Consider the following 57,671-nt stretch of genomic DNA (forward strand, 5'->3'; position numbering starts at 1 on the left):
TTTCGGGGGTATTGAACCCCACTCAATCAGCCCTCCTATCCCCCTCACCGCCAAGCTTCGCTGTGGCGGGAGTACCCCGGAGGCTTAGATGGATATTTATAAATTTGCAATTAGTCCGCTTTTGTTCAATGTGGTAAAAACAGACCCGGAGTGGTTACATCAGCAGACGATTCGCAGTTTTAATTGGCTATCGCAAACCCCTTCTAGTTGGGTGAACCAACGCTTAAACCAGTCTTTATGTCTATACGATTCACGGCTAGAACAAAATTTGTTTGGGCTAAAGTTCCCAAATCCCATAGGGTTAGCGGCTGGCTTCGATAAGGATGGAGTTGCTGCCGGTATTTGGCCTAGCCTGGGTTTTGGCTTTGCAGAATTAGGAACTGTAACTTTTCACGCACAGCCAGGAAATCCCCGTCCTCGTTTGTTTCGCTTGCCGTTGGATAAAGCTGCTCTCAATCGGATGGGCTTTAATAATAGTGGTGCAGTAGTAATGGCGGCACGATTAGCACAGGAAAAAGAGGAGTCAACTCACTTAATACCCATAGGGATAAATTTGGGTAAATCTAAGGTAACTCCTCTAGAAGCAGCCGCACAAGATTATCTCGATAGTTTTCGCTTACTCAAGGATTTGGCAGACTATTTTGTTGTTAATGTCTCTTCTCCCAATACGCCGGGGTTGCGATCGCTCCAAGATGCTTCGATGCTCGGTGCTATCTTGAATTTATTACAGCAAGAAAATACTGCACAGAAACCAATTTTTGTCAAGATCGCACCAGATTTATCATGGTCAGCGATCGCTGATATTATAACCCTTGCTAAAACCTACCAACTGGCGGGAATTATCGCCACTAACACCACCATCAGCCGTGATGGGCTGAAAACCCAGGTAATTGACCAAACTGGCAAATCACCCCAGGATGAAGCAGGCGGAATTAGTGGTGAACCATTGCGCGATCGCTCCACTGAGGTAATTCGTTTTATTTGGCAGCAAACTCAAGGACAAATCCCAATTATTGGCGTTGGTGGCATCTTTTCTGCTGAAGATGCTTGGGAAAAAATTACTGCTGGTGCTAGCTTGATCCAGGTTTATACAGGCTGGATTTATGAAGGACCACTGATGGTACGCAAAATTCTAGCAGGTTTACTTTCCCAGCTAGAACAAAGCGGATTAAATTCCATCAACGAAGCTGTAGGTTTGGAATTCAAAAATCAAAAGTAATTAAAGAAGAATTCAGAATCTAACCTTCTTCTTCCACTGGGAAAAACTCTTTAGTTCTTTCCGAGTATGACCAGGCAATGCCATCAGGGTCTTTGCTGCGACTCCACTCAGGAAACTCTGGATCATTTCGCCGTTTATAAACGGTACTGGAATAGACACTTAGCCGTTTGGCAAGTTCAGATTGAATGAGAGAGCCAAAAATTAACTGTTTTTCCAGCGATCGTTTAGCTTCTTCATGTGTCTGCTGTGGGAGTGATTCGGTTTCTGGTTGTTCCTCCGGTATAGTTAGTGGTGGTGCTAGGAGCGATCGCGCAGTTTTAGTAACTGGTTGAGTATTAAGCTCTTTAACAGGCTCACTACTATCAAGAATATTCCCCAGAATGCTGGCAGTTATAAAGTAATAAGACTGCCCAGCCTCTTCGGAGTTAACTATACTGGCACCAAATTCTGAGGCTTTGCCATCCAAGTAGCGTTTTGCCGTTGTTCCGGGAAAATTGCCCTTGATTGCCAAGTCCATTGGCGTCAGTCTGCCTTGATTTTCTCGAACCAACTGATGAAAAATTGGGTTAACTCGCACAGTCCACTGTTGCCATTGATATTCCTGCCAAACCTTGAAGCCAATTACCAGGACAATTAGTGCCAGTAAAATTCTCCAAGTGGCAACTAGGAAAATAATCAAAAACGAGATGGGCAAAAGTAGAACGAGAAAAGCCTTGCCGTCACCTTCTATGGGTTTCTCACTCATGCCGATTTTTGCCAAGTGAATTTTAATAAATAATATTATCTATCTTGGCAAAAATTGGGACACTTTTTTGTATATTTTGGCAAACTTCTGGCAAATTTGCCGGCAAAACCTTTCTTTAGTAGGTGTTATCGGCTGATCATCGTTCTACTGATCTCAGGTTGGTCTGCGATGCCTAGGTTGGTAAACTACGCGCAAAAGTTTTTCCTAGAGAAAATAAGAGGTTTTTGATAACCCGTAACTTGAGTTACCTAATTAATTTAAAGACGCGAAGTGCGGCTTCACGTCTCTAAAATCCCAAATATTCACAGCCTGACTTGGTTCAAATGACTGCGGGGATTATAAGTACGTATAGCGCGGATTTTTTCATAATATTCCCGCTCTTGTTGGCTGAGGTCTTTTGGTGGGACGATCGCCACCTTCACCAACTGATCGCCGCGTCCACCCTTGGCGAGGGGCCAACCTTTCCCACGTAAACGTAGAGATTGACCAGAACGCACTCCTGCTGGTAGCTTGACGTTAACTGAACCATCGGGTGTGGGTACATCAATAGATGCTCCCAAGGCAGCTTCATCTGGTGTGATTGGCACTTCGCAAACCAGATTATCGCCTTCCATTTGGAAGAACGAGTGGGGTTGGAGTTCGACTTTTAAGTATAAATCGCCACGTTGTTGAGTCATGGGGTTGATTTGACCTTTGCCCCGCACGCGTAGTCGAGTACCAGTTTTAGCCCCAGATGGGATGATCACATCTATTGTTTCGTTACCTAAACTGAAGCGCTTTTTCACACCATTAAATGCTTCAGCAAAACTGAGAGCGATCGCAGCTTCACTATCCTGGTTAGTACCCGTACTTGCATCTTGAAACCCAAAATCGTTAAAGCCGCTAAAACCACTTGCCGAACTTGCAGGAGTGCGGTAAGAGTAACTTTGTGAGTAACTTTGTCGCCCCCCACCACGAGGGGTAGCACCACCAAAGCGTCCTAGCAACTCATTAATGAACTCATCAAAATTGCCATATTGACTGAAGTCAAAGTTACCCGTATCCACACCAACACCGCCGGATGGGAAACCTTCACCAGCTTGTTTCCAATATTGACCGAATTGGTCGTACTTTTTGCGTTTATCTGGATCTGACACAACTTCGTAGGCTTCACTAACTTCTTTGAAGCGTGCTTCTGCCTGTTTGTTGTTTGGATTGACATCAGGGTGATATTTGCGGGCTAGTTTCCGAAAAGCTTGTTTAATTTCCTCTGGAGTGGCAGTCTTACTGACTCCCAAAATAGCGTAATAGTCTTTGAAGTCGGTTGCAGCCATATAACAGCCTCCTATAGAAATTCCCGTTATGTTTTTTTTTAAGATGAGAGATGTTTAATTTGCCTGGTATAGTGCCAAACAAAAAGAATCTGATTTTAAATTAACAAAAAATATAGAAAATCAAGTGTGGTTCTCGCTCAACGAGCAATCGCAATTTCCGTACTCCGATTTTTCTGATAAGCGGATCAGGCTGTCTAGTCCCTCTTCCAGGCTTGGGGGGGCATCCCGGAGTTGACGGTGCATCCGCAAAATAATTTCTTCTGGAACCTGGCGCGATCGCCTTTTATTCCGTGCCAAACACAGCCAAACTGGTGTATCTACCCAAATTCCCCTAATGTGGGTAAAGTCCAAATCACGAGCTAAGGCAATAACCTCACGACGATTACGGCGCTGGGCATTAGTGGCGTCGAAAATAGCTATATTTTCGGTGGAAATAGCTTGCTGAAATTGCCGCTCAATTTCTTGCCAAATCACCAGCCACGACCCCTGAACCGATTGGGAACCGAACAAATGCCCCCGAATAGCATCTGTAGAAATCAGCTGCATTTGGGGGCATTCTGCCAGTAATTGTTTTGCCAAAGTTGACTTACCGCTACCTGGAAGACCAATCAGTAAGAAAAGTGAGGAGTGAGAAGTGAGGAGTGAGGAGTTATCAGAATTTTTAGTCATTAACTCATAACTCATAACTCATAACTCATAACTCATAACTATTAAATGATGGTTCCATCGGGAATTTCAGCATTTTTCAAGACGACAACGATGCCACTGCGGATGTAGAAACCTTGACCTTCGCGGTCAGCTTCTTGCACATTATCTTTATTAATAATTTTGACATCATGACCGATGCGGGCATTTTTATCAATGATGGCACCGCGAATGATCGTGTCAGTACCAATGCCTACGGGAATGTCACCTTTTACTAAGCTACATTGGCGTTCCACAGAAGCTTGGTAAAAATCTGCACCCATGAGCAAAGATTCTTCGATGATGCAGCCAGATTCAATCCGCGATCGCACTCCTAATACTGAATGTTGAATGCGGCAATTTTTCAGAATACAACCCTCGCCGATAATTGATTCTGTGATGTGGCAATCTAAAAGTTTAGTCGGAGGTAAGTAGCGAGGACGGGTATAAATTGGCGCTTCTTCATCGTAGAAGCTAAAGGGTGGCTGGGGTTGCTGAGTGAGTGCTAAGTTTGCTTGATAAAATGCTTCAATTGTTCCAATATCTTCCCAGTAGTCATCAAATAGATAAGCTTGGACGTTGTAATCCTTAGAAGCGTCAGGAATAATTTCTTTACCAAAATCCGTCCGTTCTAAAGATTCCCTCAACAACTTGAACAATACCTCTTTTTTAAAGACATAAATCCCCATTGAGGCAATGTAAGGCTGTAATTTAGCTTGTTCTTTTGTTAATCCCAGTACGCTTGTATCAACTTGCATTTTGATTAACGCTTCGCCTTTGGGTTTTTCGCTAAAGTCAATTACCCTACCGGAATTGTCAATTTTCATTAAACCAAAATCTGAGGCGCGGCGCTCATCAATGGGAATGACTGAGAGAGTAATATCAGCATTGGTTTCTCTATGGCGCTGGATAAACAGGCGGTAATCCATGCGGTAGAGGTGATCTCCTGAGAGGATCAGATATTCATCTGCATCCCATTCTTCCAACAGCCACAGATATTGACGCACAGCATCGGCTGTACCTTGGAACCAGTTAGGGTTTTCTGGCGTTTGCTGTGCGGCTAAAACTTCCACAAAGCCTTCGCTGAAGCCACTAAAGTTGTAGGTACGGGCGATGTGACGATTTAGAGAAGCTGAGTTAAATTGTGTCAGGACGTAGATTTTGAATATTTCGGAATTGATGCAGTTACTGACAGGGATATCGATTAACCGATACTTACCCGCCACTGGTACTGCTGGTTTAGCGCGGAGTTTGGTTAGTGGGTAAAGTCGAGTACCCGCGCCACCACCAAGAATGATTGATAAAACTTTTTTCACAAAATTTCTCCCGACTGCCTTTCAACTCTCATCTTCAGTTTAGGACTGTCTGCCACCAGAGGTAAGGGGGATCATCTGATTCTTTAGGATGAATTTTACAGAATGCTGGTATTATATAGATATGCGGCTGATAAGTAGAAAGATAGAAGATTTTTATAAATCATCTCAAACACTGAACCCACCTAAATTTTTACTCTGATTTACCAAACGCAATTGCTGCGATCGCTTCAAAGATTTCACCCAAGGCTGGTCTGACAATTGGGAAATGGCATTTGGTGAAAGTGTTGCCGTAAATATATCTTTGCCACTGGTAACATCAGTGACGCCCAAACTTTCTAAAATAGCAATTGCAGCAGGGCTTAAGAATGGTTCGGTATGGACAAAAACCGTCAAACTAGCTTCCTCTAAGCTTTGAAGAGCATTTATTGCTGTAGCAAGGGCAGCATCTAGCTTTTGATAATTCATCAGTAATCTCTTGGTAAAAAGGCTAGGCAATTTTTAGTCTATCCTACAACCAATGTCGAAAATTTCTCCATTTATGCATCCTAAGTAATATCATGTCCGTATAAATAGTTATGATTCCCACAGTCATTGCACCCCACCCCCAACCACTCCCCGCAAGCAGGGAGGGGAGACAAAGCCTAGCTTTGGCTCTTTGGGGTTCTTCGGGTTTAATAAGTAATCAAGCGGACATGATACAAGTGGGCGAGAATAAATCAAAGTAGATTAAGTAATGTAAAAAATCTGGAGATGAGTTCGTAGTGTTCGCAAACCTTGAATTATTCACGCCGATCCACTTACTTTGATCATTTCATTTTTTGAAACCTTTCAGAGCAGTCTTTTAACTCAGTCCTCTTCATGGGATTGGCGATCGCACCATATTCAACCTCTTCTAAGTTGATGAGGAAGAAGCTGCAAGAGCGATCGCTAGTGGTAAAATCCGATGTTCTTGAATTTGAATCCTGGCGTGGAGTGTTTCTGCGGTATCATCTGGTAGTACTGGTACTGCGGCTTGCATCAAGATTGGGCCACTGTCCATTTCTAAACAAGCTATATGCGCTGTACAACCAGTGATTTTTACCCCAGATGCTAAAGCTTGTTCTACAGCATGGATTCCTTTGAAACTAGGTAACAAACTAGGATGGATATTAATAATCCTCTCAGGAAAGGCATCTATGAAAACTGATGTCAACAATCGCATCCAACCTGCCAAAATTACCCATTCCACATCGTAGTGCTGCAATGTCTGCACAATTTTCTGATCAAACTCTTCTCGGCTTTGATAGTTGCGGTGATTTAATAAGACAGCTTCTACACCTCTATTAGCTGCTCTTACGGCTGCTTTCGCCAAGGGGTTATTGTAAATTAAAACTTGAATTTGGGCATTTAGCTGCCCATCTTGGATAGCTTGGGCAACTACATCAAAATTGCTGCCATTCCCAGAAGCCATAATTCCCAGTTTTAAAGGGGCGACTTGTTGGCAAACATCGCTAATGCTGGGAGAAACCAAGCTCAGGTTAGAATCAGGGCGGAGGGTCATAAACAGCTAAAAGGGTTAATTATAGATAGATGCCAAGAATATATACTAAGTCGTGGTTGGATAATGATACAGCAGCAGCCGGGATTTTTATCACATAAATAGGTAAAATCTCATCCTTTGATTTAGCAATGTCTCCTTCCATGTTGCGATGTCTACGATGGTCACTGAGCTTGCCGAAGTGCGCGCTACGCCTACGCCTGATTAAGTTCTGCTGTAAATATTTAAACAAAACTCATCCAATGGATATAGGTGATATTCTAAAACTTGGTATGAAGGAAACAACACAGAGATTAAAGCCGCACAGGATTTAATTGCAGCATAGGTAAGTTAAATGGCAAAGGTAGCGTTGCTGGTTGGAATCAGTGAGTATGAGCCAGGGCTGAACCCTTTGCCCAGTGCAGTTAGAGATGTGGAAGCAGTGTGTGAGGTGCTGCTGCATCCAGAGATGGGCGGATTTGCTGCGTCAGATATTATACTGCTAAAAAATCCTGAGCGACAAGCTGTAGAAATGGCGATCGAAACGCTGTTCTCCGGTCGGCACAAAGATGATTTGCTCCTACTGTACTTTTCAGGACACGGTATGAAAGACGATCGCGGTAGGCTATATTTGGCAACTCGCAACACCAGTAAGACACCGCAGGGCGAATTGATTCGCTCAACGTCGGTGTCCGCCAATTTTATTCACGATCGCATGAGCGGAAGCAGTTGCAGCAAACGTGGCAGACGTTGGGGTTGAGTGAAGGGGATGTGGGAGCGATCGAGAGGCGGATTAATGCGGAGATTGAAACGTATCAAGCAAATTTGCGGCAATATGAGCAAGAGTTTACAGAAGGTGTTCAGCAAGAATATCCGCTCAGTGCTTTCAAACGCTCTCAACTAACGCAACGTCATCAAGGGTTGAATCTGACTGCTGAGGATGTGGCTGCAATTGAAAATCCAATTATTGCTGCGATCGAGGAACATCGGCAAAAGCTGCAACAGTATGAACAGGTGTTTAAAGAGTCAATTCAGTTTGAATATCCTCCTAGTGATCTCACTCGTGAAGAACTACAGCGATTTCAACGAATTTTAGAACTAAATGATGCGGATATTTCTGCACTGGAAGCAATTATTATTCAATCATCTTCAGAAGCAGAATACCGGAAACAGCAAGAGAGAATCAGACAGCAACAAGAGGCAGAAAAACAACAGCAGCTAGAGGAAGTAGAATATCGCCAAAAATTACAGCAGTATGAGCAGGAATTAATTAAAACAATTAAAGCAGGAAATTCCCTTGATAGTGATGATGTTCGGCAGAGGTTAAGGCAATTTCAACGGACTCTAGGACTTAAACAAACGGACATCACTGCAATTGAAACCACAGTTTTAGCAAGCCAAGTATTGATTAAACCTCCGATTCAGCAGCCAAGACCTGCTCAACCCACTCAATCGGCTCCAGAGCGAATTACCCGACAAAAGTTTTTGAAGTGGGCTGGCTTTGGAAGTGTAGGTTTAGTGATAACAGTAGTAGGTAGTGAAATTTTTAAGGGTCAATCACCGACACCTGAATCTACTGATCAACCTGCTAACAAATCGATAACTATTTCTGTAGCGGAACCTAAATATATTCCCCCTACTGAAGGAGCGTCTAAAGCATTTGGATTACCGTTGTGGACGATTGAGTTTGAAACGGTAACGGTAGATGAAAAGGGACAGGTAATTAAACGAGATTCTAACAAGCAAGCTAAGTTCTTCAAGGAGAACTTAGGCAATGGCATAACTCTGGAGATGGTTGAGATTCTTGCTGGTTCATTTAAGATGGGTTCACCATCAGGGGAAGAGGCAAGAGAAAAAAATGAAGAACCACAGCACACTGTGAATGTGCCTGCTTTTTTTATAGGCAAGTTTGAAGTGACTCAGGAACAGTACCAGCAAATAATGGGTAGCAATCCGTCCAACTTCAAGGGAGCAAAACGTCCTGTAGAGAAAGTGTCCTGGAATGATGCAGTAGAATTTTGCAAAAAGCTGAGTCAAAAGACTGGGCGCAAATATCGCCTACCTAGTGAAGCAGAGTGGGAATATGCCTGTCGTGCAGGAACAACGACACCATTTCACTTCGGCGAGACTATTACAACTGAGTTAGCCAACTACAATGGGAATTACACCTACGCTTCTGCACCAAAGAGCAAATCTCGTCAAGAAACAACAGAAGTTGGAAGTTTTCCACCCAACGCCTTTGGATTATACGATATGCATGGGAATATCTGGGAGTGGTGTCAAGATACTTGGCATGACAGCTATAAAGGAGCGCCTAGTGATGGAAGTGCATGGATAGGTAATAATCTAGAGCAAATTCTGCGGGGCGGTTCCTGGTTCGACGATCCTCGTAACTGCCGTTCCGCGTATCGCTACAACCTCACGCGCGACGACCTCTACTACGACACTTTTGGTTTTCGTATTGTGTGCGCTGCCGGGAGGATTCTTCAGTAGCCCTTTACACTTTAGCTCTTTTGCCCTCTACCCTTCTTTCCTTTACCCTTTTTGAGTGTAGCGAAGCGGAACGATCTAATTTTTTTAAAAAACGTGTAAATTGCCCTGTATGTATCTCCTTCAAAATCATCTACAATTTCTAAAACCCCAGTGCCTGTAAATCCATGCAAAGGTTTTGCGTCAGGATGCTTTTCACCATGTTGTGCTAAATCCAGAGCATAACCCATTACATCTTGCACATCTTCAGGGAAATCTTTTAAATCATCAAGAGCGCTTGCAATCCATTTGAGGGGTTTTTCTTGTTTTTCACTCATGTAATGCTAATAATAGCATATTAAAGTATAAGCGATGCCTACGGTGGTCACTAGCTACATTGAGAGTATTACTAGATGAAAACATTAGAGTGAGAGCAAAACAACTAGTGGTCTGTCAGAACCAAATTTGTGCATGAACACCGTGTTTCGACTTCGCTCAACACTCGTTCATCTGTGGGTTGAGCGAAGTCGAAACCCACAACCTTAGACTTGACAGACCACTAGAACAACAAGGGATTAAAGCCATTGATGCTCTCCACGTTGCTTGTGCCGAAGCTTCTCAAAGTGATTATTTTATCACTTGTGATAAGAGATTAATCAATCGCTGTCAAGGTTTAACACTCAAAGCAATCAACCCGACTGATTTTATTTTTGAGATCGAAGATGACAATTAAAGTTATTAACGAACAGCAGAATTTCCAAGAAGTAATGCAGGTACTTTTTACACATTTAGAGCCATCCAAGGTGATGAGATTTTGGGCAGGTTGTAAATTAGATGAAGGTGATTATTTACAACTAAAAGAAAAGCTATTTGCTCAAGATAATGTTGATATTTTGTATGAAAAAATTCAAGCCTATCAAGACATGGAATGAAATATCGGATGAACCAAAAGCTTACCCAAGCGATCGCTAATAAGCTAAAACACATCTAATTTGCATATTAAAATTTTCTCAATATCTTGTGGGGTGGGCATCTTGCCCGCCCTGATTATGCAACTTGAACGCCGATTAGCTTACTAAGATAAACCAAGCTAAGGGTAGAATCAGGGCGGAAGGTCATAACAAGAGGGTTAATTATAGATGCAAAAAAAATATACTAAGTCGTGGTTGGATAATGATACAGTAGCAGCCTGGATTTTTCTCACACCAGCACTAGTTTTGCTGGGCGTTTTTATCATTTGGCCGATCGCGTATTTGTTCTATCTCAGTTTCACTGCTGGTAGTTTCACTTTAAAAGGTACTTATTGGATAGGCTTAAAAAACTATTGGCGCTTGCTACTTAACCCTGATTTTTGGCAAGTTCTGGGTAACACCTTTTATTTTAGTGTTGCCACCATTATTCCCAGTTTAGTTATCTCCTTGGGATTGGCAGTGTTATTAAACCGCTCCATTCCCTTACGTGGCATCCTGCGGAGTGCCTATTTTCTCCCTTCAATCATCTCACTGGTGGCAGCCGGTTTGGGATTTCGCTGGCTGTTTCAAACATCAGGGCCAGTTAATGGACTTTTAGATTTTTTTGGCATTGCGCCCATACCCTGGCTAGGAGATACATTTTGGGCAATGCCGGTAATTATTTTAATGAGCATTTGGAAACAACTGGGTTTCAATATGGTGGTTTTTTTAGCAGGGTTGCAAGCAATTCCTCCCAGTCGTTATGAAGCAGCAGATTTGGATGGAGCAAATGCTTGGCAACAATTTTGGTATATTACTCTGCCTGGATTGCGTCCGACTGTCATATTTACAATCATCACTACCGCGATTTTTACGTTGCGGAGTTTTGAGCAAGCTTATGTGATGACTGGCGGTGGCCCACTGAATTCGACTAATTTGCTAGTTTACTACATTTACCAAGAGGCTTTTGCTCAATTTGATTTTGGTTATGCAGCTGCCGCCGCGACGGTGTTACTAGCAGTGACGCTGGTACTAGTTTATTTGCAATTGCAAACTTGGGGAGAGGAGTAGGGGTTTTTCAAGTTTCTACTTCTTATATAGGCTGCGATATTCCCAAGGATTGACAAATTTAGTATCACTCCAAACGCCGAGTCGTTGTTCCTTCGCTTCAGTTTCGGCTTGTTGAACTAAGTCTTTACTAGGACATTTATTTAAATAGGGACGATACACTTTTGCTAAACCTTCTTGCAACAATACTTGTTGTACAAAAGTGCCATTTTTTAAACGGACTTCGGCGATTTTACGCCCATAGCGATCGCTATCTGTGATATTCAAAGTCACGCGATCGCCTCCTTGTTGTACCAGTTGTTGCACCCGTTCTTGGGCTTTTACACCCCAAGTAAATTGATTGCGATCACTAGTGCGTTTACTCTGCTTTTCTTTGTTAGTATGAGCTATCTCTGGCGCATCTACACAAGCAAAGCGCACGGTGAAATTTTTACCGTTAGTATCTTTAACTACTATAGTATCCCCATCACTCACTCGCTCAACCGCGTCTCCAGAAGTACCGACAAAGCGATCGCAGCCCATCAAACCCCAAATTATGATAGTTGCAGAAAGCCAAAATCGCACTGGTTTAGTTAATTTCTCCATCCAAACTCACCTGCATTACCTCTGTGGGATGATACTAGCAAAATGACAAGATATATTTGTTAACTGTTGACATAATAAGAATTGTAACCTTCCAATTGTCAGGGGGAATTTCTGATGAACTTCTTGACTCACGTTCTGCATCTAGCTGGTTCAGGTGCTTTTGCCTATTACTCTGCTGCTCAAATTCGTGATTCTAAAACCCGCCCCAACATCCTTGCAGGGTTTTATTTTGCCGAATCTGGCTCTGTGCCATTTTTATCTGCACTTAGCGATCGCGCCGCAGCCGAGGGCGATACATGGCTAGCCGAAAAACTAGCAAAACACGCATCAGATGAAACTAGGCATGGTCAAATTTTTGCCCACGCCTTACAACAATTGAATAAACAAGTTATAGATTTTAAGCGTCAACCTCAAACTACATCTACAAATAAATCACAACAGCGTAGTCCATTTTTTGCAGCATTCTTTGAGGGCTATACCCAAGAACAGCTAAAACCTGCTGTTATTGACTGGGATGTGTTTATGGCTAGCACATATATTTTGGAGTTAGATGCTAGCAAAGACTTTGCGCGAATGGCGAAAGTATTACCTGATAACGAGTCAACCACTCGTAACTTGAAGTTAGGAATGCTTTGTATTGCCCAAGATGAAACTGGACACGCTGCTTATCTCTATGAAGCGATGATGCGACGGATGTCTGCGAATCAAGTGCAAAAACTTGTAGATATGTGGCGAACCCGCAAGGTAAACGCCGTGTTGGCAATGGTTGGCGGTATTCTCCAGCGTAATGGTGAAACGCGATCGCTAGTCCAAGATAGTGCGCCGTCGGAAATCGATTCTGAGTTGGTAGCTACGTAATTATAGATATCTTGAGTATTTAATAATCAAATACCCCTGGCTTTAACTTTCGTTAGCCAGGGGTTTTTATTTTTAATTTATTTAGATATTCTCTTTTTTTCCCCTCTAAGCTGTTACGTATACAACTTGCATTATCAGGGCGGGCAGGATGCCCACCCTACAATCATCTTGAAAAAATATTAGTGCAAATTAAAGGCGCAACAGCTTATTACAACCCACATTCCACAGGCGCGATCGCAAAACATTGGATTTAAATTTAATATTTTAAAAGTTAACCTAGCTACACCCTAATTCATAGATATGCCTAACAAACGGTTATTAACTTGATCAGTTATTCTGCCAGCAATATAATCTGTTTATTCCCGCTAACGTTTACTAATAAAGGTTTACCGATTTTTTAAAAAATATTAAATCTTTACTAAAATTGGAAAAAATTAACTGGAAAAACCATTGATAAATTTGAGAATTAGCCCTATTGTACTCTAACGCTCTTTAATCACTCTTACCAGAGAATAAAGTCAAACTTATTAAGATACAAGGCTTTTGACCAAAAAATCATGATTAATAGCATTGTGTTAGAAAATAAAAACTTCAACCTTCTTACTATATGAGGTTTAAAAGTTAGCTTCTATTTTTAGTTGGCGAGAGTGATGGAAGAAAGTTAACATAGCCGGGCTTCAAACTATTAACAATTGTGGTAAAAACTAATAACTCTACCAGCGCGTCTGTTGCACAGAAGGATGATTATCCAGGACGTGCCTACTTTATTCGGCATGGTGAAAGCACCAGTAACGAACGCAACATTTTTGCAGGAGTACTGGATGTTGACCTCACTGCATTTGGTAGGTTACAGGCACGTCGTGCAGGTGCTGACATTAAGAAAAAAGGCATCAAGTTTGACGCTGTATATGTCTCTCACATGAGACGGGCGCGGCAAACTTGTGAAATCGCCCTCGCTGAAAGTCAGGCGCTAAAGTCGCCCGATATTTCTGTTGAGATTGACCATCGAATTAGCGAGAAATCCTTTGGCATTTTTGCAGGTCGTAACCTAAATCTACTTCGTCTTGCCCTTGGCTACGAAGGCTTTGAGGAAATGTTGCATTCCCATAACGAAGCACCTCCGGCTGGCGAGAAGATTGCCCAAGTTTACGGACGCGCTGCTTCTTTCTATGACGAACGGATTGTACCGCACTTGGAACGGGGTGAAACTGTTTTAGTAGTATGCCACCAATATGTATTGGAGCCTTTAGCACTTTATTTAAGCGATTTACCACCCACTGCTTATGAACACTTGAAACTCCCTAATGGTAAAGCTCTCAGTGGTGAGGAGCTAATCAAGTTTCGTGACAAGGAATCTGGCGGTGCAGCTTCGGTGCGTAAACAGATCAACGATCTGTCAATTATGTGGGCAATTTTGCTCTATGCTGCTGCGTTCTTACTGGGATGCTTGGTAAGGGCAATCAGCGCCTCCTCAGTCGGAATTCCCTCAGAGCTATTTCGAGCGCTAATCGTTGCCTGTCTGGCGGCTTCAACGTTTTATACTTACCTGGACATTGACTTTGCCGCGAGTAAACGCAAAGTAACTTCAACAGTGAAGTATATAGTCTACGCCTGGATGTTGGTGAGATGGGTAGTTGGGCTACTTTTAATATTTTCTGGAATCTTGTATCAAAATCCGGAAGATTTGTACAAAGTTATGTGGGTGCTTTTTTGGATGGTTCCACCCGCCCTTACTTCCCCAGTTTTATCGGTACTCTGGGGCGGTAATCTCTATCCCTCGGCTATCTTATCAAGGACGTTATCAATCATCGCTCCAGCTGCACTGATTGTGACATTTGGCTTGGCAAAACAATTACCAATTAACAGTTCAAGCCTGATATTTTTCGGTGTCATTCTAATTGTTGGTTTGGCAATACCGGGAGCGATCGCTCAAATTTGGCGTGACAAATCTCCTGTTGAATCAAATCACCACAGTAAGAACTGGAAATTTATTGGAGTGCTTGCTGTCGCATTAATGGCTTTGGCAACTGGGTTTCAGTTTACACCATCAACATTTATCAGCGATTTATTTTTCTCAACGGATGCAACGCGATCGCTAGCTTGTTTGCAACAACTGGCAGTGGCAACATTAGTCTTTATCTTAATGCGCGTCTTTGCCGTATTAACTTCAGTGTTTACAAAAGACAAGCTGAATAAGGCAGAAGCCAGGGATGCTTATATCCTGCTTGTTAATCCCAACTTTTTCCTTTGGGCTGCTCTTTTCCTCGGAGTTAGTGCAACTGCAAATCCTGACGCGATCAAATATGCAATTTTTTGGGCAGCACTGGGATTCTTCTGCATACCACTCGTTGAGCAGATATTGTTTATGAATTCATTTGGTAATGAATTATTGCGAGAAACACTGCGTTCTTCGAGAATGGCAACAGAAGATGTGAGAAAACTGTTCCAGGAATTGGATACAGATGGCAGCAATGCACTTGATAGAGACGAGATTATGGAGCTTTTAGGTCGAATAGAAGATATGACAACAGGCGAACGTAGCTCTGAAGATGTCAGGAGGTACGTAACTGATTATCTTTTCAATATTCTTGATGCCGATAAAAATGGCACAGTCGATTTGCAAGAGTTAGAAGAGTATGTATCAACCTACGGGTTAGTTGCTAACCTGAATGTTGTCTCTGCTGGTGCATCCCCGGTAACAATTTAATTTGCTCTTGCAGGGCGATCGCATCTTAATTAGTCTTGACAAAAACCTTGGTTAATCTATCAACATTTTTAAATTCATGCTGACAGATAAAGCCCTTATTTCTACATCCGCATCAACCTTTGTTGTATTTACATCTGATGCTCAGTATGCACCTGCTGTACAATTGATGAGTTTGCTAACGGATCTGGAGTTTTCAAAAGTTCGGGCATTAAAACGTTTTGGTGTTGTAGCATCAACAAATTCAGCCATTGAATGGGTGAATATCAACACTGTCTCTCCAGATATTGTTCAAGAATATTTTCGTGGTGCTGAAACTGCATTTGTGTTTATCATGCCCACAGATTTGTCGGATATTACTCAGCTGACGCGCTCAATGCTAGAGATGGCAACAGAAGCAGGAGTCCGCCGTTTCGCGTGGGTTGCACCTGCTTGTCCTACCGGAGGTGAACTAAGCGATGTCTATCGACAAGACGCTCTGCATCTACGCCTGACTGAAGCTGCAAATCTTGTGCGTGACTCTGGGTTAGAGACTTTGGTTTTATCTCATGCACCCTTACTGTCTGATTTGCTGGAGCAAAAGAAAGAATTAAAATTCCGTCGCACCCTATCTTTGCCACTGGGCAACAGCAGTTTACCTTGGTTAGCACCAGAGGTAATTGCCCAGGCATTGTCTAAATGGACGCTGGGTGAATTGAATCACGAACCGCCAGAACTTTTGACAGGTGCGACGCAACTCAGCGGACAGGATATTGCCAAAGGACTATCGGATGTACTGACGCAGACTATGAATACGCGGCAGTTTGCTCAACTACGATTTCAGGCGATCGACCTAGATCAAAGTGGACAGATTGATCCAGAAGAACTGTTTCCCTATCTGTTGGATTTGGGATACAGCCACGACGATGCCCAAACAATTTTGCAACAGGCAGACACAGACAACAGTGGGACAATTGATTTTGAGGAATTTATTCAGGGCTTAGAAGAACATCTCAACAAAATTTTGGCAAAGGTGCCGACTGAGGTGCGTTACTTTGACGTGCCAGCAGGAGCAGCATTGCACGACTGGATGGTAAGCGGTATGAGCGATAAGGCAGCCCAGTCCCGCTTAGAGTGGCTCAAGACATTGAATCAGTATGGATTGCCAGAGCAGGGACAAGCCGTAACCGAATGGCTGAATTTACCCAATCCTTCTCTAACAGATTGGGCTAGCCAAAATATTTTGGAATTGATCAACGTCTACATTCTGCCAGGGCGAGGCATTCTTACCGTCAGCGAAGGATTGCTGGAAGGAAGACCTGCACTCATCACCCGTTTGCTGCAAGCTAATAACAGAATGCTGATTGGTCAGCGCAGCCTTGATGGTGAACTGTTGGAATGGCGCTGGGCAGATGAGGATATCAGCAAGATTGAGGAGGTACGCTATACAGCAGAAAACGGCGGTGAACGAGTCCTCAAATTAAGAGACAGCAAGCTGGCTAGCCTTTCTGTTAAAGGACGTTGGGCAGGGCGGCGGTTGGCAATTCAATTATTTTTTCAAGATGAACCTTTGCCACGTTGGCAGGTTGCTTTGTTCCGAGAACTAGGAGAATTGCAAATTGAGGAAGCCATAACGCTGGGTTCGGATAGCGATATTGTTTGCAACTGCACAAAGACCACCTGTGGTAAGGTGCGGGAACTGATCGAGACAGGTCTGGATACGCTAGAAAGAATTGTTGAACAAACCCAAGTCACAATGGTTTGTGGCAGTTGCCAACCCCTAATTGAAGAAATGCTGGGTTCCGCAAGTCTGGCGGTTGCTGAACTTATTGTTAAACAAGACTTAGGACGAAAGATGGTGTCCTTGCAGTTTCGTCCGGTGTATGAACAAATCGTTGCTTCTAAACCAGGACAACATATTTTGATTCAAGGGCGGGTTGATGGAAATTGGGTGACTCGCGCTTATACTTTGAGTTCACCTGCCGAGCAAACAGAGCAGTATGAAATCACAGTTAAACGTGAGGAGTTAGGATTATTTTCACGGTGGTTATCCGATCGCGCCGATGCAGAAGCTTTAGTCCGTATTTCGCAACCACGCGGTGAGTTTGTCTTAGAAGATGAACAGCCCGTTGTCTTCTTTGCCGGAGGAATTGGTGTAACCCCAGCGATCGCGATGATGCGAACCCTTGCCCGTCGCGGCGATACTCGTTCATTTCACCTTGATTGGTCGGCTCCTCATAACGAAGATTTCGTCTTGAAGTCAGAATTAGAAGAACTCACTGCTGCTCACCCGAATTTAACCTTCACCCTGCGAGCAACGCGATCAGGTAGTAGGCTAGATGCGGCAGCAGTACAAAATCTCTATCCCTATGTTGAGGGAACAGTTGCCTTCATGTGCGGTCCTCAGCCCTTCATGGATGCAATGCGAGACTATTTGCGACAGTCAGACTGGCAAGATACTGCCATTCGTCAAGAGTTATTCTCCTCGAAGTTGGATGAGGAGGGCAAAGCTAAAGCTCCCGTCCGGCAGGTAATTCAACTAGCAGGAGGCATTACCCCGATTGAGCAATACAGTATATATGTTGAGCCGATCGCCTCGGTGATGCAAGAAGCAGAAGTATTTCTCAAGCAATGTTACTTAGAACAAGGGTTAGCGGAAGTATTCACGCCGCGCTGGCAAGAGGTAAAAGCTGCCATTGAGCAGACAGGAACCTACGAACACACTTACGATGAACTAGCATACGGCACAAAGCTAGCTTGGCGCAATAGTAACCGCTGCTTGGGACGGAATTTTTGGCAAAGCTTGCAACTCCGCGATATGCGACATCTGCAAACCGAGGAAGAGATTTTCCAAACTCTGGTGGAACACATTAAGTTTGCCACCAATAATGGCAATTTGCGATCAAGCATTACCATCCTCAGTCCTTACCTGAAGATTCGGCTATGGAACGGTCTGATGCTGCGCTATGCAGGTTATCGGCAACCAGATAATTCAATTTTGGGCGATCCTGCCAACGTGGAGTTGACTGAGCAAGCACTGAAATTTGGTTGGACTAAAGAATCTCGAACCCGGTTTGATCTACTACCGTTAATTATCCAAATAGGAGAACGAGAGCCGAAATGGTTTGAAATTCCACCAGAAATTGTTATGGAAGTTCCTCTTTCCCATCCCCGCTATGACTGGTTTGAGGAATTAGGACTGAAGTGGTTTGCTTTGCCTGCGGTTAGTAATATGATGCTCGATATGGGCGGTATTCAATACCCTACACCATTTAACGGCTTCTACATGGGTGCAGAAATTGGAGCAAGAAACTTTAGTGATATTGATCGCTACAACATGCTGCCAATTGTTGCCGAAAAGATCGGCATAGATTGCAGCGAAACAATGACACTGTGGAAAGATTTAGCTTTAGTAGAACTAAATGTGGCTGTCCTGCACTCCTACAAAAAATATGGTGTCAGGATACTTGATCACCACGCATTAACCGCTTCCTTTATGCAGTTTCTAGATGAGGAAAAACAGTGTGGTCGTCATGTTTATGGCGATCGCATTTGGCTGATTCCACCAATATCAGCTTCCACGACTCCGGTGTATAACGTAGAGTTTGAAAATCGTCTTCTGAAACCTAATTATTTCTATCAACGTGACCCCTGGCAAACAGAATCTGCTGCTGCTAAGTGTCCATTCCATCATCAGGCTTAAGCAGGCAAAAGGGGTTTAAGGGGGGTAAGGGTATAAGGGAAGATTTATTTTCTTTTATACCCCATACCCATACACCTCTCTTTCTCTAAATTTTCATACGTAAGTCCTAAATATTTTGGGTATAGGTGCGTTCGTTATGAGCTATGACAAGAATTGGTTTAAATTAGTCCTGAATTTCAGAAGTTCTGTTATTTGGGATATTAAGTATCAGGTGGCAGTAACTATGATCATTGCTCTGATCATCACGCTCATATATGAAAAAGGAGGATACACAAAATTAAGTCAGCCGACTTTAGCCGGATTGATTCCGGGGATTGTACTCGGCTTGCTGTTAGTTTTCCGCACGAACACTGCCTATGAGAGATTTTGGGAAGGTTGGCAGATTGGCGGGATGACAATATTTACAGGTCGTAATTTATCTCGGCAAATATGGATGAATATCATCGTTAAAAGTTTTGAAGATAAAGAAAAGAAAGCTTATCATCTGCGGTTAATTGCAGCATTTTTTGTTGCTATGACACAACATTTGCGGCGAGAAGGAGTAGACGATCGCCTGAAATGTCTTTTAGCTCCAGAACATTCTTTGCAATTGAAAAATGTCAGCAATATGCCACTCAAAATCACCCAATGGATTGGGGCATATTTAGCTCAACAATACAGCCAGCAACACATAGATAGTATTCAATTTGCCGCCCTCAACCGTTTACTCGACCAATTAGTTGAATGTTTATCGCGTTGCGAACGCATTCTCAATGCACCAATGCCTAAAGCTTATTCAATACATTTACGGCATTTATTGATTTTGTATTGTTTTGCCTTGCCTTTTCAAATGGTGAAAGATTTACATTGGTGGACAGTACCAGTTGTTGGTGTTGTGGCTTTCGTGTTATTTGGTATTGAAGCCATTGGCTTAGAGATTGAAAACCCATTTGGTTACGATGCCAATGACATTCCTTTAGATAGTCTTTGTCGCAAACTACATAACGATATTGAGGAGTTAATTGCTGCTGATGAAGATGCGAGCGCAGCTTTTCACAATTCCCATGTAAGCTAACAATCTTTCCTTCCTATTAATTCTCCAGCATAGCTGCCTTTATTCAACCATAATTCTATGACTGAATCAATTGATATAACGACTACTGAAACATCAACAATCTCTGCTATATTCACAAGTATTCTCAAACAAGTTTGTGAAGAAACAGAGTGGGAGTATGGCGAAGTATGGCTTCCTAAAACAGACACAATTTTGGAACTAAATCCAGCTTGGTACGTTAGTTCACGGGTGAGGGACAATCGGCAAGTTGCCTGGGGGCAGTTCTGGCATTGTAGTGAAAGCTTTATCTTGCGTTTAGGTGAAGGATTGCCTGGACGAGTTTGGGAAAGTCAAACTTCGGAGTGGATTGCCGATGTCTCTGCTGAATCCAAATCCTATTTTTTACGTAATCAAATTGCTAAAGCTTTTGGCGCTAAAGCTGGCTTTGGGATACCTATAGTAGAGAGAAATATCGTAGCTATCCTTGTCTTTTTCATGTCGGAAATTTGGGAGCAAGATAGGTCAATGATCGCAGCAACCGAGGCGATCGTTAGGCGGTATGCAAAGTGTGGCGCAGGTACTACTTTTAGGAATGAAGATGACCATTGAATTTTTAGCAGATTAATACAATTACTTATCTATAAAATTAACAAATAAAGTTAATTTAATGGCTGTTTGTAAAGCTAACTTCTTGAAAAAAGAGTTAAAAGAAAAACACAAAATTGGTTGAAACTTACTTTACAGCAGGAACCGCAGTCATATCAATAGTTGTAGCCATATATCGCGCTCTGCGACCTCCTAATTGTACTTTTATTACAGGTGATAAAAAGATACATATAATTTAAAAGTTTGTGGTATTTTTAGTTTAAGTCTATTATTTTTTCAAGGAGTAATCCATGCTAACTGAACTTCAGACGAAGAAATTGACCTATTATTTTCATGCATTTGACGTAGATAAAAATGGGTCTTTGGAAAAGTCCGACTTTGATAAAATTGTCAATGGTTATGCAGAAGCTTACAAGATAACGCAGGATTCAGAAACCTACCAATATATTTCCTCAACTTATGGTAAGCGCTGGGATGTTCTTGCAAAAGAGGCAGACACAAACGCAGATAATAAAGTGTCTTTAGATGAGTGGCTTTCCTATCAAGACAAGTTACTGAACGATCCCAAAAGTGACTTTCTCTGGCTGAGAGTAGCAAGCATGTTTATCGATATTCAGGATATAGATAAGGACGGTACATGGAGTCTTGAAGAATATAAAATTATGTACAAAATTCACGGAGTTGGTGATGATAGTTTAGCCGCAGAAATTTTTTCCAAGCTTGATTTCGATGGGGATGGCAAAATCAGCAAAAATGACCTCATGAATCTAGTTGCTGATTTCTACTTGAGTGACAACCCACAAGCGCCAGGTAACTTGTTCTTTGGTGCCTACGAGTAAGCTGACACTTAAAAATTCAGATCAAGGATGAGAGGAATTGGCTGAGAACCTGATTTCATCAGGTTCTCAGCCAATATCTATCTCCACTCCAGGCAATCCCCACCTAAAAAATAAAGAACAAATATTCGACATTTACCCTTAAATGCCAGTAAATTATGGAACTTTTTGAATCAATTTTCAAATTTTTACTTTTGATATCAGTCGGAACTACCGCACTTTTTTCTTACCTATGTATTAATAAAATGTGGACGCGCAAACATGATCCACTAGTGGCGGAGAGCATTTCGCCAATTGCTATGGCTATGTGGATCTCCGTTTCCTTACCTTTTGTTCTTAACTATACTTTACAAAATAATTGGCGGGTGGCATTAACTTATTTTCTTAGGTTAATCTTCTTTATTGTTTTCTTTTTAGTGTCGATTGGGTTTTGGGTAAAAGACCGTCAGCATAAAGGAATTTGGCAGAAATTTATTAAAGCTTTAAAACAAGAAGCAAATGAATCAACTAACTTAATCAAAGCTCTAAACCACCCATCGCGAAAAAAAGAATTGCTGAACATTTTATATCGCGTTGCGTGGCTGGATGATGAACTCAACGAAAAAGAACGGGAATATATCCAAATGTTTGCCGATAGTTGGGAGATTGATACTAGCTATCTTTTCAATGAACCTCCACCAGAAAAGGGTATTGAGAAACTTAATAAAGTTCGTGAGGAAGTAATAGCTTACTTAGCCCTCCAGCCGTCAAAAGAACAAGCTCAAAGTCTCAGCGATGTAGTGCAGGCATTAATTAATATAGATGAGCGCGTTACCAAGGAAGAGGAATTAATCGGAGCGGAAATATCTGGTATGCTCATTAACTATGCCAGTCAAGAAAAAACGGCTTTATGCAGGGTAATCATTCATCCTACTAATCAAAAAGAGCAAGAAAGCCTTCTGGCTCTTGTGCCAAGCGCTAAAGAGGAATATATATTAGGCAATCCTGCTTTCATCGTTGCTACTTTCCAGACTGCTCCCTATGCAGAAGCTTTTAGTGAAAATTACCGAGAACAAGGCTTCTTTACGATAGTACAAACTTACAATGCCCGCTTATAAAGAAGCCGAAAAATTAACAGTTTTTGGTCATTCGTTCACTTTTATCTAAAATTTAGAAAAATATGGAAGTTTTGCAATCTATTTTGAAGGGAATACTTTTAATATCAGTAGCGATTACTGCTCTTATTACCTATTTAACTATTAATAAGATGTGGAACCGCAAACATGAAGTTACAGTAGCGCAAAGTAATTCAGTATTTGCCCAAATTTTAGCTATTTTTACTACCTTACCATTTCTTATATATTATAGTGTACATGGTGATATAAAGATAGCATTAGATAACTTTATTAGGCTTTTTCTATATATTTTCTTATTTTTAGTCGCCATTGGGTTTTGGGTGAAAGACCCTCAGCATAAAGGAATTTGGCAGAAATTTATCAAAGCTTTCAAACAAGAAGCAAATGAATCAACTAACTTAATCAAAGCTCTAAACCACCCATCGCGAAAAAAAGAATTGCTGAACATTTTATATCGCGTTGCGTGGCTGGATGATGAACTCAACGAAAAAGAACGGCAATATATCCAAATGTTTGCCGATACTTGGGATATTGATACTAGCTATCTTTTCAATGAACCTCCACCAGAAAAGGGTATTGAGAAACTTAATAAAGTTCGTGATGAAGTGATAGCTTACTTAGCCCTCCAGCCGTCAAAAGAACAAGCTCAAAGTCTTAGCGATGTAGTGCAGGCATTAATTAATATAGATGAGGAGATTACCAAGGAAGAGGAATTAATCGGAGCGGAAATATCTGGTATGCTCATTAACTATGCCAGTGAACAAAAAACGACTTTATACGGGGTAATGATTCATCCGAAGCAAGAACAGCAAGAAAGTTTTCTGGCTCTTGTGCCAAGCGCTAAAGAGGAATACATACTAGGCAATCGCGCTTATGTTGCCGGAATTTTCCAGACTCTTCCCTATGCAGAAGCTTTTAGTGAAAATTACCGAGAACAAGGCTTTTTTACCATAGTACATAAGTACAATACTACAGCAGCCTGAGTTTGATAAGTCTAATCGTCATATTTGAATGTAATGTCTAAAGCAGGTTTAAGTAATAAGTTGGCGGTTTTTGGTCGTTATGGCTACGGTTATTACAGTAACACTACCTTCGGTGATCTCAATCCTCAATACTGGATGGCGGGTGTTGCATTCCGAGACTTATTGAAGCCGGGAGCTTTAGCAAGTATTTCAGCAGGTCAGCCCTTTATTGAAGGTAATATTGGCAACGCTACTCAAACTAACTTTGAAGCATTTTATAACCTCCCGTTTAATGATCGTATTCGGGTGACACCTCTAATTCAAGTGATTACCAATGCTGCCAATCAGGATACTAACGGCACTATTATGACAGGGACGTTAAGAACAGTCTTTTCTTTTTAGCCAAATACAATATATCCAAATGTCTAATCAGAGAAATAAGCCAAAAAATATCAAGAAAATTTATATGCAATTATTCAAGAAATTAAGTATAAAGACAAAACTCATAGTCATGTTGCTGGTAGTCAGCGTTTGCGCTATGCTCGCAAGCACCTTTATATGCTCTAGTACTGGTCAATCTATTCTGACAGAAAAAGTCTTCAACCAATTAACCAGCCTTCGGGCTGCCAAAACTTTTCAAATCCAAGATTATTTTGAAACCCTTTACAACCATAGCCAGACTTTAAGCGAAGACCTGACAGTGGTCGCGGCTATGCAGGAGTTTAAGACGGCTTACGGCGAACTTGAAAAATCAACAGTACCAGCGGATTTTGACAAAAAAATTGATACCTACTACAGTAAAGAATTTCTAACCAGACTGGCGCGAACTAACGAGGGTTCGCCCATTCTGGCATCTTACACCCCAAAAACAGCCGCTGCCCGTTACCTACAGTACTACTACACCGCCGCTAACCCCAACGCCGTTGGCAAGAAACTTCTCCTTGACGACCCAGGCGATGCCAGTTCCTACAGCCACGTTCACGCCCGCTACCACCCGATTTTTCGCAATATAGTTGAAAAATACGGTTATTACGATATGTTTTTGATCGATCCCGAAGGAACAGTTGTCTACACGGTTTTTAAAGAAACCGATTTTACCACAAACTTCACCAACGGTCCTTACAACGAAAGTAATCTAGCAAAAGCGATCGCTGCTGCACGACAAGCAAAGGGAAAAGGCTATGTGAAAATAGTAGATTTTAAACCATACAGCCCTTCCTACGGTGCGCCTGCGGCTTTTATCGCTGCCCCAATCTTTAACGGCTCCCAATTCATTGGTATTTTGGCGTTCCAGCTTCCGGTTGACAAAATTAACAATGTGATGACTGGCAACAAACATTGGAAACAAAATGGTCTGGGCGATTCAGGAGAAACTTATCTGGTCGGGTCAGATTATTTAATGCGCTCTGCGTCTCGTTTCCAGATTGAAGACCCAAAAGGTCATGCAAAAACTCTAGCCTCTTTAGGTACTGATGAAAAGACCATCAAAAAAATCACAGAGTTCAATACTACAATCCTCCTACAGGAAGTGCAAACAAAAGGAGTGAAAGAAGCGTTGTTTGGGAAAGAGGGAACGCAGGTTATCAACGATTATCGTGATATTCCAGTTTTGAGTTCTTATGCTCCACTAGATATTGATGGCTTGAGGTGGGTGATCTTGGCGGAAATGGATGTTTCTGAAGCCTATGCGCCAATTCACTCGTTTGAAAAAACAGTTTTGATTGGGGCTACTTTAATCATCGCGCTAATCACGGTTGTTGCCATGTGGCTGACCGCAATCTTTGTCAAACCCATCAATACTTTAATTGAAAGCGCTCGTCAGGTGGGGGCTGGGGAATTTGATGCGGTTGTGAAATCGGGTTCGCAAGATGAATTTGGAGACTTAGCTAAGTCATTTAACCAAACGATAGGCAGCCTTCGCGCCGAGACTCAACTAATCGAACAGAAAAATCGTGAAAATGAAGCATTAATCTTAAATATATTTAGTCCTGCGATCGCCAAACGCCTCAAACAGGGCGATCGAGAAATTGCCGATCAGATTTCTAATGTCTCGGTCTTGTTTTCCGACCTCGACCAATTCACCAAGCTGACTCAATCAATATCTCCTCAAGAAGTTGTTAGCTTGCTTAATGAACTGGTAACAGCCTTCGATGAAATGACAGATAAATACGGTTTGGAGAAGATTAAAACTATTGGTGACGGTTACATGGCTGTATGCGGGCTGAGTGTGCTGCGTCTAGATCATGACAAACGCACGATAGATTTTGCTTTGGAAATGCTGTCGTTTGTGCGCCGATTTAATTATGAAAAAGGCTTGCATTTAGACCTGCGGTTGGGCATCAATTCTGGAGATGTGGTTGCAGGCGTGATTGGCAAAAATAAATTGCTCTACGACGTTTGGGGCGATACCGTAAATATTGCCAATCGGTTGAAGTCTGCTTGTCCGCCAGGAGCTATCTTAGTTTCTCAGAATATCTGCGATCGCCTGCACGATCTTTACGATTTTGAGCAGATTGGTGAAATTCAAGAACCTGGAAAAGAAAAGCTAGTAGCTTGGCAACTGAAAAGTTCTAAGCAGACCGTAAGTGTTGGAGCAAAGGAAGTGTATGAGTAATTTAACGTTTTCCAGCGACTGGCACACCTGGGCAATAATTGTGGGATTAGGGTTCCCACTCCTGGTAATTTTACTAGGAGAGGTGATCTATCATCTCAAAAGGCGCGGTAGACCACTGGCGGCTACGCTGCGGGTTGTGAAAAACCTCGTGCTGCCCGTGTTAATACTGATGATTTTGATCAGGAATGTCTTGAAGCTTGATATTAACGGGAATTTTGCCAAGCTCGTTGAAACGCTGTTTTGGATATCTGTTATCTACGCTTCTCTCTCACTATTTAACGTAATTTTATTTGAAGAAGCTGAGGCAAATACATGGCGGGCAAGGATGCCCAAACTGCTGATTGACCTTGCCAGGTTGTTTTTGGTGCTTGTAGGCAGTGCGATCGTTTTGGCGGCAGTGTGGGGTGCAGATTTGGCAGGTCTTGCTACCGGATTAGGGGTTAGCTCGATTGTGATCGGTTTGGCGCTTCAGGACACATTGGGTAGCGTCATGTCTGGCATTGCGCTGCTTCTCGAACGCCCCTTCAGCGTCGGTGATTGGTTGCGTGTTGGCAATAGCGAAGACCAGGCGATCGAAGGGCAGGTAATTGATATTAATTGGCGATCTGTCCGCCTGCTAACTCTCCAACGCCAGGTGATTGTCGTTCCTCATCAGTTCATTGGCAAAGAAATAATCCATAATTACAGCCAACCAGAACGCATTTATAACCAACGCATCAATATTGGTTTCTCCTACGATAGCCCCCCTAACCTCGTGAAGCAGGTACTACAAAGTACTGCACTCGCTACCCAGGGAATATTAGCCGAACCCGAACCAGAGAGCAAAACCACATCCTATGAAGAGACGGCAATTATCTATGAGGTGGAGTTCTTTATCGAAAACTTTGAGGATGTGGAGCAGATACTTGATAGATTTATGACGCGAATCTGGTACGCAGCGCAGCGAAATAACCTGACGCTATATCGCTACCGAGACGAGTATGCTGTGGAAGCTGCTAAATCGGTAGAAAGCGCTTCAAGTAAGTTGGCTCACCTGCATTCAATTCCCGGATTTATGCCTTTAGCTAGAGAGGAGAAAAATTTGGATGACTTAGCCAAAGGGAGTATCTTACAACAGTTCGGTGCTGGCGAGAAAGTCATCCGGCAGGGCGAGCCTGGTAAGGCTTTGTACATTATCATTGTGGGTCAGGCTCTAGTCACCGTCACGAACAAGTTTGGCATGGATTTGGAGGTAATGACTATCTTGGGTGGTGAGTTCTTCGGCGAGATGGCACTGTTTACTGGGGAACCGAGTCCGGTATCAATCACCGCTGTTGGTGATTTGCAAGTTCTTGTTATCTACTCAGATGCTGTAAATACGATGATTGAACGTCAACCAACCTTGGGGCGTGAGATAGGTCAAATTATCGAAGCACGAAGTAAAGCGGTAAGTATGGCTAAACAGGCAGATGTTTCATCCAATGCTGAGGTTGAATTGCCTATTCGGATTTTGAAATAATTGAGGTTCTTCAGTATTCTTAAAGGAATTAAGAAAAATCAGCAAACATTAGTTATGGTAGACCTAAAACAAGTAATAATCAGATAACTAGCGGTACTAACCAGCAAATCTGAGTCAGGTTCTTCCTACAAAAAAACTATGAAAGCTGAAGCAGAAAACCATCACAGGCTGACTTGTGAAGTAGAAACTACCCTAAAGGTGATTGGCGGACGCTGGAAAGTTTTGATTATTAGAGAATTAATGACTGGCATCAAACGGTTTGGTGAGTTGCAACGGGCTTTACCTGGAGTAACGCAAAAGATGCTAACTCAGCAACTTAGAGAAATGGAAGAAGACGGTATTATTCATCGAGAAGTCTATCCTCAAATTCCACCCAAAGTAGAATATTCTCTAACGCCTTTAGGAGAAACTTTGCAGCCAATTCTCTATGCTATGCATGAATGGGCTGTGCAACATTTAGCTCGAAGAAATCACCATTAATATTGAGCATAGGTAATAAATAATAATGGGCAATTCATGAATTGCCCCTACAGCGCAGTTTTGGGTAGTTTATTCATTGCTTTTTAAATATTCAATCGCTGCCTCTAATTTTGAGGGGTAACTTTCAGCAAACCTTTCAAACCAAAGTCCTTCAGACGAAAGTGGATCTACTTTAGCTAACCATTTTTTTGCTTGCACTTTCAAAGCCTCTAATTGTTTAGCTTTGAGTTGTTCTTGTCGAATTTGTTCTTGTTCTAATTCTTGCTGTTTTTTTAACTCAATAGCAGCATCCTCTTCGGCAAAATCAGCCTGAACTTCTGCCAAAAGCTTATCCATAAAAGATGCCGACTTTGGCGATGATGGAATGAACGATTTGGGTGTAGCTGATTTTGACTGCTGCTGTTGTGGTTGTACTTCTTTGTATTCAGTTTGGAGTTGAGCTAATAGCTTATCAATGGAATCCATTTTGGCAATTCCTCTAAATGTTATAGTTAGTCATTAATGGCATTGAGTAGTACTTCCGATAGACTCATATCTTCCATATCTTCCATAGTAATGGTGTCACAGATATCAAACTTCGCACCAGCCCCTTGTAGTTCATCGTCTAAGACTTTCAAAAAACGGGTAGCTTGTGGATCTGTGCCGACTTGAATGAAAGAAATGGCTAATTCTTCATCTCGATCGATGCGGCGAGAAGCTTCAATAATTACCCTCATAACTCCTTTGCGATCGTCCGGTTCTCCATCAGTAACCACTAAAATTGTTTCACCATTTGGCTTTGTTTGACCGGCTGCTTTCCGTTGAAGGTAATCATCAGTTGCATGTTTTAACACACCTGCCAAGTCAGTTGTCCCAGAGGGATCATTTTCTCGGAAAATTTGCGGTACTATGCTGGATGTCACATTTTCGTATCGCTTAAATTTACCAGAAAATACATAAATAGTGATGCCATCGGGGTCAAATTGCTCACACTTACTAGCTAAAGCTAAAGTAGATTCTTGTGCCGCAGCCCATCTAGTTCTACCACCCTTTTGATCTTGGGTTGCCATGCTGCCGCTTTTGTCGATAATCAAGGTATAGTCACGATTTTCTAGCATTATTCAATTCTCCAGTTAAGAGTTACTAGACTATGGGCGATCAACACATTAATCAGTTATTGCGTTCGTCAATACATCTACAAGGCTCATTTCTTCTAAGTCATCTAAAGTGACGGTATCACAAATATCAAATTTAGCACCGACACTTTGTAATTGGTCATCCAAAGCTTTGAGGAACTTAGTTGCTTGGGCATCTGAACCTACTTGGATGATCGAAATTCCTAATTCTTCATCACGTTCCATCTGGCGAGTAGCATGAATGATCACTTCAAACACAGCCTTGCGATCGTCTGGTTCACCATCGGTAATTACTAAAATTGTCTCTCCATTTGGCTTGCTTTTTCCGGCTGCTTTGCGTTGAAAGTAGTTATTGAGTGCATCCTGGAGTACACCTGCTAAGTTTGTCGTGCCAGCAGGGTCATTTTCGAGAAATATCTGGGCGACTTTGGCTGAAGTGACATCATCGTAGCGTTTAAATCTACCCGAAAATACGTAAAGGGTGATGCCATCAGGGTCAAACTGTTCGGCCTTTCTGGCCAAGGCGAGTGTAGATTCTTGGGCGATCTCCCATCTACTTCTACCACCCACTTGATCGGGTGTGGACATACTACCGCTTTTGTCAATGATTAATGTGTAGTCGCGATCGCTCATCATAATCTGCCTCTGATTATTACCCCGTGGTTCTAGTCTAGTCTACGAATTTGACGACACCGTAAGTATTTTAAGGTTTTGTATCAATTATGGTACGCCATAGTTGAGGAATGCGTTGGCGTAGACCGCAGCAGGCATCGCCAAGCGTCTTTGTTCCCACAAAGAACAAAATCTTCCCAGTCCCCAAAACTGAGAGATTGCTTTGGTTGTTGCAACCGTATTGAGTCTGGGAATAATAAATACTACTCATGCTGACACACGGAGCTAAATAAACGTGAGTTCGACAAACCTCTCCCTGTCTTGAACTTTCGTTCAAGTCTGTCCCTTTCCGACTCGGAGAGGGACGGTTTTGTGTAGTAAAACCAGGGATAGATTTCTTTATTGCTCAATTTTAAAGATAAATTCGGGTATGAACCATCCTAGATTCTTAGATAATCCCGCGCCAAAACCAAACACACAGCAGCAAAACTTCTCCCTGGCGTTTCTGCATCAGATGATCAATGGCATATCTGACCCGATTTTTGTTAAAGATCGTCAACATTGCTGGGTATTACTTAATGATACCTACTGTGATTTCGTCGGCCATAGCCGAGAACAATTAATTGGTAAATCAGACTATGATTTTTTTCCGCAAGCAGAAGCTGATGTGTTTCGGCAAAAAGATGAACTAGTTTTCACCACAAATATTACTAATGAGAATCAGCAGCTTTTTACCGATGATCGGGGTATAGTCCATCTCATTTCTACAAAAAAGTCTTGCTTTGAGGATGAGACTGGTAATAAATTTCTGGTGGGTAGTATTCGAGACATCATTTTACAAAATGATATCGCCAAAGAAGTTCTGGATGTGAATGGCAGAGTTACTGTTATTACTGAACTCATGCAAAGCTGTGAGGCACATCAAGAAACCCTAGAAGAACTGCCTCAACAAAACGAACAACTAGCGTGTGAGATCAGCGAACAGCAAGCCATACTGCGCGATATCTCCGACGAGCTTTGCTTACGCCAGCAAGCGGATGAAGATATACACCGCATTAATGCTTTACTCCAAGCTCAACAAGAAGCTGCGATCGACGGGATTCTAATTATTGATGAAAATCGTAAAGTTACATCATTTAATCAGAAATTCTCCAAGTTATGGCAAATTCCGGCGGCAGTGCTTCAAACGCGGGACGATCGCCAACTCGTGGCATGGGTACTAGACCAACTAATCAATCCAGACGAATTTCTGGCTAAGGTGGAGTATCTTTTTGAGCATTTTGAGGAAAGCAGTCGTGATGAAATTTTCCTGAAGTCTGGAAAGATTTTTGACCGCTATTCTGCACCCGTGCGTAAACACCAAGGAGCTTGTGGTGAGACATCACCTGTAGAAGAATATTACGGTAGGATTTGGTATTTTCGCGACATTACCGAATACAAGCAAGCAGAGGCACAACTTAGGGCTTCACAGCAAAGGCTGACGTTGCTGATTGAACAAACACCTTTAGCCATTATTGAATGGAATACCAACTTTGAGGTTCAAACATGGAATCGAGCAGCAGAAAAAATCTTTGGATACACCACAGAGGAAATGCTGGGGAGTCCTTTTGAAATCATAGTACCTGAAAACGCCAGAAAGCACGTAAAAGAGATTATTGTCGCCCTATTAACCCAACAAGGAGGAAGTTTTAATGTCAACGATAACATCACTAAAGATGGTAGGACGATAGTCGGTGAGTGGTATAACAACCCCTTAGTGACACCTGATGGCCAGGTGATTGGTATTGCTTCAATGGTGTTAGACATCACAGAACGCAAACGAGGTGAAGAGGAACAGCAAAAATTTGTAGCGTTGGTTGAAAACAGCAGTGACTTTATTGGCATTTCTTCAATGGAAGGGCAAGTTGTCTATGTAAACCCAGCCGGACTCAAGATGCTGGGACTTAGTAGCCTGGAAGCAGCCAAAACCAAGACCGTGGCTGATTTTCATTCAGCAGAAGCTTTTGCCGAGTTTCAGCAAAAAATTGTTCCTTTGATGTTTAAACATGGTTTCTGGCAAGGGGAGTTTCGCCATAGACATTTTCAAACGGGCAGAGAAATTCCTACTGATTGCAGTCTGTTTATCGTTAAACACCCTGAAACAGGAGACCCTTTCTGTCGGGTGGCTGTTGCTAGGGACATTACAGAACGTAAACAAGCCAAGGAAGCCCTGCTAAAGTCGGAAGCGCAACTACGACAACAAGCCGAAGAACTCAAAAAAGCACTCCGGGAACTTCAACACACCCAGACTCACTTAATTCAAAGTGAAAAGATGTCTAGCTTGGGTCAACTAGTCGCAGGAGTGGCACACGAAATCAACAACCCGGTGAATTTTATCTATGGCAACCTGACTCCGGCCAAAGAATACACCCAAGATTTACTTTCACTTTTGCAACTCTACCAAGGTCATTATCCTGAAACTGTGCCAGAAATTGAGGATTTTGCAGAACAAATCGAACTGGAATTTTTGAAATCAGATTTGCCACAAATAATCAGCTCGATGAAAGTTGGGGCCGACCGCATTCGGGAGATTGTGCTTTCTTTGCGAACTTTTTCACGCTTGGATGAAGCCGAAATGAAAGCTGTTGATATCCATGAAGGAATTGATAGTACTCTGATGATTTTGCAAAGCCGCCTCAAGGGTAATGACCAACGTCTGACGATTGAAATCATCAAAGAATACGGCAAACTACCTCTAGTTGAATGTTACGCTGGGCAGCTAAACCAAGTATTCATGAATATTTTGTCAAATGCGATCGATGCAATTGAAGAGTCATTTGTCATTTGTCATTTGTCATTAGTAAACAACACCGAACAAAGGAAAAATGACCAAGAGAGAAGTCTAAGCAAAGGCTTAGAACTTCTCCGAAGGGAGACGCTGCGCGAACAAAGACAAATGACTTCTCCCCAGATTCGGATTCGTACCCAACTACAGGAGCCAAATCAGGTAACAATTAGGATTGGCGACAACGGATTGGGAATACCAGAAGATGTTAAAAAACAACTATTTGATCCCTTCTTTACCACCAAGCCCATTGGCAAAGGTACGGGGATGGGGCTTGCTATTAGCTACCAGATCATTACAGAAAGACATGGCGGTTCTTTAGAATGTATTTCGCCGCCAAAACAAGGTGCTGAGTTTGTGATTAAGATTCCCCTGATCCAGGATACATCAACATAATTCGTGATTATTTCGTCAGCTAAATACCTCAACTTCTTCAGGAACCTTGATTTGATCGAGAATTCCCCAAATTTCCTGTAACATCGGCTCTAATCCGGTGCGGGTAACTGCTGAAATCACAAAAACCGGAGCGTAGGAGAGATGATTAAGTTGGGTAGCTAACGCCTCCAAATCGACAGTTTCCCGATCAACTGCATCAATTTTGTTCAGCGCCAAAATTTGCGGACGTTCTGCTAAACCCTGTCCATAAGCTTGTAATTCTTGCTTGATTGTGTTATAATCTCTGACCACATCATCACTTGTGGCATCAATCAAGTGAAGTAGTACCCGCGTGCGCTCAATGTGGCGCAAGAAATCATGTCCCAACCCAGCCCCGTGAGCTGCTCCCTCAATTAGTCCAGGAATGTCGGCGAAAACAGTACCATCGCCTGTAGGTTTTCGCACTACACCCAAATTTGGGATGAGGGTGGTGAAGGGGTAGTCGGCAATTTTGGGACGTGCAGCTGATAAAGATGAAATTAGAGTGGATTTACCAGCATTTGGTAAGCCGATAATCCCCACTTCTGCCAAAAGTTTTAACTCCAGGCGCAGCTGCTTTATTTCCCCTGGTAATCCGGGGAGAGCGTATTCTGGGGCGCGGTTACGGTTACTCAAAAAATACTGATTTCCCAGTCCGCCTTTACCACCTTGGGCAATCAGCAAAGTCTGGTTAGGCTCAATTAAATCACCCAGCAATTCGCCAGTTTCAGCATTATAAATTGTTGTACCACAGGGAACTTCGATAATTAAATCCTTTCCTGCTGCCCCAGTGCAGTTCTTTGGCCCGCCACGAGTCCCTTTTTCTGCCTGAAAGCGATGATTATATCTGAAGTCCAGCAAGGTTTGTAGGTTTTCATCAGCAACGAAAAATACCGAACCGCCTCGCCCCCCATTACCACCAGAGGGACCACCAGTGGGCACGTACTTCTCTCGCCGGAAGGCGACAATCCCATCGCCGCCTTTACCAGCTTCAATTTCAATTTTTGCTTGGTCGATAAATTGCATACTTAAATAATCGTGAGAAGCGAGGAGTTAGGAATTAGGAGTTATAAATTATAACTCCTCAATCTCCACTTTAACTAAATATATGGTGAAATATCTTCACCGCATTTATCTGCCAGATAGGAAAGGGCGCGGAAACGTAAGCCCACCAGTTGTTCATACAACGGATTAATTTTACACATCGGCGGGATATGGACAATCTTGCGTCCAAATAAGGTGACATCCCGCTCAAAGGGACACTGGGAGGGAATCATTTTACACAAAAAACGGGCTACTCTTGGGTCTTGGATATCTAGCCCATCCAGCCAGTCTCGCAGGGGGTGTAGTGCATTAATTTGACGCTTTGTCAGGGTAGCAGGGGTACTTTGTTGTGGGTGTTCCAGGGTGTGGCGAAGGGCTTCGAGGAAATTCTCTGGCTGTTCTAAAGCTTGGCAGAATTGTTGCAGAACCTGATCTTCGGTGGGAGAATATGTACCATCTGCGATCGCTACCATCACTGCTGTCCTTAAGAAATTTTCCCCGGCTGGCGTACCTTTACCCAACACTGCGGCTAATTCTATCGGTGTAATTATCTCTAATGAGTCCCATTTAATCCCAAGAGCTAATTCATCTTTGGTGATGCTGGCAATTAATTTCTGTTCTTGAGCATCAAAATTACCATCTGCCCAAGCAATGGTGAGCAGTCCACGCAACCAAGCGGTAATCTGTTCGGTGCTGTAGGGGGATTGAACGGTACTTGTCATAAACTCACGTTTCAAGCTTTCCTCGGTCACTACTAAGCTACCCTACCCAGTGACTATGATGATAGTCGGGCAGCACAGAAAAATAAACCAGAGAAGTTTTCAAATCGCAATAGTCAGTCTTAGGGTAAAATCCATCTGGGAGTGATATTGAGAATTTTTCTACTTAAAGTGAATTTGATTGGAGTATCTCAAATATTCATAAGATTCCAGACTTAAATTGACCCTACACAATGATGGAAGTTTGTAAGTATGCGGTTAGATTAGGTTAATTATAAGCAATTAAGGTATATATAATGTTTTTATTTGGCATTGAGCATGAAGTCGCTTTTCTAAATAAAGAAGGAAAGTTTGCTGATTTTTCCCACACAAAATTTGCTGATTTCAATCAAATTATTGAAAGGCTACCTACATACCCCAGCGACTATCCTCAACTACGCGTCGGCGATGCGGGTATTAAGCTGAAGAGATGGTACATTGAGGGATTTGAAAGATTTGCAGATTCCGACGAGGTGATAGACTGTCATGTTAAAGGTATTGAAATAAGAACAACCATACATTCTCATATTCAAGGCGCTATTACTGAATTATCAGAAAGTTTTCACTTGCTACGTGAGATTGCTGCTAACTTTGGTTTCTCACCAGTTTTGGTTAGTTTTAATCCCTACAATCCGGTTTTTGAGCCTCACCCCCCGTTAAATGATTATGAAATCAAACAGTTAGAGGCTTATCCTGACGAACAAACTGCTAATATTCACATGGTGTCTTATGGGCCAGATTTAAATATTTCATTGACAAATTTGTCTCCTGAAGATGTGATTGATATTGGCAGAAAGTTAACTTATTACAGTCCCTATATCGTCCCTTTTAGTTATAGCTCCCCTTTTTATCAGGGAGGTTTATGGGATGGGCTATCGGTACGGACATTTATCAGAACCGGAAAAAGACCAGCAGCTCTAGTTTTTATTGAGAAACAGGAGCAACTGATTAATAGCATACCTTCCTTGACAAAAATCGCCCGCATTCCGGCGGAAGTGGGACGCATTGAATTTAAAGCTTGTGATAGTTGTGATAATTTTTTAATCTATGGGGCTTTACTGACATTATTGAAAGGTTTGGTGTTAGATAAAACCTTGCTGGGTAGAGCAAGTGTGCCAGATGCAGAGTTACACCAACTTTCTGCAAAAGAAGGGTTTGAAAATGAGGATATTTTTGAGAATACGACAAAAGTTTTGCAAGCAGCCGAAGTCGCTTTGGGAGATGATCCAGATGTTCATTTTTTGACACCACTCAAAGTGCTGCTGGCGAAACGAAAAACCAGATCCCACGAATTAATAGAAATGTACCATCACCTAAGTTCAATAGAAGAGGTAATAAGGCAGACTTATCAAGTTTAAAGTAAAGACTTATCTTCCCCCTTTTGAAAAGGGTTTAGGGTGGATATTTACATAAATTAATACTTTACAAATATCTTCTTAGGTGCATAGTCTTTAAATTCGTTTGATTGGATAAAGTCGAATTAACTGAACATACATAGTAAAGCCATTAATCTGCCAAAACTATCTATATTAAGTCGATATATCTAGCGACTGATTTTATTCTAACTACAGACGTAGGAAAGTTCATTCTAGAGATTGATGCAGATGTTAGCGTTTTCAAAGTAAAAGTATAAATAAGCAGACCGGAAACGAAGAATTTCAATATGTAGTTATTTTGCTAAAAAGTTAAGGTGATATTTGCTTATTATCCCTGACTAATTCGATGCAGAAATACAAAGACAATCTCTTCGTCAGGTTCGTTTCTCAAGAACTTCCAGATTGAAGCGTAGCTTATTAGTTTTATTGTTGCTAAAGTTTGCTAAATAAACTTATGAGCGTCGGCTCTTTTGGTGAAGGTTCTACGTTGTTATAGCTGTTATCGAGGATTTCAAATGAAAACTGTTGCTTTTGTTTTATCTATCTTCCGTCCAGTACGTTTTCTAGTTGTGGCTTTTACTTGTGCTTTAATATTATTATCTAATGCTTTTCCTGCTTTTGCAATCGATAGCTACCAAAGCGAATCTACCGAAGGTACTACACAACTGCTTGATATTCAAGCTAAAACTGACAAAGCCGCTAAAGAACCACCACAAGGGTTAGAAAAGGTTCAAGAGGAGTCCAACAAAGGACTAAATGAGGTTCAGGGAGATGCTGATATTGACAAGCAGAAGCGTCCTGAAAATTCACAGAGTGCAACCTCATCGGAAGAAAATGTAAAGAATTTCTTGGAGAAAATTACAGGTAAATAACAGAGTTATAGCAATCTTATTTGATTTGTGAAAGTCACGAGACTTAGATCCCCGAATTCAATTCGGGGATATCGTTGTTCACGAATGATTAAGTAGGGCAATAGCTTGGCAATTGTTTCGGTAGTAAAATAAATATAGCTCATCGTTAAATTATCTATCGGCTAAACAATACTACCTATTAAGGCATAGGTAAAAATATGTAATGTGATAATTAATTTAAACTCATAATGTTTCCTTTGGTTGATGTGGATTATGTGGGTAATTTGGGATATTAATAAATAAGTTTGCTTAGGGATGGAAAACAATGCGTTCGATAAACATTGGTTTGACAGACGAACAGCGTCAAGGTGTAATTAATCTGTTGAATCAAGATTTGGCAGATGCCTATCTACTATTGGTTAAAACCAAAAAGTACCACTGGGATGTGGTTGGACCTCAGTTTCGCTCTTTGCACCAGCTTTGGGAAGAACACTACCAAAAGCTAACTCTAAATATTGATGCTTTGGCGGAGCGGGTTCGTGCTTTGGGCGGTTACCCAATTGGCACAATGGAAGGATTTCTCAAGATTGCTAGCCTGAAGGAACATGCTGGTAATGTGCCCACAGCAACGGGGATGGTAGCTAATTTAGTGGATGATCACGAGCAGGTTATTCGCAACTTAAGAGACCATGTAGATCAGTCTGGTGAAAAGTTCCACGATCAGGGAACTGCTGACTTTTTAACTGGACTACTGGAAGAACATGAGCAAATAGCTTGGATGCTACGTTCATTTATTGAAGGGGAAGCATTAGATCCCGATGGTAGAGAGCCAGCAGCAAAAGCTAAGACTCCTGTAGGTGTCTAGCTATAACGTCGGAATTGAGGATGGCTGTATGTGAAACCAGTTGAGGGAAAATTGATTCTTCCTAATAACTTAATACAGTTCAGTTAGTGATATTTTGCTCTGTAATATCCTCCTAACCCCTTAAAAAAGGCTTGCTCAAAATCTCTTAAACTCCGCATTTTTTAAGAGGGATTTAGGGGGATATAAAAAATTAGGAGGCTAAAGGAGTAGTTTGAAAACACGTCCTAGGGAGGATCAAGTGCTGCTGGGGCTGCTAGTGGAGCGATCGCAGGTAGTGCAAGTGCCGGTCTAGTATCGGTTCTAACTACTTTGGGAATGCCAGAGGGTAAAGCGGCCATCTACCAAACTCGCCTACAAGCTGGCGAATTTTTCGTAATGGCAGAAGTTCCGAGCGATCGCACTGGCGAATTTCAATTGCTGCTCGAAAGCGGGGGGGCGAAGAAATATCACACAATTGAAAAAACTCTGGCTCGTTCTTGTTCTGGACAGTGCAACAGCCCAGAAGACTTGTCTCCTGAAGTTCGCGCTCATCTTTTATGATATATTGATATTTTTTACCTGGCGATGTTCCTGTGACACCCCGTATCTATCTTAGGTTAAGATAAGTTACCAAATTGTTCTATCGTTTGATAGAAGTAAAAAAGAATACACTACTGTTAGTTTATGTAATAGCTGAATCAACTACAAGCTGGAAATAAAAACCATGAGCATCGAAAAAAGAGTAGAAGCTACTGCAAAAAATATTGAAGGGAAAATTCAAGAGGTTGTGGGTGAATTAACCGGTAATCCACAAGAGAAAGCTGAAGGACAAGCAAAGCAAGCTGAAGCCCAAGTTGCTCACACGGTCGAAAATATCAAAGACGAAGTTAAGAAAGTTGTAGACTAATTTGGCTTGTGCAGGGCAAATAGCAATACTAGCGATGATTTATTAGTAATATTCTAACATTAATTACTCCACTAACTTTGAGCAAGTGGAGTTTTTGTATTTGCGTAAAATTGTGGCAAATTGAAGGTTGATATTTAAACGCATAGGTGCTTCTCTACGAGACGCTACGCGTAGCTTCCACGTTCGCGTAGCGTCCCGCAGGGTAGGGGCGCAGAGGTACGCGCGTTCCAGTTGCCAGTGGAACTTTCAAACATACTCTAACCCCTAACCTATATCTGAATTATTTTGTAGAGTAGGTCATATCCACCAACCCCGATTGAGAAGGTGCAAGAGGTTAATACTCAATTGTAGCGTAAATAACCATTCTGGAATCTGTCACATTACACCGTAATTTTACCAAATTGGTCGATAAAGTGTTATAAAAAACATCTGAAAAATCGAGTTTAGGTAATTTCCGAATAATGAAGAGTTTACTGATTCCTGTTCAAAAGTTGCAACCAAGCGATCGCACCGCCATGTATGCACTACTGCAAAATCACTTTAAAGGTATAACCTGGGATGGATTTCAACTTGATCTAGAGCGTAAAAACTGGGTTTTGTTGTTGAGAGATGAAACATCCAACGCACTCAAAGGATTTTCAACTCTGATGTTATGCCAAAAAACTTTTTTGCGAGAAAAAATTAGTGTGGTATATTCCGGGGACACTATCGTTGATCCTAGTGCTTGGTCGAGTACAACACTACCACGTTGCTGGATTGCCGCTATCAATTTTCTGCGTCAACATTATGCAGAAAATAAACTTTACTGGCTGCTAATTTGCTCTGGTTTTCGCACTTATCGTTTTCTGCCTACCTTTTGGCAAGATTTCTACCCCCGTTATGATGTCACAACGCCTAACAATGTTAACAATCTAATGGGGAATTTGGCACAGGAATACTATGGTAGTTTATACCAAGAAGCAACTGGTATTATCCGGTTTCCGCATCCCCAAACTTTACGGGAAGGGTTAATTGAAATTCCATCAGGACGACAAACTAATCGCCATATCCAGTTTTTCCAGGAAAAAAACCCCGACTATCGATTAGGGGATGAATTGGTTTGTTTAACTGAAATTAACTATGACAATCTCACCCTTGCTGGAAAACGGATGTGGCAGTCAAAATCATTTTTAGAATCTGTGCAAGATTCTGTTCTTATTTAATTTCTCTTCATAGCAATTAAAGACAAATTTGAAAAATAAGGTATTTAATCAAAGCTAATAATCACTTTAACTACCTGTATTTATATATCAATTTTAGTGAACATTGATGATATTTTATGCATTCTACCAACCCACATTCAAACTTTAACAATCCAACGCAATTTGTAGAGGGATGGTACTGGGCATTACCATCGAGAAAATTAAAAGTTAGCAAGGTGAAAGCTGTAACCTTGCTGGGTAGAAATTTGGCAATTTATCGGGGAGTTAGTGGTGAAGTGGTGGTGGTGGATGCTTATTGTCCTCACATGGGCGCTCATTTAGCAGAAGGTAAGGTAGAAGGTGATGGGATTCGCTGCTTTTTTCATAATTGGAAGTATGACAGTCGCGGAATTTGTGTAGATGTTCCTTCTCTCGGAAAACCGCTACCTGTGTGTATTAAAACTTGGCATACGGCGGAAAAGTACGGCATTATTTGGGTTTGGGTGGGAGAAGAAAAACCGAGTTTGCTGCCTTTTGTACCAGAACTAGAACAGGCAGATTGTGATTATATATTGGGGACTCGCTTTGTCAAAAACTGCCATCCCAATGTCTTACTAATTAATGCGATTGATGCTCACCATTTCAATACAGTACACAATCTGCCCTTAGAGATTGTATTTGATTCTCAAGACCTCAACCCCAACGCTATTACCTTCAGCAACACTACACGGGGAGGGGATGGTTCCTGGTTAATTCGCCTGATTCGTCCTCTATATCGCAAGGAAGTTACTTATAGTATGTGTTACTGGTATGGCAGCACTGGCACTGTAACGCTAGGCCCGGATTTTCTGCACTTCTACATTATATTTACACTGCGAATGATCGAAGGTGGTAAAACTGAAGGGCAAACAATTCTTGTCACTCCCAAGCGTCCGAGATTTTGGGGATGGGTTTTGAATCGTGGTTTGTTATGGTTAACTCAACAAGTTGGTAATTACTTTGCAAAAGGGGATACACAGGTATTTAAAACAATTCAGTTTGATTTGAAGACTCCCACCAAAGCAGATGAATCTATTATGAAATTTATTCAGCACGTTAATCACCAGAAAGCCTTAACCTGGGGAAATTGGGACACTGTTGATTATCCAAATATTCAACCTCTATCAACACCTAACCCTGAATTCACATTACTTGAGCAGGAAAAAAATGGATTCAAAATATAATATTGTCGGTTTGGATCTACCGCACACTGATTCTCATGATCGTTTGCGACGGATATTAACAGCAGCATTATCCAATCAAAATAATTATGCTCCTTACCCACAATCAAATTATTGGGATGCTGATTTTTTCAACTTACATCAAGTTAAAGTTTTTCAAGAATCTAATATTAATGAACAATCTGCTATTCTGGAACTTGCCAACCGCAGTCTGTTAGAAGAATCTTATGTTATTGAGAAAGCAGGCGTTGGCTACATGGCAAAAATGGTATTGTTAGCAGAAACAGTTGAAGAACGAATGCTTTATGGACTGTTTACGGCTGATGAAGCTACCCACCTTCACCAAATTAGCCATTTTTTACCAGAAATTGAAGTAAATAGCACGAACGATCCGTTTTTGTGCTTACTATCAGAAGTAGTTGAAAGTGCAGATAAAACAGTTTTGTTGTTTGTGCTGCAAGTCGTTTTAGAAGGATGGGGTTTAAGTCATTATCGGCGTTTAGCGAAGGAATGCCGCTATCCAGTTTTAGCAGAACTTTTTTCTAGTTTTTTACAATCTGAATCCCGTCATCACGCTACGGGAACCACCTTGTTTAATCAAATTACTGTTTTAGCATTTAGTCAAACAACAATTCTCGATATATTGACACAGTTTTTGTTTATGGTACAGGTGGGGCCGCAAAGCGTGCTAGCAGCAGTTGAACAAGTAAAAGGACATCTGACGCGCTCGCAAAAAATCCAAATTTTAGAAGAACTAGATACACAGACTCATAGCGGTACGCGATTAAAAATATTGCGATCGCTCATGGGGGGAACATCAGCCCAGTCTATCCTGCAAAATTTAGAAGAACGCGGAGCCTTTGAATCACTCCCCGCCCATCAATGTGTGTAATAAATATCAATCTTATCTCTGCGTGAAATAAAAACGGATATGGAAAAAAATATTCATCGCAAATTACAAATTAACCACACCCGCAACAAACAGCAAGATCATACTGCTTTAATGGATGAAGCTGTCACCCAGTTTCGCTATGAGGATTGTCAAAATGAGTATTGGAATCCAGAGGAATTTTCCCTACTATACGGTACACCTTTATGGGAACAGTCCAGCCAACATCAGCGTATAATTTTAAACCAACTTTACTGGGTGGCTTATTACTCACAAATTGTTTCTGCGGAAATTGCAACTATCTTTTTCAATCAAACCAGTGCAGCCGGACTTTACGCTCAAGAGGATTTTCGCTTAATCTGCGATACATTAGATTTGGAATCCGCCCAAGAGCGATCGCACATTAACGCTTTCCGCACAATTGCCAAACAGGTTGAACAAGCGTTGTTTGGGGAACTTATCTTTACCTACCCCATGCGCGGCCCCTTTACAGAAACGATGGTTTATGCTGACACCAATGCCTTAAAAACTTGGTGGAAAAAAATTCAACTTCAATACTTTGGGCTAATTTCTGCGAATAATACTTTTTTGGCTTGTCAGTATTTCACAGTCAGGGGAGTACGGACACTAAACGGCAAGTTAGTACAGCATAAACTCAGCAATTATTATCAAAAACATCCCCATCCTGAAGCTGCTCCAATTCCTGCTAAAGTTTCCTATTATCACTTTATGGATGAAAGTTTTCACTTCAATAGTTCGACTATTATATCTCACGATGTTATCACTTGCCTGAAGCCACCGACTGCATTTGAGCGACTGGTTGCTAATTTAGGATTGCTGGGATGTCAGCGCGATCATTTACATTTTTCGGCGGCGATAAACGGGATTTTTTGGTACGATCCGGCGCTGTATAGTAAGATTTATCGGGTGTTGCGATCGCCTATTTTTGAGATGAGTGACAAGGATGCTAAAGAAATGATGCGGCGTTGTTTTACGGAAGAGTCGGAAGGATTACAACGCAGTTTTTCAACTCATCAGGAGGCGATGAAATCTTATCAGGTGTATGTTGAAAAACTCGATTATCTTTGGCAACGTAATCGAGATATGTCGCTGATGGCTACTAATTCTATTTCTCGATATTTGGCAACTCAGCAAAGGGCTTTTCAAGGTTTTGAACATCAAGATAATTTATTTTTACCTCACTCAGAGACGCAGCACTTCGACTACGCTCAGTGACCGGCGCAGAGAGGAATGGAAGAGTGTTATTTAGGTAAGATTGTTGCGTATTATGGCTGAATTATGTAATATCTCGTTTCCAGGAAGTGATTTTGTTACTATCACTCTGGAATGTCATGAAAATTTATCTGAGCATCTCATGATTCAGAATTCACCTGTTTTATTTGGTTGTCGGACTGGTATTTGTGGCACTTGTTTGGTTGAGGTTATGGGTGATATTCCTCCTCCTGAACGTGATGAACAGGAGATGCTGGAGACGTTAGCAGCTAATTATCCTCATGCGCGGTTAGCTTGTCAGCTTGATGTTACAGGTAATGTTGAGATTCGCAGGATTTAGATGGTGATTTAAAACAACTAAAATAACAAGTATGGATTTGTCAATTCGCAATTTACCCGAACCACTTCAGCTTATTTTTAACGATAATCAGCTTTCGCCATGTTCAGATTTGGAAATAATTCAATTTGAACAACAGCAAGGTATTACTCTGCCCAGTAATTACAAAGAATTTCTTAAGATAATGGGGCATGGTGCTGCTAAGTTTTTACGTGGTTCAGATTGCTTTTACCAGCATCTACCGCGAGTTCAAGAATGGGCTAAAGAACTTTTGGTAGAAAATGATTTTCCTGAAGCTTTGCCAGAGGATGCTTTTGTATTTTTCATGCACCAGGGTTATCAATTTAGCTTTCTCAGGCTTTCAGAAGGTGATAATCCACCAACTTACTCATATTGCGAAGGGCAGCAAGAGCCTTGTTTTGTTAAAAGTCATGATACGTTTAGTGACTTTCTAGCAGTGGAAATCGAGCTATATTTAAAATCTTCGATGTCTCTAACGAGTTAGATATTTGCCATATCAAATTGACAATCAGTTTTCCTCTTAACCAAGAGTGTTGTATTTGTACCCACTAAAAGCGAATTCAGAAAACTTATTTTACAGTAATGTTTAATGGAAGGATGAATTGGTTAAACTCAATTTAGAGACTTAGATAAAATCATGGAAACTGTAAATATCGAGCAAGCTGAAACGAATCTCTCACAGCTTTTGCTGCGGGTAGAGCATGGAGAAGAAATCATTATTTCTAACAGAGGCATTCCTGTTGCCAAATTGGTTCCGTTTCGCACCTCATCAAATCGCCGCGATAGTTTAGGACAGGATAAAGGGCGTTTTGTAGTGCCAGAGGACTTTAACACCCTTTTACTAGATGAGATGTTGGCAGCATTTGAGGGCGGTGAGGAGTGAAACTTTTGCTAGATACGCAGTATTGGTTATTGTGGTTTGTACTGAAAGGGTAAATTTGGTTGATAAGGTATAAAGTGTATAATAATTATCTAAAGTCATAAATTGCTTACGACTAGATAATAATCCCGTATTAATTCTTCATCATCACGCTCAAATTGTGTTGCCAACCACACTTGATCTATACTTGACGGTATCTCAATACTTTGTATTACTTGACTGAGAAAGTTGATTGAAAGATTTAAAACTTTTGTATGTGGCTCCAGAATTAAAATTCTCAGACAGTCACTATAGTTATCAAATTTTGGAGCCGAAGCTTTAAGAAGTTTTATTAACTGAGCCTCTATCATTGGCAATGAATCATTTAGTTGTTGATTATTGTAGAAGTGTGATGAAATTTTCAATCTAACACAGACACCGCAATCAATCGGGCTATCTTCTCGTTCTAAGTCCGATAGTTGAAAGAAACTCCAAGGGATCAGATCATCTGAATAAATTCCTTCTGAATTTTTAATCTCTTGTTTGTATTCAATAACTGTACTTGCTATTTCTTTTGCTAGTGCAATAATTTCTTTTTTGTTGGTTGGTATATCTACATCTTTAATCTGTAATTCATATAGATTATCAGAAAAAATATCAGCTACTTGTCTTAAAAAAGTATTGTGGAACTCATGCCAAAGTTGATGATCTCTAATGTAACTGGGAGGAAATGCAAAAACTTTACGCTCAATCACCATCTTTGCATCACCGTCGCAAAGTAGGATTTCTGGTTCTGGACTGGTACGATTATCGTTTTCGGGAAAAGATTTGAGGATGTAATTTGTATCGTGTTTGGAATTGTAAATATCAACAAATGTTTTGAGGTTTAACCACTCGTTTTTATTACTAGTTGGAAGACATGAAAACATTAGTAAAAAGTCATGTTCATTCATTAAGAAACCTCTTTTTATTAAAAATGAATTTGTATATTTTATAGCATAAAATTCTCTGTAAGTTGATCAGGCTACAAATTAAAATCGCCAAACTTTTCGCACAACCAAGTTTTAACCGACACACAGATATTTGCCTAAAACATTGCCATAATTTAAATACGATGTCGCTATACCAACTGCCGAAGGCATCGCTCTCAACACTCTCCACCACCCACCATGCAATTTGCAGATTTCTGGTACATTGTCGCACTCGGCGAACAGTTACAACCTAACAAGGTATTACCACGCACCGTTTTAGGAGAATGGTTAGCGATATTTCGCGGTGAAGATGGACAACCCGTAGCTTTGCGCGATCGCTGTTTACACCGCAATAGCCGTCTATCATCAGGTAAAATCTGTAACGGTGCTTTACAATGTCCCTATCATGGTTGGGTATATGACGCGGTTGGGAACTTGATTGCTGTTCCAGCCGAAGGAGATGACTTCAAACCTTCCCCACAGCGTCGAGCCAAGTGTTACGCTACCAAAGAACAGGATGGCTATGTTTATGTGCGGTTAGCCGATACCCCAAGTGTTGATCTTGAACCCTTTTCTATGCTTCACTACGAACAAACAGGATGGGAGACGGTGCGGGTAATTAACCGTTTTGCTAACAATGTTACTAATTGTGCGGAGAACTTTATTGATATTCCCCATACGGCTTTTGTTCATCCTGGGGTTTTCCGTACTTCCCGCCAACAAAAGTTAGAGATGACTGTTGAACGCTGGAATGGTTCGGTTTTGGTGGAGTATCGCAACGAAAACAGTAATTTGGGATGGTACAGCCGTTTTCTGAATTTGCAGAGTGCAGAGATTAAACATAGCGATCGCTTTTATATGCCAAATATTACCTCTGTAGAGTATAAAATAGCACATAATCGTCATTTGTTCATTACCAGTCAATCTATTCCAGAAACTGATAATTCAACCCTGGTTTACACCGATGTCACCTATAACTATGGTATTTGGAATAAATTAGCACGTCCCTTTGTGCGGTGGACTGCTCAACACATTATCCGCCAAGACGTGGAAATTTTGGGTATTCAGGGGGAAGCGATCGCTAAATACGGGACACAATTTTATAATACGCCTGCGGACACAATTCATATATTTGTAGAGTCAATTATGGCAGCTATATCTCGTGGAGAAGATCCGCGTTTATTGCCAAATCAATCAGTAAAAGTTACATTTTGGGTTTAAGAGGTTGTTTGAAAAGTATTTAGCTGTGATTTTAGGCACTTGTTGATCCCCCCTAACCCCCCTTTTTAAGGGGGGAACTGGAATCAAAGTCCCCCTTTTTAAGGGGGATTTAGGGGGATCTAAAACGTTTTGCTACTAAGAAAAGGACTTTTCAAACATCCTCAAAGAATAATTTGTAATTAATCAATATCTGTGTGAGCAGTCAAAAGTGGAAATACAAAACTTTTCACAACTACTAATTTTTGGTTCTTTTATCGGATTATTTGGTTGGACTATTATCAACCAGGTTGGACGAACTCAACTTAAAGTTAAAACTCGTGAAGATTGGCTAATAGATGCTACAGGATTAACGATTCAAGGAATTTTGATTCCTTTACTACAAGCTACTTTAGTTTATTGGCTTTATCAACATTTATTACCCACTCAACAAGGATATTTAAAAGTATCAGTAGTTCCGGCTTTTATTATCAGTTTTGTTGTAGTTGATTATTTATATTATTGGAATCATCGTTTATTACATACTAAAATTTTGTGGAAGGTTCATCAAGTCCATCATACTGTGACTCAGATGGATGTATTAGGAACTTCTCGCAACACACTTTGGACAAGTTTGTTCATTATTTATTTATGGATACACACTTTGTTTTTGTATTTGTTAGCCGATCCAACAGGTTATTTACTTGGAGTAAGTCTAACTTCTGCCTTAGATTTATGGCGGCATAGCAGTTTGATAATTCCTGCAAATACCAGGCTTTATCAATTTTTATCTCCTTGGTTAATCTTACCACAGGATCATGCTTGGCATCATTGCCGGGAAATACATAATTATAACTATGGGGCTAATCTGAAAATTTGGGATAAGTTACATGGAACATATTATGAAAGCAAACAATTGCCATCTATAATCGGAATTCCTAGCTCATTAAACTTGTTCCAAAAACTTTTCTTCCCATTTTCATGACAGTTATAAGTAAAATTCTTTCGTTTTTTCCCAGTCTTATATTATTGCTAACTGGGGCAGCAATAGTCTACCTCGCCTATTCACCCAACATCTTCAGCATTCTAACGGTGTTCCTTTCTATTTATGGGCTACCAGTGCTAGTTTACCGCTTGCATGAATGGGTTTATCCTGTGCGCGAGGGTGTTAGTTATCTACAAGGTAAAGAATATAGTCCCTGGTGGGGTAGTCATCAAATCCAGGTAATTTATATTGCAATTCCGGTGTTGGAAGCAGTGCTGCGACTGATTCCGGGGGTGTTTTCGTGTTGGTTGCGATTGTGGGGTGCTAAAGTGGGGCGAGATGTATACTGGACAACAAGATTGGAGATTGCCGATCGCAGTTTATTAGAAATTGGCGATCGCGTCGTTATCGGGCATGGTGTCGGTATCTATTCTCACATCATTAAACCCCGCAAGCAAAATTTAATGTTATATGTCAAAAAAGTCAAGATTGGCAGCAATGTCTTTGTGGGGGCTGGATCTAATCTTGCTGCCGGTGTAGTCATTGCTGATGGTTCTTATTTACCAGCAGTCAGTAACCTTTATCCTAATCAAAAGGTGCAATAATGCGTCCGATTATTCAGCTTTTTGGGCAAATCCTCGCACCAACGGCGAGGCAATTTCATCAAGCTTTGGATAACCCAGAGTTAATGCAGACATCTGTACAAAGGGAAATTTGCGATCGCTTAATCAAGAGTGAGTATGGCAAAACTTTGGGAATTCATTCTCTAGACGATTGGCAGCGTGTACCAATTGTAGATTATGATGCACTCGAACCCTGGTTAAATCAGAAACAGCAGCAAATTTCCCTCACTCCTGAACCCATTTTGTTTTATGAAAAAACCTCTGGTAGTAGTGGGGCGGTGAAATTGATTCCTTATACTCAATCTTTGCGGCGATCGTTTAATCAAATGTTCTGTGTCTGGGCGCATGATTTGATTGTAAATGGCCCGAAATTTTCCACAGGCAAGATTTATGCTTGTATCTCGCCGCAGTTAAATGTAGCTGATAGCCCAACTTTACAAGATGATTTAGATTATTTAGATGGCTGGTTGCGTTGGTTTTTGCTTCCTTGGTTGGTGATGCCAAATAAACTTAATCGCCTGCATGACGCGAATTTGTTTAAACATCAACTGGCTTTGGCATTAGTAGAGGCTGAGAAATTAGAAATTATTTCTATTTGGAGTCCTAGTTTTCTGCAAGTACATTTAAAATATATTCAAGAAAATCAGGATTTATTGCGAACAGAATTACACAACCGAATTTCACATCATCGGCTGCAACTCCTCAGCGAAAGTAATATTCCCTGGATGGAACTCTGGCCAAATTTGAAGCTGATTTCTTGCTGGGATAGCGCCAATGCAGCAGATCAAGCGCAAGGATTAAGATTAAAATTTCCAGGCGTATTAATTCAAGGCAAAGGACTACTAGCAACCGAAGCCCCAATAACGATTCCGTTGATTGTCGCTGGGGGATGTGTGCCAGTTCTGGATGAAGTTTTTTTTGAGTTCGAGGACGATACTGGTTCCCTGTCTGGTTTGCATGAACTCAACATTGGCAAGGAATACACGATTATTTTATCGCAGAAAGGGGGTTTGTATCGTTATCGAATAGGCGATCGCATCCGGGTAACTCATTACTATCGCCACACTCCCTGTTTAGAGTTTCTCGGACGACATCAAGCCGTTAGCGATTTGGTGGGTGAAAAGTTGCAAGAAACCTTTGTCAATAATGCTCTGATTCTGTTGAACTTACAAGAAACTAATTTTAAAAGTTTGATGCCTATTGCCGATCCTCCGCACTATCTTTTATTACTAGATTCGGCAAAAGAAACCCCAGAAATTATCGCTCAACAACTAGATCAGGCTTTATCAGCATCATATCATTACAAGAGAGCGCGATCGCTCGGTCAACTTGCACCACCACAGGTTTTAATCTCTAGTCAAATTCCTGAAGTTTTAGTTTCCGATCGTATCCGCACTGGAAGTATTTGGGGAGGTATTAAGCATCCAATTCTGGCAACATCACCCATTAGCACTGAACTTTTACAAGAATTGAAGTTGGAAATTGCCCAGAAATAACTAGAGGGACAACAATATAGCGCAATACAGTTCAGAATGAGCAACAAAGCACTTGTAGAGACGGCGATTTATCGCGTCTCGAAAACCCAAAATTGTTGCCAGTAGCCCTTAACCCAAGCGTATTGCAATATAGCGGTTCTCAATTGCCTTCCCTTGTAGGGAAGGGGGGTAAGATTCAAAGCCTCTCTCCTAAAAGGAGAGAGGTTTGGAGAGAGGTCAAAGTGTATTGCACCCAAACGAGAAGCGCTATATTTACAGTCATTGCAAGTTGCTACAGTTACCAAAACTGCAACGGTGATCAAATTCCAGCTTGCTCAAGACTATTCTAGATAAACAGTGCAGAATTCCCAGTGCTGTTATAGCGTTTCACTTTAATTCTGATAGGACTTACAACCCTCTCAAACTCTCATTTCTCCGTGACCTCTGCGTCCTCTGTGGTTCGTTTTCCGTTACCTTTGAACTCCTATCTGATACACAAATTTAATACGAGGATTTAGCTATGTCTTACCCGATTCCGTCCAAAATGTGGCAGCGAGTCAGTGTTGCAACATTGTTGTTATTGATACCTTCAGCAGGAATTGCAATTTTACGTCAGTCTGCTACCGTTGCGGTTCCAACCAATCAGACTCCTCCCAGTTCAACCTCTATTCTACCCAATAACCCTGACTACCAAGCACTCCAGGCATTAGTACAACAGTATAGTTGTGTCGTCCCCGTCCAAAACTTTGGCACTCTTCCTGTAACCCGGACTGAATTTGCCGCAGTCTTAAATGCTTGTGTGAATCGGAGCAATGAGCTAATAGCGACTGACCCCAAGATTGTTACCCAAGCAGATATGAAAACCCTGCAACGCTTGCAGTCAGAATTTGCACCAGAGTTAGCAAGCTTAAAAAGTTCCATAGATGAATTGCAAGCTCCTAATCAAAATACCAGAGAAGGTACTCAAGCCGAGGCTACCCGAAAAACTCAACCCTTATCCACACTGATAGCCCCACTTCCTAGTATTCCGTCATCTGTACAGGATCAAGTTGCTAACCGCCCCGCAAGCCTTAAACTCCGAGCTGGTGGTAGTGTTGGAAGGTTTGCCCCCCAACCTCAAACAGATAGCAAATTTAATACAGAAAACTACAACCGAATTGACGATAATCCCTTTCATCGCGTCAGTAATGACCCCCTTTCCACCTTTTCTATTGATGTCGATACAGCATCCTACAGCAACGTGCGACGGTTTATTACTCAAGGTGAATTACCACCCAAGGATGCAGTGCGAATTGAGGAAATGATTAATTATTTTACCTATAATTATCCTCAACCAAAAAGCGACTCAGGGCAGAGCGATCGCCCTTTTTCTGTCACCACTGAAGTTGCTGCTGCTCCCTGGAATCCTCAACATCAACTAGTACAGGTGGGCTTGCAAGGTAAACGCCTCGAAAGTGAAACCTTACCACCCAGCAACTTAGTATTTCTGATTGATGTCTCCGGTTCTATGGATGAACCCAACAAATTACCCTTGGTGCAACAGTCTCTTAAGTTGCTGGTAAATAAACTGCGTCCTGAAGATCGGGTAAGTTTGGTAGTCTACGCGGGGAATGCTGGATTGGTGTTACCTGCTACTCCTGGTAGTCAGAAATCAAAAATTCTGGCAGCCATTGACCGCTTGCAAGCTGGAGGCTCCACTGCTGGCGGACAGGGCATTGAACTGGCTTACAAGATAGCCAAACAAAACTTCCTCAAGTCTGGTAATAATAGAGTGATTTTAGCTACCGATGGAGATTTTAACGTCGGGGTTTCCAGTGATGCCGACCTGACGCGATTAATTGAACAGAAGCGAGATCAGGGAATCTTCCTAACGGTGCTGGGATTTGGCACCGGCAATTATAAGGACGGGAAAATGGAGCAATTGGCTGATAAGGGTAATGGCAACTACGCTTACATCGATACTCTATTGGAAGCCAAAAAAGTTTTAGTTAATGATTTAAGGGGAACTCTGTTTACGATCGCTAAGGATGTGAAAATTCAGGTAGAATTTAATCTGGCGAAAGTCCAGGCATATCGCTTGATTGGCTACGAAAACCGCCTGTTGCAAAACCAGGATTTTAATGATGACAAGAAAGATGCAGGGGATATTGGGGCTGGTCATTCTGTCACCGCGCTTTATGAAATCATTCCCGCTAGCATCAAGAGCGATGTAAAACTGCCGGAGGTAGACCCCTTGCGGTATCAGCGTTCTGGTGAAACTGCTATGAATGCTGCCGGCAATGAGTTGATGCAGGTTAAACTACGCTATAAATTGCCTCAAGATAGCACCAGTCAATTAATTACCCAAACTATCCAAGATGATGATTTGAGAAGCGACCAAATACCCTCTACAAATCTGAGATTTGCTGCTGCGGTGGCAACTTTTGGGATGCTGCTGCGTGATTCTGAGTATAAGGGGAATGCTAATTATGATTTGGTGATGAATTTGGCAACTCAAGGGAAAGGAGAAGATCAGGAAGGCTATCGGGGTGAGTTTATTCGCTTAGTAGAGCAATCTAGGCGATTGATTGCGAAAACGGGGAGTAGAGAGTAGGGAGTATGACATTGATCACACAATTCTCTTGACTTGCACCTTTGTTGCATTGCCTTGCACCTTTGTTGCATTGCTTTGCATCTTTGTTGCATTGCTTTGCATTTTTGTTGCATTGCCTTGCACCTTTGTTGCATTGCCTTGCATCTTTGTTGCATCGACTTGCATCTTTGTTGCATTGCTTTGCACCTTTGTTGCATCGACTTGCAAAAGTTAATCCATTTTAGGTTACAACCCACACCAAAAAAAATACTCAACTATTTCTTGTGGGGTGGGTGTCTCACCCGCCCACAGCTAAAGGCGGGCAAGATGCCCACCCCACAAGATTGGATAATTTATTTGTTGAAAGTTTCTTACGGTTGAATGCGAAGTGTTAACAGCACTGTACTGGTGAGGGACTCGGAGGGTAGCCAAGCTAAAAGCGATCGCTTAATTAATTCAATCACTATCTGTTCCTTCAGCGATGAAGCTTGTTCATCCAGCACTAACTGTTTCACCCGTCCCTGGCTAACCTGGAATTCAAACACCAAATCACCACCGAAACCTCTAGGGAGTTGAATTGCTTGCAAATATTGAGTCAGCAAAGAAATCATCTGCTGATCCAATCCCGTTACGCTCACAACTTGTAAATGAGGGACAGTAGATTCTTTTAAGAGGCTATCAAGATTAACAAAATCATCAACCTCTGCAAATCCAATTTCCGGCTCCGGTATTGCAATATCGCGTTCCATTGCCAATGACTCCATCTCTTCAAACCGTGCCATCGATTTTGCTGGAGCAGGTGCAGACATTGGGGCTGGTGGCAGTGGTGCAGATTGTTTCTTGGCTTCCCGTCTGCGGCTTACCATTCCACCCCCAGGAGCAGCGCTAGCGCTAACGTTGCCAAAGATACCCTCATGGCTAATAGCTTCAGGTATTTCCACAGGTACTTGCATAGATACATAATCCTCGTTGGGATTGACTCTGACATCATCACTAACGGCAACAAAAGCGGTATATTGCGATAATAGTTGATAAGTCAGAGCCGTATCTGTCACTGCTTCCACACCTCCCTTTGTGTCACCACTCACCATTTGATTCATTAAATCTTTGATGCGAGAACGTCCCCAAAGTTGAGCAATAGCCGGATTACCTGTTTGTGTAAAATTCAGATGAAAACTGTGCTGATAACGCCTACCACCCGCAGCAATGCCAGTGATGTGCAACTTTCCAGAATGCGCGTCTGGCTTGCGTCCAAATAACACTAAGGGTTGCTCTGCAAATAAATCTGCTGGTGTAGAAGGATACATGATTGGAGATTCCCCATCACCTTCCCATTGCAATTGGATATTGGCGAGGACTGGATTATTGATTTGGCAAAAGAATTTTTCTACCACCTTATCTACAGGTTCATCGTGGCGAATAATATGAGCAATACCTCGTCCTAATTCTGCAATGCGATTGAGTAAGAAGCGATTCACCGAACTACCTGCACCAAAGCTATGAAGGCGGGTTCCTGGTTGGAGACGCTGTTTAACTTCTGCTAAAATTTGGTTTTCGTTGCCGATATAGCCATCAGTTAGTAAAACAATATTTTGCAAGCGTCCCGAATTTGTAGCTTTTAAGTTTAAAACGGTGCGAATACCGCCTAACATCTCTGTTCCCCCACCAGCATTTAACCGATTGATATAGTTGATTGCTAATGAGCGATTTTGGGAAGTATTGGCGAGGGGAACAGGTGAAAGTTGCTGTGTGGTATCGGAAAAATCAATAATCCTAAAGGTGTCATCGGGGTTGAGTCCATTGATAAAACGGCGCATCAATTCTTGACATTGCATCAGTGGTTCGCCACTTTGAGAACCGGAAGAGTCGATGAGAAACACCATATCTTTGGCGACAATCTCATCAGGACGGTACTCAAGGGCGGGAATCAGGTATAGTGCAAAGTGTCCACCCCGTTCATCAGCTTGGGTAAGCGTAGTTGTTTGGATGTTATTACCGCCGACTTGGTAGCGTAAAATTAGGTCTTTGTTGGGTATAGTGTCTCCACCACCTAATTTGACATCAACTAACTGTCCTTCGCGGATGATTTGGATTTGGTGAGAGGGTGAGTTGATATCCTGAATCTCAACGCCAGCATTAATTTCGATGCTGACATTAATATCATGACTTGAGCGCATCCCCGACGGTAAAATAGGAGCATTCAAGCGGGAAGCATCTGGAACTAAATCAGTATCTTGATTTGAAGTCATGGGTGCAATGGCTGAACCACCCCCGACTGCATTTTCTGCGATGGTGATTCCGGGAATGTAACGGGGGCCAACAACCATCGGGAAGATAAACTCGTAATTTCCACCTTCAAATTTTAGGCGATCGCTGTAGCGAATAATCACATCAATTTGTTCACCTGGTTTGATGTTCGCCAGGGATTGAGTAAAAATATTGTCCCGTTCTTGTTCGAGGAGTCCGGCTGTTTGTCCTTGTTTTCTGGCTTGTTCGTAAATGGCTACAGCTTCCTGACGTTTTTTGATGCTGCCTTGAATGGTGCGATCGCCTATACGAATCAGCATATCATCAACGGCGGCTTCATCGGGTAAGGGGAAGATATAAACGGCTTCTAGGGTGGTGGTAAAAGGATTTTCAAAGCTTTGGGTAACTTCCACCCGTGAGATGTTACCATCGATTTTGGCTTTTACTTCAGTGTGTTTGAGGGGAAAGGCAATCTGTTGGCTGGAGTTTTGCAGATATAAGCCACTGGGTTGTTGTTCTAAGGTTTGAGTCATAATCTTTACCTGGCGCTTTTGTTTGCTGTCTCTAGCGTAGGCGGGTTTTTCTGGGAGATATGCTCAGTTTTATGCTCAGTTGATGCTCAGTGATCGCTTGAGAGCAATCAATTTTTAAGTTTCAATTTTTGATTAGGAGTATTATTTATAAAGTTTCAGGATAATAAATTGCTAAACCTCTTAATATGCCAGTGTAAAGATCCTGCAAAAGTATATGTCAAGCAATGAGCATTAAGTAGCTGCTAAACTACACAAATACTTACTTTGTATTTCAGCTGTCCTTGTATGTACACCTACAAACTAACCCACATCCTATTCAACGACGGCTTAAAAATTATACCGGGAAACATCACCGTCATCATTGGCCCTAATAACGCTGGAAAGAGCCGTGTTTTGAAGGATATTGCTTGGAAAACCACACAAGACAAACATTCCCAAGGAATTGTTGTTACTGATGTTGAGTGGACATATCCCTGTAGCTTACAAGAAATACGCGACACGTACAATGTAGAGCGATATCGAGATGAAAATGGTAACTGGATGTTCCGTACATTAGCCCCTGAATTGGATCAGGAACATAATATCGGTGGCGGTGGAGAGTGGCCTAGCTGGTACGAAGGGAATTTTCAGTATTTAATAGAAAACAAGCTCCAGTTTGTTCAGTATTTTGGCAGGTCTATGGTTGCATTTCTCACTACAGAAAACCGTCTTCAGTTAGTAAAAGAGTCTGCTAGTGCAAATCATGAGAGGCAAGAAGCTACCCTGTTGCAAGCTCTTTACAATGCAGAGACTTCTGATACTCCTGTAGAAAATGATATACAAAAATTAGTAAAACGTGCTTTTGGAAAAGAGATAAAGTTAGACTTTACTGTACTCCAGAAGTTACTTCTTCGGGTCGGCGATAGCTTTAGTGGAATCCCTTTAGATCCCAGACATGCTAAACAACGTATGAGTCAGTATGACAAGTTGGATGATCACGGTGATGGAATCAGGAGTTTTGTAGGAATTCTGACTGCGTTCCTAACAATTAAGCGAAATGTATTCCTCATTGATGAACCAGAGGCTTTTCTTCATCCGCCTCAAGCTTTTCGGATAGGTGAGTTCCTCGCAGAACAAGCCAATAGTTCTCGCCAAATTATTTTGGCTACACATAGTACTGATTTGCTGCGAGGTATTTTAAGCAAGACAACTGATGTCACTATTCTCCGGATTGATCGGAAGAATGAAACTAACTCTTTCCATTTACTTGAGCCAAATCACCTACAGGAATTGGTAAATGATCCCTTGCTGAGTTCGGCTCGTGTTCTTGATGGACTTTTCTATCCTGGTGTAGTTGTAGTGGAGGCTGACAGTGATGCACGTTTTTACCAAATAGCCTGCAATAAAATTAGAAATGACATCGATTTTCATTTCGTCAATGCAGATAACAAGCAGACTGTTTCACGAATCACTCAAACGTATAGAAAGATGGGAGTGCGTTGTGCAGGAATTGTCGATTTTGATGTTTTAAATAGTCAGGCTGAATTTGAAAAGCATTTAGGATGTTTGGACTTAAGTCAAGATAAAATAGCTCATTTATTATCTATCCGTAAAAATATTGCAGAGGCAGCGAGAGAGATTCCTGCTGATGAGAGATTGGAGAATATCAAAAACCAAATAACAACATTATTAAGCTCTATTCATGAGACACAAGACCAATCATTAGCTGCGAAAGAAAAATTATTGAGGCAAATTGAAAGCCGAGCCAACGATATTGCAAATTCCACAAAAAGTTGGAAAGAATTTAAAGAGAAAGGTCGTGTAGCTTTATCAGCAGAGCTACAATCTCAGTTTGACATTTTATGGGAAACTTGCGCCCAAAAAGGACTATTTCTCAACCCGTGTGGTGAGTTAGAGTCAATGCTAGTACAACAGGGTATTGCATATACAACGGACAAAAAAGGATGGATCACAAGAGCGTTGCAACTACTACCTAGATTGGAAGTTAATGACAATGAATATCCTTGGCGATTTGTCAAAGCAATCCAAAAGCATCTTGTGGGTGTAAATCAATAGATGGCACAAATACATTTATCACTAAATTTTTTAAGTGATGAATATACTCGTCAGACAAAATTAGCATTGCTCTAAGAGCTAGTTGATGCCGATTTTAGCAGGTAATCGCCCTTGCAATTTTTCAAGAACATGGATAAAAAACATAGTGGAAAACAACATGAATCTAAAAGATATCAAAGAAAAATTATTCCCTGTCATAAAAGTAATATCAATAGTAGCGATTGCAACTGCAATAGGCTTAGAAATATGGAATATTCAAGCATTAACAACTAACA

Annotated in this window: 54 protein-coding genes and 1 pseudogene (1 of these 55 running past the window's edge); 38 read left to right on the forward strand and 17 right to left on the reverse strand. The window is 41.6% G+C overall.

Annotation, left to right across the window (positions count from 1 at the left end; all coding sequences use genetic code 11):
• Positions 1-88 precede the first annotated feature (88 nt).
• Positions 89-1,219: a quinone-dependent dihydroorotate dehydrogenase gene (locus tag V7K50_RS15265; RefSeq protein ID WP_334961344.1), complete on the forward strand. Its 1,131-nt coding sequence runs from the start codon at positions 89-91 to the stop codon at positions 1,217-1,219.
• A gap of 19 nt (positions 1,220-1,238) precedes the next feature.
• Here V7K50_RS15265 and V7K50_RS15270 read toward each other — a convergent pair whose 3' ends face one another.
• The 6 genes from V7K50_RS15270 to purN form a co-directional block, all read right to left on the reverse strand.
• Complete coding sequence (locus tag V7K50_RS15270; protein ID WP_334961346.1) at positions 1,239-1,964, reverse strand: hypothetical protein; 726 nt, start codon at positions 1,962-1,964, stop codon at positions 1,239-1,241.
• 302 nt (positions 1,965-2,266) lie between these two features.
• Complete coding sequence (locus tag V7K50_RS15275) at positions 2,267-3,277, reverse strand: DnaJ C-terminal domain-containing protein (RefSeq protein WP_334961348.1); 1,011 nt, start codon at positions 3,275-3,277, stop codon at positions 2,267-2,269.
• Between the two features lie 120 nt (positions 3,278-3,397).
• Positions 3,398-3,946: an AAA family ATPase gene (locus V7K50_RS15280; RefSeq protein ID WP_334961350.1), complete on the reverse strand. Its 549-nt coding sequence runs from the start codon at positions 3,944-3,946 to the stop codon at positions 3,398-3,400.
• A 41-nt stretch (positions 3,947-3,987) separates the two neighbouring features.
• Complete coding sequence (locus V7K50_RS15285) at positions 3,988-5,277, reverse strand: glucose-1-phosphate adenylyltransferase (protein ID WP_334961352.1); 1,290 nt, start codon at positions 5,275-5,277, stop codon at positions 3,988-3,990.
• 165 nt (positions 5,278-5,442) lie between these two features.
• Positions 5,443-5,742 (reverse strand): hypothetical protein, encoded by a 300-nt coding sequence (locus V7K50_RS15290; RefSeq protein WP_334961354.1) that lies wholly within the window; start codon positions 5,740-5,742, stop codon positions 5,443-5,445.
• 427 nt (positions 5,743-6,169) lie between these two features.
• A complete protein-coding gene (gene purN / locus V7K50_RS15295) occupies positions 6,170-6,817 on the reverse strand; it encodes a phosphoribosylglycinamide formyltransferase (RefSeq protein ID WP_334961356.1) in 648 nt (215 codons plus the stop codon).
• Between the two features lie 331 nt (positions 6,818-7,148).
• Here purN and V7K50_RS15300 point away from each other — a divergent pair, with 331 nt between their 5' ends.
• Both V7K50_RS15300 and V7K50_RS15305 read left to right on the forward strand, forming a co-directional pair.
• On the forward strand, positions 7,149-7,553 hold the full coding sequence (locus tag V7K50_RS15300) for a caspase family protein (RefSeq protein WP_334961358.1): 405 nt from the start codon (positions 7,149-7,151) through the stop codon (positions 7,551-7,553).
• Entirely contained in the window at positions 7,523-9,286 is a 1,764-nt protein-coding gene (locus V7K50_RS15305) for a formylglycine-generating enzyme family protein (protein ID WP_334961361.1), read from the forward strand. Before V7K50_RS15300 ends, V7K50_RS15305 begins: the two co-directional genes overlap by 31 nt.
• 11 nt (positions 9,287-9,297) lie before the next feature.
• Here V7K50_RS15305 and V7K50_RS15310 read toward each other — a convergent pair whose 3' ends face one another.
• On the reverse strand, positions 9,298-9,600 hold the full coding sequence (locus V7K50_RS15310) for a type II toxin-antitoxin system RelE/ParE family toxin (RefSeq protein ID WP_334961362.1): 303 nt from the start codon (positions 9,598-9,600) through the stop codon (positions 9,298-9,300).
• A gap of 179 nt (positions 9,601-9,779) precedes the next feature.
• On the opposite strand from V7K50_RS15310, the gene V7K50_RS15315 reads away from it, so the two are divergent.
• The 3 genes from V7K50_RS15315 (at position 9,780) to V7K50_RS15325 (ending at position 11,283) form a co-directional block, all read left to right on the forward strand.
• Entirely contained in the window at positions 9,780-9,995 is a 216-nt protein-coding gene (locus V7K50_RS15315; protein ID WP_334961364.1) for a hypothetical protein, read from the forward strand.
• A complete protein-coding gene (locus V7K50_RS15320) occupies positions 9,985-10,194 on the forward strand; it encodes a hypothetical protein (RefSeq protein ID WP_334961365.1) in 210 nt (69 codons plus the stop codon). The genes V7K50_RS15315 and V7K50_RS15320 overlap by 11 nt, the downstream gene beginning before the upstream one ends.
• Before the next feature lie 207 nt (positions 10,195-10,401).
• On the forward strand, positions 10,402-11,283 hold the full coding sequence (locus tag V7K50_RS15325) for a carbohydrate ABC transporter permease (RefSeq protein WP_334961367.1): 882 nt from the start codon (positions 10,402-10,404) through the stop codon (positions 11,281-11,283).
• Positions 11,284-11,298: 15 nt separating this feature from the next.
• Here V7K50_RS15325 and V7K50_RS15330 read toward each other — a convergent pair whose 3' ends face one another.
• Positions 11,299-11,865, reverse strand: a complete 567-nt coding sequence (locus tag V7K50_RS15330) for a thermonuclease family protein (protein WP_334961369.1) — start codon at positions 11,863-11,865, stop codon at positions 11,299-11,301.
• Between the two features lie 114 nt (positions 11,866-11,979).
• Between V7K50_RS15330 and V7K50_RS15335 the strand changes: the two genes are divergently transcribed.
• The 12 genes from V7K50_RS15335 to V7K50_RS15390 all read left to right on the forward strand — a co-directional run bounded on the left by V7K50_RS15335 (position 11,980) and on the right by V7K50_RS15390 (position 28,253).
• Positions 11,980-12,723, forward strand: coding sequence for a ferritin-like domain-containing protein (locus V7K50_RS15335; protein ID WP_334961371.1), 744 nt, complete (start codon positions 11,980-11,982; stop codon positions 12,721-12,723).
• 694 nt (positions 12,724-13,417) lie between these two features.
• Positions 13,418-15,430, forward strand: coding sequence for a histidine phosphatase family protein (locus V7K50_RS15340; RefSeq protein WP_334961372.1), 2,013 nt, complete (start codon positions 13,418-13,420; stop codon positions 15,428-15,430).
• Between the two features lie 76 nt (positions 15,431-15,506).
• Positions 15,507-19,109, forward strand: coding sequence for a nitric oxide synthase oxygenase (locus V7K50_RS15345; RefSeq protein ID WP_334961374.1), 3,603 nt, complete (start codon positions 15,507-15,509; stop codon positions 19,107-19,109).
• A gap of 136 nt (positions 19,110-19,245) precedes the next feature.
• Complete coding sequence (locus V7K50_RS15350) at positions 19,246-20,163, forward strand: bestrophin family protein (RefSeq protein WP_334961376.1); 918 nt, start codon at positions 19,246-19,248, stop codon at positions 20,161-20,163.
• Between the two features lie 57 nt (positions 20,164-20,220).
• Positions 20,221-20,751 (forward strand): hypothetical protein, encoded by a 531-nt coding sequence (locus V7K50_RS15355; RefSeq protein ID WP_334961378.1) that lies wholly within the window; start codon positions 20,221-20,223, stop codon positions 20,749-20,751.
• A 287-nt stretch (positions 20,752-21,038) separates the two neighbouring features.
• Positions 21,039-21,587: an EF-hand domain-containing protein gene (locus tag V7K50_RS15360; RefSeq protein ID WP_334961380.1), complete on the forward strand. Its 549-nt coding sequence runs from the start codon at positions 21,039-21,041 to the stop codon at positions 21,585-21,587.
• A 155-nt stretch (positions 21,588-21,742) separates the two neighbouring features.
• Positions 21,743-22,681: a tellurite resistance TerB family protein gene (locus V7K50_RS15365; RefSeq protein ID WP_334961382.1), complete on the forward strand. Its 939-nt coding sequence runs from the start codon at positions 21,743-21,745 to the stop codon at positions 22,679-22,681.
• Positions 22,682-22,743: 62 nt separating this feature from the next.
• Positions 22,744-23,682: a tellurite resistance TerB family protein gene (locus V7K50_RS15370; RefSeq protein WP_334961383.1), complete on the forward strand. Its 939-nt coding sequence runs from the start codon at positions 22,744-22,746 to the stop codon at positions 23,680-23,682.
• Between the two features lie 33 nt (positions 23,683-23,715).
• A complete protein-coding gene (locus tag V7K50_RS15375) occupies positions 23,716-24,063 on the forward strand; it encodes a carbohydrate porin (protein ID WP_334961385.1) in 348 nt (115 codons plus the stop codon).
• Positions 24,064-24,199: 136 nt separating this feature from the next.
• A complete protein-coding gene (locus V7K50_RS15380; protein WP_334961387.1) occupies positions 24,200-26,275 on the forward strand; it encodes an adenylate/guanylate cyclase domain-containing protein in 2,076 nt (691 codons plus the stop codon).
• Positions 26,268-27,773 carry a mechanosensitive ion channel family protein gene (locus tag V7K50_RS15385; RefSeq protein WP_334961389.1) on the forward strand — a complete coding sequence of 502 codons (1,506 nt, stop codon included), beginning with the start codon at positions 26,268-26,270 and terminating at the stop codon, positions 27,771-27,773. The genes V7K50_RS15380 and V7K50_RS15385 overlap by 8 nt, the downstream gene beginning before the upstream one ends.
• A gap of 138 nt (positions 27,774-27,911) precedes the next feature.
• Entirely contained in the window at positions 27,912-28,253 is a 342-nt protein-coding gene (locus V7K50_RS15390; protein WP_334961391.1) for a winged helix-turn-helix transcriptional regulator, read from the forward strand.
• Between the two features lie 69 nt (positions 28,254-28,322).
• Here V7K50_RS15390 and V7K50_RS15395 read toward each other — a convergent pair whose 3' ends face one another.
• The 4 genes from V7K50_RS15395 to V7K50_RS15410 all read right to left on the reverse strand — a co-directional run bounded on the left by V7K50_RS15395 (position 28,323) and on the right by V7K50_RS15410 (position 30,251).
• The gene (locus tag V7K50_RS15395) at positions 28,323-28,718 is read right to left on the reverse strand and encodes a salt stress protein, Slr1339 family (RefSeq protein WP_334961393.1); all 396 of its coding nucleotides are present in this window, start codon (positions 28,716-28,718) and stop codon (positions 28,323-28,325) included.
• Positions 28,719-28,744: 26 nt separating this feature from the next.
• Entirely contained in the window at positions 28,745-29,350 is a 606-nt protein-coding gene (locus tag V7K50_RS15400; protein WP_334961395.1) for a vWA domain-containing protein, read from the reverse strand.
• Between the two features lie 48 nt (positions 29,351-29,398).
• Positions 29,399-30,004, reverse strand: a complete 606-nt coding sequence (locus V7K50_RS15405) for a vWA domain-containing protein (RefSeq protein ID WP_334961397.1) — start codon at positions 30,002-30,004, stop codon at positions 29,399-29,401.
• Positions 30,005-30,071: 67 nt separating this feature from the next.
• Positions 30,072-30,251, reverse strand: coding sequence for a hypothetical protein (locus V7K50_RS15410; RefSeq protein WP_334961399.1), 180 nt, complete (start codon positions 30,249-30,251; stop codon positions 30,072-30,074).
• A 159-nt stretch (positions 30,252-30,410) separates the two neighbouring features.
• Between V7K50_RS15410 and V7K50_RS15415 the strand changes: the two genes are divergently transcribed.
• Positions 30,411-33,200, forward strand: a complete 2,790-nt coding sequence (locus tag V7K50_RS15415; protein ID WP_334961401.1) for a PAS domain S-box protein — start codon at positions 30,411-30,413, stop codon at positions 33,198-33,200.
• A 15-nt stretch (positions 33,201-33,215) separates the two neighbouring features.
• Here V7K50_RS15415 and obgE read toward each other — a convergent pair whose 3' ends face one another.
• Positions 33,216-34,244 (reverse strand): GTPase ObgE, encoded by a 1,029-nt coding sequence (gene obgE / locus V7K50_RS15420; protein WP_334961402.1) that lies wholly within the window; start codon positions 34,242-34,244, stop codon positions 33,216-33,218.
• 74 nt (positions 34,245-34,318) lie between these two features.
• The gene (locus V7K50_RS15425) at positions 34,319-34,984 is read right to left on the reverse strand and encodes a Mo-dependent nitrogenase C-terminal domain-containing protein (RefSeq protein ID WP_334961405.1); all 666 of its coding nucleotides are present in this window, start codon (positions 34,982-34,984) and stop codon (positions 34,319-34,321) included.
• A 293-nt stretch (positions 34,985-35,277) separates the two neighbouring features.
• On the opposite strand from V7K50_RS15425, the gene V7K50_RS15430 reads away from it, so the two are divergent.
• The 12 genes and pseudogenes from V7K50_RS15430 (at position 35,278) to V7K50_RS15485 (ending at position 44,762) form a co-directional block, all read left to right on the forward strand.
• The gene (locus tag V7K50_RS15430; RefSeq protein ID WP_334961407.1) at positions 35,278-36,378 is read left to right on the forward strand and encodes a glutamate--cysteine ligase; all 1,101 of its coding nucleotides are present in this window, start codon (positions 35,278-35,280) and stop codon (positions 36,376-36,378) included.
• Positions 36,379-36,911: 533 nt separating this feature from the next.
• Positions 36,912-37,268: a hypothetical protein gene (locus V7K50_RS15435; protein WP_334961409.1), complete on the forward strand. Its 357-nt coding sequence runs from the start codon at positions 36,912-36,914 to the stop codon at positions 37,266-37,268.
• Between the two features lie 304 nt (positions 37,269-37,572).
• Positions 37,573-38,112 carry a Dps family protein gene (locus V7K50_RS15440; protein WP_334961411.1) on the forward strand — a complete coding sequence of 180 codons (540 nt, stop codon included), beginning with the start codon at positions 37,573-37,575 and terminating at the stop codon, positions 38,110-38,112.
• A gap of 246 nt (positions 38,113-38,358) precedes the next feature.
• Positions 38,359-38,646, forward strand: a pseudogene (locus tag V7K50_RS15445) (ChaB family protein); the annotation flags it as partial.
• A 169-nt stretch (positions 38,647-38,815) separates the two neighbouring features.
• The gene (locus tag V7K50_RS15450) at positions 38,816-38,998 is read left to right on the forward strand and encodes a CsbD family protein (protein ID WP_334961413.1); all 183 of its coding nucleotides are present in this window, start codon (positions 38,816-38,818) and stop codon (positions 38,996-38,998) included.
• A 461-nt stretch (positions 38,999-39,459) separates the two neighbouring features.
• Positions 39,460-40,200: a hypothetical protein gene (locus V7K50_RS15455; protein ID WP_334961415.1), complete on the forward strand. Its 741-nt coding sequence runs from the start codon at positions 39,460-39,462 to the stop codon at positions 40,198-40,200.
• A gap of 116 nt (positions 40,201-40,316) precedes the next feature.
• Positions 40,317-41,402 carry an aromatic ring-hydroxylating dioxygenase subunit alpha gene (locus V7K50_RS15460; protein ID WP_334961417.1) on the forward strand — a complete coding sequence of 362 codons (1,086 nt, stop codon included), beginning with the start codon at positions 40,317-40,319 and terminating at the stop codon, positions 41,400-41,402.
• A complete protein-coding gene (locus V7K50_RS15465) occupies positions 41,386-42,291 on the forward strand; it encodes a ferritin-like domain-containing protein (RefSeq protein ID WP_334961419.1) in 906 nt (301 codons plus the stop codon). Before V7K50_RS15460 ends, V7K50_RS15465 begins: the two co-directional genes overlap by 17 nt.
• 39 nt (positions 42,292-42,330) lie before the next feature.
• Positions 42,331-43,524, forward strand: coding sequence for a P-aminobenzoate N-oxygenase AurF (locus V7K50_RS15470; protein ID WP_334961421.1), 1,194 nt, complete (start codon positions 42,331-42,333; stop codon positions 43,522-43,524).
• A 52-nt stretch (positions 43,525-43,576) separates the two neighbouring features.
• On the forward strand, positions 43,577-43,861 hold the full coding sequence (locus V7K50_RS15475; RefSeq protein WP_334961423.1) for a 2Fe-2S iron-sulfur cluster-binding protein: 285 nt from the start codon (positions 43,577-43,579) through the stop codon (positions 43,859-43,861).
• A gap of 31 nt (positions 43,862-43,892) precedes the next feature.
• On the forward strand, positions 43,893-44,363 hold the full coding sequence (locus tag V7K50_RS15480) for an SMI1/KNR4 family protein (protein WP_334961425.1): 471 nt from the start codon (positions 43,893-43,895) through the stop codon (positions 44,361-44,363).
• A 153-nt stretch (positions 44,364-44,516) separates the two neighbouring features.
• On the forward strand, positions 44,517-44,762 hold the full coding sequence (locus tag V7K50_RS15485) for a type II toxin-antitoxin system Phd/YefM family antitoxin (protein WP_334961427.1): 246 nt from the start codon (positions 44,517-44,519) through the stop codon (positions 44,760-44,762).
• A gap of 95 nt (positions 44,763-44,857) precedes the next feature.
• Here the strand turns inward: V7K50_RS15485 and V7K50_RS15490 are convergent, their stop codons facing one another.
• Positions 44,858-45,691, reverse strand: coding sequence for a hypothetical protein (locus tag V7K50_RS15490; protein WP_334961429.1), 834 nt, complete (start codon positions 45,689-45,691; stop codon positions 44,858-44,860).
• A 216-nt stretch (positions 45,692-45,907) separates the two neighbouring features.
• Here V7K50_RS15490 and V7K50_RS15495 point away from each other — a divergent pair, with 216 nt between their 5' ends.
• The 5 genes from V7K50_RS15495 (at position 45,908) to V7K50_RS15515 (ending at position 52,582) form a co-directional block, all read left to right on the forward strand.
• Complete coding sequence (locus V7K50_RS15495) at positions 45,908-46,930, forward strand: aromatic ring-hydroxylating dioxygenase subunit alpha (RefSeq protein WP_334961430.1); 1,023 nt, start codon at positions 45,908-45,910, stop codon at positions 46,928-46,930.
• Positions 46,931-47,138: 208 nt separating this feature from the next.
• Positions 47,139-47,891 carry a sterol desaturase family protein gene (locus V7K50_RS15500; RefSeq protein WP_334961432.1) on the forward strand — a complete coding sequence of 251 codons (753 nt, stop codon included), beginning with the start codon at positions 47,139-47,141 and terminating at the stop codon, positions 47,889-47,891.
• A complete protein-coding gene (locus tag V7K50_RS15505) occupies positions 47,888-48,496 on the forward strand; it encodes an acyl transferase (RefSeq protein ID WP_334961434.1) in 609 nt (202 codons plus the stop codon). The genes V7K50_RS15500 and V7K50_RS15505 overlap by 4 nt, the downstream gene beginning before the upstream one ends.
• Positions 48,496-50,010, forward strand: coding sequence for a GH3 family domain-containing protein (locus tag V7K50_RS15510; RefSeq protein WP_334961436.1), 1,515 nt, complete (start codon positions 48,496-48,498; stop codon positions 50,008-50,010). Before V7K50_RS15505 ends, V7K50_RS15510 begins: the two co-directional genes overlap by 1 nt.
• A gap of 499 nt (positions 50,011-50,509) precedes the next feature.
• The gene (locus tag V7K50_RS15515; RefSeq protein ID WP_334961438.1) at positions 50,510-52,582 is read left to right on the forward strand and encodes a vWA domain-containing protein; all 2,073 of its coding nucleotides are present in this window, start codon (positions 50,510-50,512) and stop codon (positions 52,580-52,582) included.
• 15 nt (positions 52,583-52,597) lie between these two features.
• Here the strand turns inward: V7K50_RS15515 and V7K50_RS15520 are convergent, their stop codons facing one another.
• Positions 52,598-52,789 carry a hypothetical protein gene (locus tag V7K50_RS15520; protein ID WP_334961440.1) on the reverse strand — a complete coding sequence of 64 codons (192 nt, stop codon included), beginning with the start codon at positions 52,787-52,789 and terminating at the stop codon, positions 52,598-52,600.
• Between the two features lie 143 nt (positions 52,790-52,932).
• Positions 52,933-55,341 (reverse strand): VIT domain-containing protein, encoded by a 2,409-nt coding sequence (locus V7K50_RS15525; protein ID WP_334961442.1) that lies wholly within the window; start codon positions 55,339-55,341, stop codon positions 52,933-52,935.
• A 285-nt stretch (positions 55,342-55,626) separates the two neighbouring features.
• Between V7K50_RS15525 and V7K50_RS15530 the strand changes: the two genes are divergently transcribed.
• A complete protein-coding gene (locus V7K50_RS15530) occupies positions 55,627-57,396 on the forward strand; it encodes an ATP-dependent nuclease (RefSeq protein WP_334961444.1) in 1,770 nt (589 codons plus the stop codon).
• Between the two features lie 157 nt (positions 57,397-57,553).
• On the forward strand, positions 57,554-57,671 hold the 5' end (the start) of the coding sequence (locus V7K50_RS15535) for a hypothetical protein (RefSeq protein WP_334961506.1). The gene runs 221 nt beyond the window's last position; only the first 118 of its 339 coding nucleotides appear in the window; the start codon lies at positions 57,554-57,556; the stop codon falls past the right edge of the window.

The organism is Nostoc sp. (assembly GCF_036917135.1).
Taxonomy (GTDB): domain Bacteria; phylum Cyanobacteriota; class Cyanobacteriia; order Cyanobacteriales; family Nostocaceae; genus Nostoc.

Bases quoted from the DNA above. Each gene is read 5' to 3' on its own strand.
- V7K50_RS15265 (WP_334961344.1), top strand. From the start codon at position 89: ATGGATATTTATAAATTTGCAATTAGTCCGCTTTTGTTCAATGTGGTA.
- V7K50_RS15270 (WP_334961346.1), bottom strand. From the start codon at position 1,964: ATGAGTGAGAAACCCATAGAAGGTGACGGCAAGGCTTTTCTCGTTCTA.
- V7K50_RS15275 (WP_334961348.1), bottom strand. From the start codon at position 3,277: ATGGCTGCAACCGACTTCAAAGACTATTACGCTATTTTGGGAGTCAGT.
- V7K50_RS15280 (WP_334961350.1), bottom strand. From the start codon at position 3,946: ATGACTAAAAATTCTGATAACTCCTCACTCCTCACTTCTCACTCCTCA.
- V7K50_RS15290 (WP_334961354.1), bottom strand. From the start codon at position 5,742: ATGAATTATCAAAAGCTAGATGCTGCCCTTGCTACAGCAATAAATGCT.
- purN (WP_334961356.1), bottom strand. From the start codon at position 6,817: ATGACCCTCCGCCCTGATTCTAACCTGAGCTTGGTTTCTCCCAGCATT.
- V7K50_RS15300 (WP_334961358.1), top strand. From the start codon at position 7,149: ATGGCAAAGGTAGCGTTGCTGGTTGGAATCAGTGAGTATGAGCCAGGG.
- V7K50_RS15310 (WP_334961362.1), bottom strand. From the start codon at position 9,600: ATGAGTGAAAAACAAGAAAAACCCCTCAAATGGATTGCAAGCGCTCTT.
- V7K50_RS15320 (WP_334961365.1), top strand. From the start codon at position 9,985: ATGACAATTAAAGTTATTAACGAACAGCAGAATTTCCAAGAAGTAATG.
- V7K50_RS15325 (WP_334961367.1), top strand. From the start codon at position 10,402: ATGCAAAAAAAATATACTAAGTCGTGGTTGGATAATGATACAGTAGCA.
- V7K50_RS15330 (WP_334961369.1), bottom strand. From the start codon at position 11,865: ATGGAGAAATTAACTAAACCAGTGCGATTTTGGCTTTCTGCAACTATC.
- V7K50_RS15335 (WP_334961371.1), top strand. From the start codon at position 11,980: ATGAACTTCTTGACTCACGTTCTGCATCTAGCTGGTTCAGGTGCTTTT.
- V7K50_RS15345 (WP_334961374.1), top strand. From the start codon at position 15,507: ATGCTGACAGATAAAGCCCTTATTTCTACATCCGCATCAACCTTTGTT.
- V7K50_RS15350 (WP_334961376.1), top strand. From the start codon at position 19,246: ATGAGCTATGACAAGAATTGGTTTAAATTAGTCCTGAATTTCAGAAGT.
- V7K50_RS15355 (WP_334961378.1), top strand. From the start codon at position 20,221: ATGACTGAATCAATTGATATAACGACTACTGAAACATCAACAATCTCT.
- V7K50_RS15360 (WP_334961380.1), top strand. From the start codon at position 21,039: ATGCTAACTGAACTTCAGACGAAGAAATTGACCTATTATTTTCATGCA.
- V7K50_RS15365 (WP_334961382.1), top strand. From the start codon at position 21,743: ATGGAACTTTTTGAATCAATTTTCAAATTTTTACTTTTGATATCAGTC.
- V7K50_RS15370 (WP_334961383.1), top strand. From the start codon at position 22,744: ATGGAAGTTTTGCAATCTATTTTGAAGGGAATACTTTTAATATCAGTA.
- V7K50_RS15375 (WP_334961385.1), top strand. From the start codon at position 23,716: ATGTCTAAAGCAGGTTTAAGTAATAAGTTGGCGGTTTTTGGTCGTTAT.
- V7K50_RS15380 (WP_334961387.1), top strand. From the start codon at position 24,200: ATGCTCGCAAGCACCTTTATATGCTCTAGTACTGGTCAATCTATTCTG.
- V7K50_RS15385 (WP_334961389.1), top strand. From the start codon at position 26,268: ATGAGTAATTTAACGTTTTCCAGCGACTGGCACACCTGGGCAATAATT.
- V7K50_RS15390 (WP_334961391.1), top strand. From the start codon at position 27,912: ATGAAAGCTGAAGCAGAAAACCATCACAGGCTGACTTGTGAAGTAGAA.
- V7K50_RS15395 (WP_334961393.1), bottom strand. From the start codon at position 28,718: ATGGATTCCATTGATAAGCTATTAGCTCAACTCCAAACTGAATACAAA.
- V7K50_RS15400 (WP_334961395.1), bottom strand. From the start codon at position 29,350: ATGCTAGAAAATCGTGACTATACCTTGATTATCGACAAAAGCGGCAGC.
- V7K50_RS15405 (WP_334961397.1), bottom strand. From the start codon at position 30,004: ATGATGAGCGATCGCGACTACACATTAATCATTGACAAAAGCGGTAGT.
- V7K50_RS15410 (WP_334961399.1), bottom strand. From the start codon at position 30,251: ATGAGTAGTATTTATTATTCCCAGACTCAATACGGTTGCAACAACCAA.
- V7K50_RS15415 (WP_334961401.1), top strand. From the start codon at position 30,411: ATGAACCATCCTAGATTCTTAGATAATCCCGCGCCAAAACCAAACACA.
- obgE (WP_334961402.1), bottom strand. From the start codon at position 34,244: ATGCAATTTATCGACCAAGCAAAAATTGAAATTGAAGCTGGTAAAGGC.
- V7K50_RS15425 (WP_334961405.1), bottom strand. From the start codon at position 34,984: ATGACAAGTACCGTTCAATCCCCCTACAGCACCGAACAGATTACCGCT.
- V7K50_RS15430 (WP_334961407.1), top strand. From the start codon at position 35,278: ATGTTTTTATTTGGCATTGAGCATGAAGTCGCTTTTCTAAATAAAGAA.
- V7K50_RS15435 (WP_334961409.1), top strand. From the start codon at position 36,912: ATGAAAACTGTTGCTTTTGTTTTATCTATCTTCCGTCCAGTACGTTTT.
- V7K50_RS15440 (WP_334961411.1), top strand. From the start codon at position 37,573: ATGCGTTCGATAAACATTGGTTTGACAGACGAACAGCGTCAAGGTGTA.
- V7K50_RS15450 (WP_334961413.1), top strand. From the start codon at position 38,816: ATGAGCATCGAAAAAAGAGTAGAAGCTACTGCAAAAAATATTGAAGGG.
- V7K50_RS15455 (WP_334961415.1), top strand. From the start codon at position 39,460: ATGAAGAGTTTACTGATTCCTGTTCAAAAGTTGCAACCAAGCGATCGC.
- V7K50_RS15460 (WP_334961417.1), top strand. From the start codon at position 40,317: ATGCATTCTACCAACCCACATTCAAACTTTAACAATCCAACGCAATTT.
- V7K50_RS15465 (WP_334961419.1), top strand. From the start codon at position 41,386: ATGGATTCAAAATATAATATTGTCGGTTTGGATCTACCGCACACTGAT.
- V7K50_RS15470 (WP_334961421.1), top strand. From the start codon at position 42,331: ATGGAAAAAAATATTCATCGCAAATTACAAATTAACCACACCCGCAAC.
- V7K50_RS15475 (WP_334961423.1), top strand. From the start codon at position 43,577: ATGGCTGAATTATGTAATATCTCGTTTCCAGGAAGTGATTTTGTTACT.
- V7K50_RS15480 (WP_334961425.1), top strand. From the start codon at position 43,893: ATGGATTTGTCAATTCGCAATTTACCCGAACCACTTCAGCTTATTTTT.
- V7K50_RS15485 (WP_334961427.1), top strand. From the start codon at position 44,517: ATGGAAACTGTAAATATCGAGCAAGCTGAAACGAATCTCTCACAGCTT.
- V7K50_RS15490 (WP_334961429.1), bottom strand. From the start codon at position 45,691: ATGAATGAACATGACTTTTTACTAATGTTTTCATGTCTTCCAACTAGT.
- V7K50_RS15495 (WP_334961430.1), top strand. From the start codon at position 45,908: ATGCAATTTGCAGATTTCTGGTACATTGTCGCACTCGGCGAACAGTTA.
- V7K50_RS15505 (WP_334961434.1), top strand. From the start codon at position 47,888: ATGACAGTTATAAGTAAAATTCTTTCGTTTTTTCCCAGTCTTATATTA.
- V7K50_RS15510 (WP_334961436.1), top strand. From the start codon at position 48,496: ATGCGTCCGATTATTCAGCTTTTTGGGCAAATCCTCGCACCAACGGCG.
- V7K50_RS15515 (WP_334961438.1), top strand. From the start codon at position 50,510: ATGTCTTACCCGATTCCGTCCAAAATGTGGCAGCGAGTCAGTGTTGCA.
- V7K50_RS15525 (WP_334961442.1), bottom strand. From the start codon at position 55,341: ATGACTCAAACCTTAGAACAACAACCCAGTGGCTTATATCTGCAAAAC.
- V7K50_RS15530 (WP_334961444.1), top strand. From the start codon at position 55,627: ATGTACACCTACAAACTAACCCACATCCTATTCAACGACGGCTTAAAA.